Consider the following 57,671-nt stretch of genomic DNA (forward strand, 5'->3'; position numbering starts at 1 on the left):
GCACGAACGCCTTAGGGTGTCGGCGGGGGGATCCGCCACCAGTGACGCTCCAGGCGCTGACCGTGCGGCGCCTCCCAGCGCCCAAGCGTCCAGCTCAGGGCACCCAGCTCGGCCGTGTCATAGGGAATCACGCCACGTTCGCGATAGCGCTGCATCACCTGCGGATGCGGATGGCCATAGCGATTGTTCAGCCCGCGGGAGATCAGCACACCGCGCGGCTGGACGGCATCGATGAAGGCGGCGCTGGAACCGCTGCGACTGCCATGGTGCGGGGCGACGAGCCAATCCGCCGCCAAAGGCACGCCACTGGCCACCAGCTGGCCTTCGCGGCGGGCATCGATGTCGCCGGTCAACAGCAGGCGCTCGCCCCTGGCCTCGACGCTGAGTACACAGGAGGAGGCGTTGGAATCCGCATCAGGACGCCACCAGGTGGTGAAGGCGACCTCGTTCCATTGCCAATGGGCACCGTCTGCGCAGTCCTGGGCATGCAATTCCGGTTTCAGCCTACCTGCCTCACCGCTGAGCACTCGACCTGCTGGCAGGCCCCGGGCCACGGCCGGCGCACCGCCAGCGTGATCGGCATCGGCATGGCTGAGCAACATGATATTCAGGGCCCCGATGCCAGCAGCCGTCACGTTGGGCAGGACGACCCGAGCGCCGCTGTCATAGCTGCCCTGGCGCGGGCCGGCATCGTAGAGCAGCGCATGCTGCCGGGTACGTACCAGCACGGCCAGGCCCTGACCGACGTCCAGCAAGGTGATCCGCGCCAGCCCCTCCGCTGGTACGGGCGCCAGAGGAAACAGCCCGGGCAACATCAGCAGTGCGCCGAAGCCGCGCAGCGGCACACCCGCCGGCAGCAGGGCCAGCAACGCCCCGAGTCCCGCCAGCCACAGCGCCCAGGCCGGCGCGAGTACAGGCTGCCAGGCCGCGGCAAGGTGCGCCAATCCGCTCAATAGCCAGAGCAGTCCCTGCAGCAAGCCACCGGCCAGCAGGAGCGCGGGATCGCCCAGCGGCGACCACAGCAGGGATAGCAGCGTCCCCACCAGCGCCAGCGGCACGACCGCCATGTCCATCAGCGGCACGGCGACGGCGTTGGCCAGGGGACCGCTCAGGCTCAGTGGCAGGCCCAGTGCCAGCAGCAGCGGCGCCAGGCCCAGGGCCATGCACCATTGGGCCCGCCCCAGGGTGACCCACCAGGGCAGCTGTCCCAGACGGCCCGCGAAGCTCCACAGCAGCAACAGCACGGCGCCAAAGGACAACCAGAAGCCAGGCAGCAGGCTGACCAGGGGATTGGCCGCCAGGACCAGCACCAGGGCCAGCAGTACGGCATCAGCCAGCCGGACCTGCTGGCGCCCCAGCTGCCAAAGCAAGCCCAGGGTAACCATGACGCAGGCGCGCTGCACCGGCACCTCGAAACCGGCCAGCAGTCCGTAACCCAGCGCGGTGGCCACGGTCAGCACGGCGGCGGATAGCCGCCAGGGGAGTCGACTCGGCCAGTAGCCACGGCGCGCCAGGATGACCACCCCGGCATAGACGCCCAGGGCGATCAGGCCGATGTGCTGCCCGGAAATCACCATGAGGTGCACCGTGCCGGTGTCCTGGAACAGCTGCCATTGGCGGTCGCTGATCCCCGAGCCGTCGCCCACCACCAACGCGGCGAGCAATCCGCCCTGCCCGGCCGGATCCCGGGTCTGCAGGTATTGGCGGATACCATCGCGCCAGGTTGCCAGGCCACTGGCGGACTGCAGCCGCTGGCCATCCTTCACGCTACCGGTAGCCCCTATGCCCTGGGCCAGCAGCCAGGCCTCGCGGTCCTGGCCCAGGGCGTTGACCAGACCTGCCGGTCCGCGCAACTCCGCCGCCAGGCGCCAGCGCTCGCCGGTCAGGGGGCGAGGACCGCCGTGCCAGTTCAGGCGGATGTGCGCGGGCAGTTTGACGTCGCGCCGACTGGTCGCGCCACTGAGCACGAAGCCCACCGAGTCGGCATCCACCGCGGGCAGCCCGCTCACCTGGCCCTCGATCCACAATACCCGCTGCTCCAGCGCCGGATCCAGGCGATCCACCAGGGCCCCGTGCGCAGCGAGCAGCGCCCAGGCCAGGCCGAGCCCGCAGGCGCCGAGCACGAAGAAACGGGTGCCCAGCAGCACGATGGCGACCGAGGCGAGAGCCGCCAGCAGGGGCAGTGACGGTAGCGCGGCAAAGGCGCGCAGGAGCAGCACACCCAAGGCGAAGGCAAGCAGAGCGGCACGCATCAGGACTCCATCCGTGGAGAACCAGCAGGGCTTCAGATGCGCGGATTAGAGCAGTTGGAACGCAGAAGTGCCAGGGCCAGGGGCGTAAGGTCCGCCTGGCCCGGCAGGGGATCAGTCGTAGCGCAGGGCTTCGGCCGGCGAGGTGCGCGAGGCGCGCCAGGCGGGATAGAGGGTCGCCAGGAAACTCATGCTCAGGGCCGCCACGGCGATGAGTACCACGTCTTCCACTTCCAGCCGCGAGGGCAGGTTGCTGATGAAGTACATGTCGCCGCCGAACAGCTTGTGGCCGACCAGACGCTCTAGGGCGGCGATCCAGTGGCTGACGTTGAGCGCCGCGATGACGCCCAGCACGCCGCCGATCAGGGTACCGACCAGACCGATCACCGTGCCCTGGACCATGAACACCGCCATGATCTGCCCGGGCGTGGCGCCCAGGGTACGCAGGATGGCGATGTCGGCCTTCTTGTCGGCCACCACCATGATCAGGGTGGCGATGATGTTGAAGGCGGCCACCGCCACGATCAGCAGGAGCAGCAGGCCGATCATGGTCTTTTCCATCTGCATGGCCTGGAACAGGCTGCCCTGGGAGATCGTCCAGTCGCGTGCCTGGTAGCCCTCGCCCAGGGCCTTGGCCACGTCACGGGAGATACGGGGCGCCTGGAAGAGATCGTCCAGCGCCAGGCGGATGCTCTCCACCTGGCCCGGCTGCCAGCCTTTGAGCGGTGCGGCGTCGACCACGTTGATCAGCGCCAGGGAGGCGTCCAGCTCGGCGCCGACCTTGAAGGTGCCGACCACGGTGAAGCGGCGCAGGCGCGGGGTGATGCTGCCGGTGGCGCCAACCTCGGGGATGATCACCGTGACCTGGCTGCCCACTTCCAGCTGGAAGCGCCGGGCGGCGATCTCGCCCAGGACGATGCCGAATTCGCCCGGCTTGAGGGCGTCGAGGCTGCCCTGGGTCATGCGCTCGCCAACGATGGAAACGCGTTTCTCCTGGGCGGGATCGATACCGTCCACCAGCAGCGGTTGCATGCGACCGCGCACCGACAGCATGCCTTGCAACTGGGTGTAGGGCACCGCAGCCAGCACATGGGGTTGCTGCTCGGCCTTGGCCGCCAGCGGGCGCCAGTCGTCCAGCGGCTGGGCACCGCTGATGAAGGCATGGGGCACCATGCCGAGAATGCGGCCACGCATTTCCTCCTGGAAGCCGTTCATCACCGACAGCACCAGGATCATGGCCAGCACGCCCAGGGCCAGGCCGAACATGGAGACCAGCGAGAAGAAGGAGATGAACGACTTGCGCCGCTTGGCGCGGGTGTATCTCAGGCCGATGAACAGGGAGAGCGGTCTGAACATAACGACCTCAGACCTGCCGGGCCGGCGTGGCGTCGACCAGATGGCCTTCGTCCAGGCGCAGCATCCGGTCCATCTGGCCGGCCAGCACCTGGTCGTGGGTCACCACCAGGAAGGCCGTGCGCAGCGAGGTGGACAGTTCCAGCATCAGGTCCTGGATACCGTGGGCGGTGTGCTGGTCGAGGTTGCCGGTGGGCTCGTCGAGCAAGACCAGCTTGGGCTGGTTGACCAGGGCCCGGGCGATGGCCACGCGCTGGCGCTCGCCGCCGGACAACTCGGCCGGCTTGTGCCCCAGGCGATGGCCGAGGCCGACCCGTTCCAGCAACTTGGCCGCGCGCTCACGGGCTTCGCCAATGGAGGCCTTGCCGATCAGCAAGGGCATGCAGACGTTTTCCAGGGCACTGAATTCGGGCAGCAGGTGGTGGAACTGGTAGACGAAGCCCATGGCGCGATTGCGTAGCAGACCGCGGGCCTTCTCGTTGAGCGCCGACAGCTCTTCGCCGTCGAGCCAGACGCTGCCACTGCTGGGGGTATCGAGGCCACCGAGCAGGTTCAGCAGGGTGGTCTTGCCCGATCCCGAGCTGCCGACGATGGAGACGCGCTCGCCCGGTTGCAGGGTCAGCTGGACGTTGCTCAGCACCTCGACGGTCTGGGGGCCTTCCTCGTAGCGCTTGCCCAGGTCCTGGCAACGCAAAACGGCTCGATCATTCATAACGCAGGGCCTCGGCGGGTTGGGTACGGGCGGCGCTCCAGGAGGGATAGAGCGTGGCCAGGAAGCTCAGGGCAAAGGACGCGCCGCAGATCAGCAGGACGTCGTGCAGCTGGAGCTGGGCCGGCAGGTAGTCGATGAAATACACCTCGGCGTTGAGGAACTGATGCCCGGTGACCTGCTGCACCCAGGCCAGCGCCGCACTGACGTTGAGCGCGGCCAGCACCCCCAGCAGGCAACCAATGGCGGTGCCGATGATGCCGATGAAGGTTCCCTGGACCATGAACACCGCCATGATCTGCCGGGGCGTGGCGCCCAGGGTACGCAGGATGGCGATGTCGGATTTCTTGTCGGTCACCACCATCACCAGGGTGGAAACGATGTTGAAGGCGGCCACGGCCACGATCAGCAGGAGCAACAGGCCGATCATGGTCTTTTCCATGCCGATGGCCTGGTAGAGGTTGCCATGGGTGCGGGTCCAGTCGCGGGCGTACCAATCGTTGCCGGGCAACTGGCGGGCGATGTTCCAGGACACGTCCGGCGCCTGGAACAGGTCATGCAGCTTGAGCCGCACACCCTGAACCGCATTCGCCGGCCAGCGTTGCAGCCGTGCGGCATCCTCGATGTCGATCAGGCCCACCGAGCCATCCAGCTCGCCAGCGCCGACGCTGAAGATGCCCACCACGGTGAATCTTTTCATGCGCGGAAACATGCCGGCGGGGGTCACGGCCACTTCCGGAGCGATATAGGTGAGCTTGTCGCCAACCTTGACGCCCAGTTTCTCGGCGGCCAGGGAGCCGATGATGATGCCGAACTCGCCCGGCTTGAGGTCGTCGAGCCTACCCTCGCGCATGAAGCTGGCGATGATCGAGACCTTGGACTCCTCGGCCGGATCTATGGCGTTGAGCAAAACGGTCTGCACCGCCTTGTCGTGGGCCAGCATGCCCTGCAACTGGGTGAAGGGCGCCACCGCCGCCACCTGACTGTTTTGCAGTGCCAGCTCGCGCACGCTGCGCCAGTCGGTAACCGGCTGATAGGACTCCACCGTCGCATGGGGAATCATGCCGAGGACGCGATCGCGCATCTCGCGGTCGAAGCCGTTCATGACCGACAGCACCACGATCATGACGACGACGCCGAGGGCCAGGCCGATCATGGAGGTGAGCGAGATGAAGGAGACGAAATGATTGCGGCGCTTGGCGCGGACATAACGCAGGCCAAGGTAGATCGGCAGGGGTCTGAACATAGGCTCGCTTGCACGGCGGAAAGACGTAGGCGCCCTGCGGGTTGGACGGCGACACCGTGCCGGCTCGCCGGCTACACTCGGGGCCATCACCCACGGAGCGGCCCAACATGACCACCCCAGACGCGCGTGAACGGCGGGAATACTATCGCATCACCGATTCTCGGCGCTACGCTGGAACCCGCTCTAATCCTGGGCTTTGGGATACAGGTCTAACCGCCCGGTGTCCCACCACGGGGTACCTACTCTAACTCAAGAGTCCTTGGAATTTCATGAAAAAATCCGAGACCCCATCTTAAGGTGGCCGCTTCGCGCCCTTCCCCCCTGGCCCCCTCCTGCTCGCGCACATGCGGGCACTCCCGCCCACCTACCCGAGCACGGTCCTGTAGGTCTCCCATGGGGCCTCCCAAGGGGGTAATCCTCTAGCCTGCCCTTGGGCATGCGTTGCAATAGGGCTTGGTCTACCGCAGCGTTGCAGCGATGCTTAAAAACCGTTGCATTAGGGTTGACTTAGGATTTCCGCAACACTACCTTGGGAATCTCTTAGACCCTAACGCAACACTGCAACGGACTCAGACCATGCGCATCGGATACGCCCGGACCTCTACCCTCGAACAAATCGCCGGCTATGAAGCCCAGGAACGGGAGCTCACTGCGGCGGGTGTCGAAAGGATCTACAAGGAGCAGGTATCGTCGGTAGGTGATCGGCCTGAGCTGGAGAGGATGCTTCGGGATCTCCGCAGGGGTGACGTGCTGGTAGTGACCAAGCTCGACCGCCTGGCTCGCAGCGTTCACCACCTCGGAGAGATCCTCAAGGCCCTCGACGACCTCGGAGCAGGCCTTCAGATCCTCGGGATGGGTATCGACTCGACTACCGCAGGAGGCCGCTTGATGCTCAACGTCCTTGGCTCAGTGGCTCAGTTTGAGCGGGAGATGATGCTTGAGAGGCAGCGTGAGGGGATCGCCAAGGCGAAGGCCGATGGAAAGTACCGTGGACGGAAGCCCAAAGCGGAGCCCCTACTGGAGCGGATCCTGGCGATGAAGGCTGAAGGCATGGGCGATACGGCTATCGGCAAGGCTCTGGGCATGGACCGCACTACGGTCTTCCGAGTGAGGAAGCAGGCTGAAGCTAGCGAGGTGTCCAAAGTCGAGGCATAGATAGCCTGGATCTATTGACCTATCTATCCTGATAGCCATATACCCGCCTGTGCTCTTATCTGTTTCGCACCCTTCGGGCTCCCCTGTGGGCCCTCCTCTCGAACCCCTCCAGAACCTCCTCCAGGCTCTCTCTTGCTGTGCTTGAGGTTCTGCCTGGGCATCCTATGAGGTATCTTCTGGGGCCCTTTAGGAGCCCGCAAGGAAGCGCTCAGCATGGCCACACAAAGCAATGCGGTTGAGGCCGTATCTCCTGCGGGTGAACTCATCAATCCTGTCCTCATTGACCCCGATACTAGGTTCGACGAAGACGGCATTTACAAGACCAAGCTTAAGGCCAATGGCCCCCAGGCTGAAGCCTTCCGTGAGCTCATCAAGAAGGTCCAGCAGGAAGAGCTGGAGCGTCAGATCCAGGACGCCGAAGCCAAGAAGAAGGGCTCTGGTAAGCGTCTGAAGCTCGCTGACCTGCCAGTCGAAGAAGACGAAGATGGCAACCTGATCTTTAACTTCAGATCGAAGGCCAAGGTCAAGGACAAGAAGACCGGGCAGATGGTTGACCGCAAAGTTGCCCTGTTCGATGCCAAGGGCAAGCGCCTGGCGCACGACGTCAAGCTGGGCACCGACACCGTGGCCCGTGTCTCCTGCTTCGTTGCCCCTTTCTACACCGCCCTCCTAGGTGCTGGTGTCACACTACGTCTCCGAGCCGTGAAAGTGTTAGACCTGAAGGCTCCTCCTATAGAACGTTCACAGGAGGAGTTCGGCTTCACGTAGCTACGAAGCGCTATGATCTTGACTCAAGAAGACCGGCCGCGCGGGCCTTTCCTAGCAAATAGTTCACGAAAGCAGAACATGAGACAAGCATATACTTCGCTTCCTCAAAACCCACATCGCCATCCCTCAGAATTGCGTGCCGAATACCGTCCTCATCACTAGTGTACCCATAAAGAGAACTAAACCCTGCTTGTAGGGACTTGTGTATAGGAGCTTTTTTAGTTAGTTCTTTGAGAGCATTAGATAGACCTGAAGAATCCTCCCTGCCCAACAATCGGGCCACCGACTCCACAGCACTTATAGACTCCTTGATAGAGTTGCGATAGTCGGGAGAGGGCCTTCTAGAAAGGAAGCCCACAGCTGCATCTAAATGCTTGTAGGCGCCCTGCATGTCACTCGATGCCGAAGTTGAAAGCGCTTCAGCCACCTCCGTCATTTCCGTCTCAGTGGTTATCGGGGCAAGTCGGTCATCTATGAATCGATACCCTGAGAACTCTAGCTCTAGCACGTGATTCACAAGGGCCTGAAATTCGTGCTCCTTTAAAATTACCAGGCTTACTAAACCTTCAAGATTAGCGCCGATGAATTCAATATAATCATATGCCGAGGCCCAATCCAAATGCATGAAAGTGCTTTTGATTGAGCGCATTTCATACGGATTACTGGTACCTACTTCGTCCAATGGCTTCTTGAAAAAATGAAAAGCAGATGCCCGACTCAACTTGATCCAGTTATCAGCATAGGAGTGGTCGACCGCCTGATGAATTACATTCCATAGAGAATTTCTAAGCTCATCAGACATGCCGTCTAACTGAAGGAGCTTTGAAGGCGCCCTAATACCTAAACGCTCTGAGAAACGCTTACTCAACCTTAAGCACTCCTAACACTTTCTTGAAGGCGGCCGTAAGAAAAGCTACACCTATACCGAATACAACTACAGCAAACCACGTTAATAGCCCTTGGAGAATCCCCTGGGCCCACGTCTCGGACGTGTAGATAACGAACGCAAGAATCCCAGCGAAGGCGAGTCCGCCACTCAGCCGGGACACGATGTAGCCCATCCAGATAACGAAAGCCGTCAGCATTTGAACCCTCCTTGGATAGCCCGAGGGGTCTCCCCCTGCTCGTCTGTACCTCTACCCGTTGCCTAGTCACATGGCAGCGCACCCAGAGCCTAGCAGTTGCCTCCTGCACTGATTGACCGCTCACACCTCAAGGCGCTACCGCCCGTCATGGATATTCATTCGAAGCTTCATCACCGCTTGTCATGGATATTCATTTGAATCTACATTTGGATCTCCGCAAGGCACTGACCTTAGCGACAGAGACACAGGAACCTTTAGGACCATGCGGCAGGAAAGCCTAGGGAGGCCCTTCAGGAGGGCCAACACGATCACCGCACAAGCGCCCATCAACTGAAAGAAGGAGTTAGCAAATGTTCAGCATGACAGTAATGGCTCAAGACGAAGGCCACGTTAGCGTCAATGAGCGCACTTACTTCAAGTTCCTTGCCGACCTGGGTGCCCTGTTGGGCCGTCACATCAGCCTTGGAAGTCAGGAGGAGAGCGAAGCGTTCCACCTGTACTCCGATGGTGCTACCGCATCTGAAGTAGCAGAAGAGCTTCGCGCCCAGGGTGCTCTCACAGGCGAACTCCAGGGTGAGCCGTCCGTGACCCCCTCCGAGGTCATGCAGCAAGAGTTCGTGGTCACCGTAGCGACCACCAAGGCCCCTCAAGGCTCCCTCCAGATCCCCGTGCTGGCAACCAACCGGGATGACGCACAAGACAAGGCCATCGACTGGATGGAGTTCATGGGGATTCCTCATGGCGAGGTTCTCAAGGTGGTTCTTAAGGGGGAAGCAGCATGAACAAGCAAGCACTGAGAGAGGCAGTTGGGCAGCCAGTAAAGGCCCACAACCCAACAAAGGCGGGCTACAGGGCTGGCAGGGCTGGCCGCCGTGAAGACAGCAACCCTCATCGCTTTGGCACTGACCTCTACAAACAGTGGAACGATGGCTGGCTAGAAGGCTTCACCGTGGGCGAGGCCTCCCGATGACCCACCTGACTCCCAAGGTCCCCACAAGAGCCCAGGCGTGGGCAATGGCCTGGTTCATGGCGAAGGAAGGAAAGAGAGTCCGGCTGGATCGAGAGGCCGGAGCCTGGAGAGTTAGGGTCTCCAAGCAAACGCAGCACTGAGCATCACCTCAAGGGCCTCCTTTAAGGGCCCTTCGGGAGGTCCTCAGAACGACCGCAAGTGATTCCAAAAATCGGCATCAAAATCGCAATTTCAATGACAAGTCTCGGAGCAAGGCTCCACAATGCGCCCGCTAGTTATCACCGCTCAAGCGAGGCCCACTGTGGAATTCAAGATCGTGAAATGGGGACACGGCGCGGCTATCCGCCTGCCCTCTAAAGTCCTTGGCGGACTACAAGCGAGCATTGGCGACACCCTACAGGGAGACATCCAGGAGGGCGCCTTGCGCCTGCGGAAGGTCGCCTCTGGCAGTTCCACTGATGTAGTGAGCCTGATCCAGGGCCTAGGCCTTGATCCAGCCAAACCGGAAGACCTAGCGAAGATCGCAGGGATATTGAAGAAGGCACTGGGCGATGACGATTCACCCCATGACAGCAGCACAGGAGGCAAGCCCTAACGCGGGAGCCTTCGAACTCATCTCCGCAAGCGTGAGCCCCGTGGTCTCCTCTAGGGCCACCCAAGGCATCACCGAACGTGCCCTTCTGAATCACCTTGATCTTCGCTATGGATGCCAGGCCGAGCCCCTTCGGGACCACCTGAAGGCGCATCCCCTAGTAGAGATCGAGGTCTCCCGCGACACCTCCAAAGGATCTCTCTGGGTCCGCTGGAATCCCTCTAGGAGGGTCCAGCCGTGAGCCCCAGGCGTTCCACTCATCGCAGCGTCAAAGTCATTGCATCCACTACCGGTGCGGAGGTCTCTGTTAGACCTCTGGCCGTGATCCTTTTCGACATCGAACCAGGTGAGACCCACAAAGGCGTTCTCCATTGGGAGCCCTTTGGCGAGCGTTTGTGCCTGTCTGACTTCAGGTCTGGGCAGCCTCTCCTGCAAGAGCTCCCAAGCCGGGGCAAGCTGAAAGCTCTGATGGAATCCTTCGGGGTCACTCGCGAGACGCCTAGCGGGTCTGTCTGGCTGGATGTCGCGAAGGAGCTTCTGAGCTTCCACCTGAGAACCCAGGCGGGGGCCTTCAGAGAGTCCTTCCGCTCCTGGCAGAGTCAACCCGCTCTTAACGGCCCGCCAGGTAGCTAGCCGAATCCCCCCACCTTAGCACTCACCACCTCCCTCCCCTGCGGGAGCTCCTTTGGAGCCTTCCACGGGTAAGGGGAGCCTTTGCCCTACGATCCTCAAACGGAGCAATCATGAACACCAGCGAAGTCCTGATTCAGCAGTTCGGACCGGAGCTAGCCGCAAGACAAATCGAGTTGGAGCGCGAGGGGTCTACCCTGGGCTCCGCGAACTTCCTCAAAGAGCTTGAGAGAGCCATGGAGGAAGGGGACGTGAATGGTGTTCAGGCTTACTCGTGGATCTTCCGCGAAGGAGTCCCTTTGGTTGCCAAGGCCATTAACGATTGGAAGGCGGAAGCCTCCTCTCCCAAGGGAGGCCGCAAGGCTACCCTGCTCAAGTTCATCGAGAACATGGAGTCTAAGGTCGTGGCCTATATCGCCCTTCGGGCTGCCCTGACTGCCTTCCTTGGGAAGCCCCTGACGAACACCGCAGTGGCCCGGAAGATCGGTGTGGACCTGGACACTCAGATGAGGTCTGACCGCCTTGAATCCGAGTACGGCAGGGTCTATGAAGGTGCCATCCGCGATGGTCTCAAGCAGCGCCATGGGGACCACGTTAAGCGCGCCTACTTGATGGCCTGGGAAAGGAGGCTTGAGGTAGAGGAAGACGGTCGCATTGAAGCCGAGATGATTAAGGTAGGGATGCACCTGCTGTCCATCACTCTCCAGGCCACGGGTCTCGGTCACCTGCAACGGGTGGCGTCTGGTAGCGGCAACGTGAAGGACACCCACATGGTCCTCACCATGTCCCCCGAGTTCGCCGCCAAGGCAGACTCCATCAACCTGAAGCTAGCCGAGATCGCTACGGTCCACCTGCCCACGGTGGTCCCGCCGAACCCCTGGACCCACTGGATGGGCGGCGGCTACTACACCGAGCATACCCGCCCGATCCTCTTTGTCAGGGCCCCGCTGGCTGTCGTGAAGAGCGTCTATAACGAGCTCGACCTGACCTCGGTCTATGAAGCCGTGAACCACATCCAGAACACCGCCTGGGCGATCAACGCCAGGGTTCTCGATGCGGCCCAAGAGGTCCTCTCGTGGAAGCGGACGATCATCAAGGACTTCCCGTGCATCCTCGGGGAAGATCCGCCTGAGAAGCCCCATGACATCGACACAAACGAAGACGCCCGCCTGAAGTACAGGAAGGCAGCGTTCGAGCATTATCAGAAGATGGACTCGCTGGGTTCCAGGAGGCGCCGTGTGGACTCCATCCTGTCGCAGGGTCAGAAGTTCCGGGACGATCAGGCGATCTACTTCCCGCACAACGTGGACTTCAGGGGCCGCATCTACGCGACCACCCTACTGAATCCCCAAGGCGATGACCTGATGAAGGGAATTCTCCAGTTCTCCTCAGGCGTCCCGCTTGGCCTTGAAGGAGGAAAATGGCTGGCAATTCACGGTGCCAACTGCGCTGGTGTCGATAAGGTCAGCTTCGATGAGCGCTTGGCCTGGGTCGAAGAACATCGGGACATCATTATCGACTGTGCCCGCAATCCGCTGGATCAACTCTTCTGGACTACCGTGGAGTGCCCGTTTGGGTTCCTGGCGTTCTGCTTCGAATACGAAGGATTCCTCAGAGACGGCGCGGAGTTCATCAGCCATATCCCAGTCGCCTTCGACGGCTCGTGCTCGGGCCTCCAGCACTTCAGCGCAATGCTTAAGGACGAGATCGGAGGTGGCGCCGTCAACCTCATCCCTGCCGAGCGACCCGCTGACATCTATCGCATGGTCGCGGAGAAGGTGATTAATCAGCTTGAGGCTGACGTTGCTCATGGGGGCTCCGATGAATTCGTGGATAAGGTCTATGACGAAGGGACCGACCGGGAGGATACCAGAACGGTGCTCCAGCTCGGAGCGAAGACCATGGCCGAACGGTGGCTAGCATTCGGCGTAACTCGCAGCGTAACCAAACGCCCTGTCATGACTCTTGCCTATGGCTCCCGCGAGTACGGCTTCAGCGAGCAGATTATGTCGGACGTGATCCGCCCCGCTACTGAGGCGGGCAAAGGCCACTTCTGGCCAACTCCAGGTGAGCGCTCTCAAATGGCCCGATACCTTGCGAAGCACATTTGGGACGCCGTGGGAGCAACCGTTGTCAAGGCGGTGGAGGCAATGAACTGGCTTCAACACGCAGCGGCTCTCCTCGGGTCTCAGGGTCTCCCGGTACGCTGGACCACTCCCGCAGGCTTTACGGTTTGGCAGGAGTACAGGAAGAGGACTAGCCAGCGTGTAGACACCGTATTTGGCGCGTCCCTCATTCGGGGCTTCGATGGCGAGACCGAGAATAAGGAGACCTCCGAGAGCGCAGCCAACAAGGGGGCGGCAGACGGGCAGGTTCGAGTTCAGGTGAGCATTCGCAAGGAATCTCCAGAGATCGACAAGATTGCCCAGAAGAACGGCATTAGCCCCAACTTCGTCCACTCGATGGACGCGAGTCACATGATGCAAACCGTGACCGCTGCTCACATGGAAGGCATCACTTCTTTCGCAATGATCCACGATTCCTTTGGGACCCATGCCGGCAAGGCTGCGACCCTCTTCCGGGTCATCCGCGAGCAGTTTGCTCGGACCTATGTGGAGCAGGATGTCTTAGCGGCGTTCGCTTCTCAGGTTGGCGCCCAGCTCAGCGACGCAAATCTGAAGCGTCTCCCCGCGCCGCCCCTCCAGGGCTCCCTCGGCGTGGGTCTGGTGGAATCCTCGAAGTACGCTTTCGCGTGAGATCTGCTGGAGGCCCTGGGGATTTCCCTGGGGTCTCAACGTTATACGAAGCGGCACCCTCTGCATTATTTCTTGTACAAACCTCACCCCCTGTCGCTACAAGTAGCACGTTAGACACCTCCGGAAGTCGGCTGTAGTAGCTTCAGAAATAGTCCCATCCAGTTGAAGGCCGTCCCGTGAACAAGCCAAAGGTACTTATTGCCGAGGATGAGCCGTTACTCACGGACATGCTCTGTACCGTATTCGAAGAGCAAGGCTTCGAAACCGTTACGTTCGGAACTGCGGACGAAGCGGTGAGTTTCCTCAAGTTAACGCGAACCCATTTGGATCTACTCTTCACGGATGTGAGGATGCCTGGCGCTTTGAGCGGGCTTGACCTAGCAGCAGTTGCGCAGGCGCTTCAACCTGGCCTGCCTGTGGTGGTCTCCTCTGGGTATTACGAACCGATGACCTCCAAGCTCGATCAAACGACGCTGTTACCAAAGCCCTGGAAGCTTGAGGCGCTTGAGAGCGTTTGCCGCAAGGCTTGCCGTAAGGTCTCGTAAGCGGGTGGTTTCTCCTCACCTTAGAACTAACAGAGTATTCATAAGGAGAACCACACCCGCCCTCGGCTTCCCCCTCGTCCGCTCAATCCCCCGCTCCACCGGCTGCCCCTACAGCCACCTCCCCGCTATTTCCTTCCAGCTCGCTTAGTCCTGCCGCTTGAGACCGCCAGAGTGCCCCGTGTGTGGGGCGCTGGAGCTCTGTGCGGAAGGGACCCAGGCGGCAGCACTAAACGGAACCACACACCATGAATTACTACAGATCCGCTCCAGGCTCCGGCCCCGAGCATTCCCTTCGCTTCGACTACAATGGACACCCGGTCCACTTCCACCCGTTCGGTTACATCGACCTCAAAAGCGTCACGGCTGCCCTAGGGATTCCCAAGGAGAAACTCGTGGAGGCCCTGCTTGCCTTCAACCGTATGGCCCTTGGGGATACCACCTGGCGTGATCGGATAGCGAAGGGTCTGACAGCTCCTCTCCCGTCCGAGAGCTTCGCCTGGATACCCTTGATGAAGTTCGACCACATTGGCTCTTACCTTCTGCCCAGTGAGGGTGCCGACCGGCAGTCCTTCGCAAACTGGTACGCCAATGCCGTCAGTAAGCTTGCGATGCCTGCGGGGGTCTCCCAATGACCGAACTCAATACCGCCTACCAGGTGTGGCGTCAGTTCGCCCCTGGCGAGAAGTTCAGCAGTGTTCGGCCCTCAGCCCAACTTCGGGTCGCAGCTCCCGACATTCCTCTTAGCTCACCTCTCACCGACGCTTTCGCGGGCATCCGACAGGCCGCCGCGCGCGCGGCAGAAGCTAAAGCTCGGGCTAACGGCGTTGAGCTCCAGACGTCTCAGCAGAAGGCCGAGAACTGGATGAAGTCGATTTCCCCTGAGGAGTTCCGCAAGGCAGCTCAGGAGGGCAACCTCCCGTTCCAGGACGATCCAATCGCCATGGCCCGCCTGAGGTACCTCCACGGTACGAACGCTGGCATAGCAGTACAGACCCAGATCGCCTCGAACATCCAGAGCGGCCACTACAAGGACGAGCTGGACGCTGAGGGTAACGTCCTGACCAGCGCTTCCTCCAAGGCCGTTGAGGACTACTACGCGCAGATGAAGTCCATGAGGACGGACATCGCGAAGACCGTGGGGTTTGCTGAGGATGACACCGCACTTACCAACGGGATGTTCCGGGATGCTGAGCGGCAGATCTCCACGATCACCGGCCTCCAGACCCAGGAGACTGACCGCAGGAACCGGGCCCAGGCCAAGATCCTCCACTCCTCGGGGCGCAATGCCCTCCTCTCCCAGGCCGTCAACCAGAGCCCAGACTTTGCCGCTGGTGTCGCTGAGGACTCTTGGAAGCAGGGTTACGAGACGGGTGTCTACAAGGACCTCCCGGATCTCCTGAGGGACGTGGGCTCGACCCTCGACCAAGTGGCAGGTAAGCCTAATGGCTTGCAGACCATCGATCGTCTCCTGACCGCGAAAGTCCCTGGGACCTCCCAGACAGTCCGCGACTTCTACGATGGGGACGAGCTGGAGAACTTCCGGCAGAAGGCCCTCAACCACCAGATCAAGACTGACGCCGAAGCGAACCTCAACTGGAACGTCCAGGTGCAGAACCTCCAGGATGACCCCAACGGTCTCACGGGGCTCTTCCAGCTCCACCAGGAGGAGGTCCAGCGGTCCGGTGGCAGCGAGACAGCTCGGTCCCGGCAGCTCACCCAGGAGATCTCCCAGAAGAAGCACACGCTGGCCGTCCAGGCAGCGAAGCTCCAGACGGAGAACGCCAAGGCTCAGCTCCAGGGGGCCCGTGTGGCTGTCCTGACGCAGGAAGCCGGGCGGTACCTCGCAGGCAATCTCGATGCCCAGTCCTATGAGGTGATGCCGAAGGACCCCGAGCTGGGTGCCTACACCAAGGAAGATGCCCTCCTCATGGAGCGGGGTCTCTTGGAGCGCTACCAGGCTCAGCCCGAGAAGCTCCTGAAGCTGGCCGCGTATATGCCCAACGGCTACATCGCGAACACCGTCAAGGACTACTGGAAGGACACCACAGCCAGTATGGACGTGGACGCTTCGAGGATCTCCAAGGGGCTGATGCGTCCCGAGGACATCAAGGAGCCTGCTGCACTGGCCTCCATGAACACCCTCAAGAAGGCTGACCCTCTGGCCTTCCGCAAGGTGATCGGCGGGGACACTGAAGCCATCGCCAAGCTGGACTCAATTGAGCGTCTCGGCGCTATGGGCCTCAGCTACAAGGATATGGTCCTTGGCGAAGTCCACTGGAAGCAGTTGCCGGAGAAGGACCGAAAGACCCAAACGCGAGGAATTGAGAAGGTTCTGAAGAATGAGGCCATCCGCCCCAAGTACATAGGGAAGAACGACAGCCTGAAGAACCTTGGCGGAAGTGAATACGCCCAGACCTACATGCGCACGATGGTTAATGGGCTGATGACCATGGGCATTCCTCAAGAGGACGCACTGAAGAAAGCTGACGCGGCCTTCTCTCAGTACCACGTCGGCCTCAATGGCTTTCCCATCCCTACCTCCTTCTTCTCGGATCTTCGGGCAGAAGACCAAGTAAACGCCGGGATGGATGTTCTCGCGGAGAGCCTCTCAGACTATGCCATCCGCAACGGGATCAAACCGGAAACGGTCATGCCCGACTACGTTCCCGGCAACGGGTCTCTACTCCTCCGGGCTCCAGGGAAAACCCCGCTGACGATCCTGGCCACCGACCTTCAGCAAGGCGCGAAGGCCCTTTCGGATAAACGCCGTGAGGCGGCAATCCTGAAGAATGCCGAAGGCGCAGAGAAGGCAGTCAAGGACACAGCTCACTCGAAGGCATCCGCTCGGAATTCCGTCGATGCCCTTAACCAAGCCGCTTCCAGCGGGCTCTAAATTCAGCAGGTAAAAGACATGTCAGCAGGATCTAGCGCCGGTAGTGGTGCTATCGCTGGGGCATCCGCAGGGGCCGCTTTCGGTCCATGGGGGATGGCAATTGGTGCCGTAGCAGGTGCCGTTATGGGTCTCGTCCAAGGGAGCGACCAAGAGAAGCGCCAAGCGAAGGCCTACAAGGAGCAAGTGAAGGCCGCTGTGCAGAACTACAACTATGGCGATCAACAGGTGAATTTGGACCTAGCGAACGCCCGTGACCAGGCATCCGCAGAGCTCGCGCAGACTCAGGCGAATTCAATCCAGAACCTTGCGACTATCCGCGCCTCGGTTTACGAATCAGGGATGGAAGGCTCCTCGATGGATCGAGTCATGCGCATTGCTAAAGGGTCAGACCTTCGAGCTGAGGACAGCATTAGGGACGGCTTCGGTAAGTCCGTCGCCGGGGCACTACTGTCCAAGCAAGTGAACCGAACGAATGCGCAGTCCTCGCTAAACGGCCTCCGCTCTCAGATCGAAAACTCGCAGCCCTCGGCCACGGCCCAGATGGTCAGCCTCGTCGGACAGGGCATGGAAGCCTACTCCCGTTACAAGCAAGGACAGGCTCAGCTCGAAGCCCTTTCCCGAGCACGAAGCGGACAAGCAGTTTAATCCGCGCATGGGCCCGCCCCCTCGGGCCCTCTTGCTGTATCCCCTACAGCGTTTCACCCCTTCCCCTCCTATCCAGCCCCTTTAGTCCTGCTGCTTGAGTTCGTCTGAGTTGCCCCGTGTGTAGGGCGCTGGAGGCTCAGCCGTGGGGAAACCAGGCGGCAGCACTAAACGGAACACGCACACATCATGACCATCAACACACGCACCTCCGAGGACTCCCCTTATCGGGCTCTCTACGTCTCCGCTGGAGAACAGTATGGGGTCAGCCCGGACCTTCTGGAGAGACAAGGCTTCGCTGAGTCGAGTTGGAACCCTGAAGCGGTAGGCCCTATGACCAAGTACGGTCAAGCTCGGGGCCTCGCCCAGTTCATCCCCGGTACCGGCAAGGCCTATGGCCTGGAGACCGAAGAGGACTTCCACAACCCCGATAAGGCTATCCCAGCGCAAGCCCGTTACATGGCCGACCTGAAGAAGCGCTTCGGGGGCTCCGAGGAGCTCGCCCTGGCTGCCTACAACATGGGCCCCACGGCACTCCAGCGGAAGCTCGACCGGGCCGGTGGAGTCATCGAGAACGCGGAGATCCCTTCGGAAACCCGTGGGTACCTCGCGAAGATCCTCGGACGCCAGCAAGGCGGATGGAACCAAGACGGCACACGACCGCCTAGCCGTATCGACTTCGGCCAGGTTGCTCCCGCTCCAGACAGCGCCATCGACCGGGTAGCCACTGCAACCCCTGAGGAGCTCGGGACGGATGCTGAGCGATCCTCTTGGGAAACCTTCATGCAGGGTCTCCAGCGCTCTTCCATGGGCTCCGACATCCGTGCTCAGCGGGTCACCATCCCGGTCACCGAAAAGGACCTCGACTGGACGCCAAGTGCCCAGGATCTCCAGCTAGTGAAGGACGCAGGCATTGGCGAGGCAGGAGCTCAATTCGTCTTCGGCCATGCCTACTCTTCGGACGACCTAGAAGGCCTCATCGAGATAGCCAAGGAGAACCGCGCCAGTGCCGCAGCGGACTCCCGTGGGGGCATCCTCACGAGCATCACCGGGGGCCTGGGGGAAATGCTAGGCGACCCCGTGACATATGGGACCCTTTTGATCCCCGGTGGCGGTGCAGCGGCAGGCCGACTGTTCAACCCTGGGACGGCTCGCATCCTTGCAGGTACGGCGGGAGCTGGTGCCGAAGGTGCCGCCACAGGGGCTCTAACTGAGTCCCTCAGGGAATCCTCCACAGGCGTAGACGCTGACTACCGCTCTGCCATCCTCGCGGGTGCAGTAGGTGGGGCAGCTCTCCACGGGGTCGCCGTAGGAGTCAAGATGGCTCTCGGTCGGAATAACCCCATGGACTCCTTCCGGTACGTCGAAGACGCTGAGACCTCCAAGCACCTCGAAGACCTCGGGGTGATCCTTGAGCAGCCTTACGCTCCCGGCCCGATGACCGAGAAGATCCTTGCTCAGGAGGCCCTCCGCAAGAAGGCCCAGGATCTCGGCTTCTACGCTGAAGGGTCCGAGGCTCGGGTCTCTAAAGGCGAGTACGTCAAGAAGCGCCTGGCGTCGATTCCCAAGGATGGCCCGAAGGTCTCCAAGGAGCAGCTCGCCAAGGAATACGATGAGCTCAACGGGCTCACCGACATGGCGGACACCTACAATCCTGTCTCCCGGCTCTCCACCATCGGGGAGCGAATGCGGTCCAGTCAGAACGAGGAGATCCGCAGGGCTGCCCTGGGGCTCTTCCGCAATGACAAGCAGTACAAGGACGGCACCTCAGGCCTCGACCGGATGACCGGCGAAGAGGTCAAGCGGAACCTGGACAATGAGTGGTTCGACGTCGATTCCACCTATTCCCGCCACGTCGAGGACTACATCAAGAGTAAGCGCTCCAGTGGTCTCTCCAAGGCTGAGCTGGAGGAAGAGTTCGGCTACCTCGTGACCATCGCTCGGGAGAGCGGGAAGGTCGATGGGATGCCCGAGTCGGTGACCCAGGCTGCGGACCTGATGGGCAAGTTCTATGACAAGCGCATTGGGGACGTCCTCACCCCAGCAGGCCGGTTCGGTCACGGGGCAGACATCATCGAGAACCCGGATACCTGGAAGGGCGTCCAGCGCTATTCCCCGTTCGTCATGGACACCGCCAAGATAGCGCGAGCATCGGCAAAGGTGGGCGGTAACGAGCGTCTCCAGGAGATCACCGGCAGGGCCCTCTATGCCTCCCTCGGTGACCCCAAGGTTCGCGAGAAGGCTGTCCAGGCGTATGAGAAGCAGGCTCCCGATGGACTCCTGAAGGCCACTGACGAGGCTGGCAAGCTCACCCCCGACTTCCGCAGGTGGGCCCTAGGGGAGGCCAAGAAGCAGGCATTCGGCTACATCGATCAGAACATGAGTCGTATCAAGGCCCACCTATATCGGTCAGCAGACGCACAGGAAGCGCCTGACTTCATGAAGGCCCGTGGGATCTTCTCGGTGGACCGGGAGATTACCCTTGCCGATGGCTCGACGTTCTCCATCAACAAGGACCTCCGAAGCGGTGACGTGCGCTCCATCCTGCACAGCTACCACAAGAGGACCGCAGGGGATCTCGCGATGTCCGTGGGTCTCGGTGACCGTGGCTTGCCGGGTTACCTCGAACGACTCTCGCGGATTGAGGAGCAAATCGCACGAGCCAAGCAGACGAATCCAGAGCTAGAGAGATCTCTGAAGGGGGACCTGAGCGCCCTGAAGATCGCTGCCAAGAAGATGTATGGAATGAGCCTGAGACCAGATGATGGGACGTGGTTCGACCACCTGGCACAGGGCCTCACTAACCTATCCTTCGTGGCGAAGTCGGCCTATATGGGCCCCATGAATTACACCGAGATTGCCGCAGGCCTGACCAACTACGGTTTGGGTTTCTTCGTGAAGGCCCTCCCCGGTGTCGGTGAGATGTTCCAGCGGGTAGCCCGTGGGAAGGCAACGGCAGATGACCTGCGGATGCTCCAGAACCGCCTCTGGGGTGAAGAAATCCACGATGTGGTTTATCCCTCTCATCTCCACACAACCTACGCCGTTGCTAAAGAGACCTCGATTGCTCCCATCGCTGCCTTCAAAGCTGGCACTCAGCGGCTGGCCCAGATAGCCCCCTCAGCGAAGCTCCTCGGAGCCACCACCAACCGGATCGTCAAGGCAGCCCAGGAAGAGTTCCTCGCGGAGCTCGTTCGGCACGCCCACGGGAAACCCTCCAAGGTCTTCGCGGACCTCAAGCTGAAGCACATGGCAGTAGATCCCAAGCAGTTCAAGGAGGTGCTCAGCCACGTTAAGGCGAGCTCTAAGCTGGACAAGCAGGGACGCCTGAGCTTCGACGCCGGGAGGTTCCTCCAGGGGAGCCCTCAGGTGGTCTCGGAGATTCGCCGGATGGGTGACATCGCGGCTACTGACGTGATCCAGCGGCCGTCACTGGGGGACACCTTCATTTGGGCGGACTCGGGTAAGGCATCGCTCATCGCTTTTCTCACTCAGTTCCAGACGTTCTCCATGCGATCCCTCGAAAAGAAGTTCATGAGGGGGGCCAATCGGATCAAGAACGGGGACATGGATGAGGCGCTCCAGGCAGCCCTCTCGGTGGGTCTCTCGGGCCTGGGTGTCGCTGCCTTTGCGGCCATCCGAGGGCAGACCATTCGCGATGAAGAGAAGCGCAGTCAGTTCTATAAGAACGCCATGGGTTACGACTCCGATTCGGGAGAGTGGGACCTAGGCACTCTGGCTATCGGCGCCCTTAAGCGTTCGAGCTATATGGCTGGCCCTAGCCTAGCGTATGACACCGTGGGCACCCCCCTGGGCCTTCCTCATGCTGGCATGGGGCGGACTACCCGCGACGTCGAGCTAGACGCCGAGGAGACGCCTAAGGCTTGGCGTGGCATTGACCCCGGCAACACCGTGGCGAACTTCCCCGCTATCAAGTACGCAACCCAGACCTATGGGGCGGCAACCAACCTGGCGAACCTCCTTCGGAGTGATCTTGATGAGGACCAGGTGGAGCGCCAGAAGGCGGCTCTGCTGAGGAACCTCAAGGGCGTCATGCCGAACGATCCTGCGACTCAGGGTGCCTTGGGGTGGCTCATGGAACACGGGGTCTACGAGCAGTAACGGATGTGGGCCAAGGACGGCCATTTCACTCTAATAGAGGAAAAAAGCCCTGTTAGATAACTACAGCGTCGTTCAATAAAGGATTAGCAGTATGAATGCCTTCGTATCGATGGCTAGCGTATGCATTGAAATTGGCGGGCACTTCGTTCCGTTAGATGAACAAACCGGAGAACTTCCCACTTACGGCCCTAGTCCTGCCCGCTCGCATATAGTAGTGCTGGACCAGGGTGTCGACACAGTGTTTCCATCAGAAGCCCGAACTCCTACCGCACTAATAAGAGCGGCGTGTGTCCACGATCAGTGGAGCGACCACCTAACGTATTTCCCAGATCGCGTTCTCGCGTTGCTTGACCATGGTTTCTCTTGCGATTCCGTTCGACTGCTCCGCCGAATCTGCGAAGGCCTAGAAGGCCGGAATATATGGTTCGGCTACCTCAATGATATTGCTGTGGATATGGGAGTCCCTGAGCGCACTAGCCGTCGCGCCGTTGCTGAGCTCGTAGCGGCTCGTATTATCAAGGTTGAAAAGCAGGGCCGGGGGCACCCCACTCGGGTTCTTGTGCATCCATGGTATGGCTTCCGGGGAGACCGCCAGCTACAGGAACATTACCTCGGAAATTGGATCAAGCAGCCGTGCTATTCCTGACCGGCCAAAGATGGACTATCAAAAGCCCTGCAAGCCCCGCACTGCTTGGGCCCACTGAACCTGCATAGTTATATAAGAAGGTTCTTGGCCTACAGATGAGCACTCACCTGGTCTCACCCAAAAGCCCCCCAGATTCAAGACCAAGGGGAAGGAGACCAAATATCATCATCCCCTGTCCCTGCCTCTATGGAGACCCTTCGGGTATCCCTCAGGCCGCCGAGGACACTCGGACATCTGAGCATTCCTGAAGAACCATCGCCTACATCACCAGGCAGTGCCCTAACAGGTAGTGGTCTCAAACGTCTTTTCATTCCTGGGCCACCCACAGGCCCGACCATCGAAGAGTTCATCATGTACCGGATTCATGTCGCTGGCGCCTGTCGCCACAACCACAATGCCCTGCTCGCCTATGCTGGCCTGGGCACTGTTCTCATCAATCCCCAAGGGGACGCCATGGAGATCGCACTGCAGATCAATGAGAAAGGTCTGGAGACGCCCACGAACAACCGCGCAGTTCTGCACGCCATGGTTGCCGCCATGGAGGTCCGCAAGGGCAAGCCACGGTCTGTTATTACCATCTACTCCAATAATGAGCTGACCGTTACCAGCGCCACCACACGGCTATCCGATTGGAAGGCGAACGGCTGGAAGAAAGGCAATGGGAAGGCCGTGGCGAATATCGATCTATGGCAAGCATTGGACGAACACCTCCAGCACCACGAAGTCTCGTTCGAGCACCTCCGTGGACGCTCCTCATGCCCAGCTTTCGAACGTGCTGTGTGGCTGGCCCAGCAGGGATCAGAAGGGCGGACTATCAGGGATATCCATAGGGTTTCTGGAGGCGCCTGAAGCGGTCCCGTTGGTGTTGCCTATAGCGGGGCCAGACAGTCCTCGGAAGGGAATCCTATAACGATGTAGTTTCTCCTCACCTATAAGGCGGAGGTTTCTCCTCACCTAAGCCAGATAGAGAGTATCTAAAAGGCAGCAACCCCTGATAAGGAGACACTATGACCGATGTATCACCGCAAACCCTGGCAGCTTCGAAGGCTGCTAAGACCCTCGTCGTCTTGGGCGCACTGGCTAAAGACAAACGTACCTGGGCTTTTCTGGCCGCTGTTTCGGCTGCTGCTGGCTATCACCTTTCTCCTGAGCTCGCTCAAGCGCTTGGCGCCCTTGTGGATGCCCTAGCGACTTCCTAAGCCTTCCGCAGACTGTTTGGCCCTGCCATAGGCAACACTGACGGGACGACCTCGATGGCGATGCTCCCTGTCCCACAGCTCGGACTGTTAACCGGTAAAGGGGACCAGACTTCACCATGGGAGCAGGGATGATGCCGCCATGACATCACGCCCTATGAGCTTCCTCATAACGCTCCGTTCGATCCCTTTCCCGGCTTCGCCTCGGAACTGGCGACTCGAACACATTGCACAGCGCGATTCGCTCAAAGGAGCCCCGCTTCCCTGGCAATGCTCGGGAATTTCTTCAGCTCCTCGGCAAGGCGACTCAAGGGCATCTGCCCATAGCCCCGGCTTACCGAACCATCAGAGTGCCCCGTGAGGGCATCATGGACGTCCTCAGGAATCCCCACGGATCGACTGAGGGTCTTGAACGCATGTCGGAACCCGTGTGCCGGTTTAGCCGAGCTTTTGAGGGCAACCTTGTCTCTTAGGTACCGCTCCCAGTGGAGACCGAACTTGATCCCGTACCAGCCGCCCGAATCAGCGGGAAGACCTGGGAACAACTGACCGCCCTTCGGGAGCCCCTCCAAGTATCTTAGGAACCCTAGCTCAATGAGGTCCGGGTGCAGGGGTACGAGTCGGCGGCTCCCCTGGGTCTTCACAGTGCGCCCTTTATCGTCGTCCGCCTCAAGGATACTCAGGTAGTGAATGCCCTCCTTATGGGTCTTCACGTCAGACACGTAGAGCTGACAGAGCTCCTCCCTTCGGGCTCCCGTGTAGGCCGCGAGCAGCGGCACCCAATAGAGCGCCTCACCCAGATCAGCACGGGGCGACCTCCAGCCCTCAGTGTGCGCAGGGCCCTGGAAGATCTTCACCAGCTCCTCCATGGAGTAATCCTTGGGAGCCACCTTCGCTCTCTTCGTAGCGGCCTTGTCGAGACGTTTAGACGCTCCAGAGGCAGTCACGGGGTTCTCCTGGAGGAGACCCATCTCAACAGCATAGCCAAGCACAGCCGATAGCATCATCAGCTTCACCTTGACGGTCTTCATTGCCAGCAAGGGAAGATCCTCAGAGGCGGCCAAGGCTATCCGCTCTCTGATATTCAGTCCCCGCAGGCCTGGGGCTTTGTTGGGAAGCTGAAGGAGGTCCTGCCGGTACTCTTGGACCTTCTGACGATCAATGGCGGAAACAGGGAGATCACCGTAGAGCTCCACGAAGCCCTCCAGGTTGGAGCGGTAGGTACTGGCGGACCGCTGATAACTTCGCGTGTCTCCCTCGCCTCTCTTCCGATCTGCTAGGTAGAGCTCGAACACCGTCATCAGGGTTTTCCCCTTCAGCTCTTTCTCGAAGCTCAGCGGGGAGTCCTTCAGGAGTGGGGCTTCGGTGACCCAGTCCCCCTCATGACGCTTTTGGGCTAGCTCTGAAAGGCGGAGCAGATGCTCAGAGAATGCCCGGTAGAGACGCCTATAGAGAGGCGCCATAGGGTCGAGCTCCGGCAAGCCAACCTTCTCCGTCTCTTCGACGATGACACTCTCCAGCCAACCCTCAGGTACTTCATTCCCCCTCAGGTGGCTCCTCAAGGTCTCAGGTGTTTCTTCGGCTGTTCCTGCTGGTACGAGCAACGGAGTGAAATCTCCCGTCCGCTCCATCTCATCAAGAGTCTTCCGAAACCACCTAGCTGCCATCTGCTGGATGTCCCGCTCTGGTACCTCTGGCGGCGCTTCAGTCAATCGGAGCCTCTCGCGAGCTTCCTCAAAGTGCTTCTCGGAATCGATCCAAGCTTGAGCAAAGCGGACCTTTGCCTGAGAGAGATCTTTGGTCTTGAGGGTCCGCTTATAGATCTCAGGGAGGACCTCGCGGAGATCCTTCGGGACCTTCCTCCGTATGTAGTAAACGCCTGTAGTAGGATGCCGATATGGAGAGGCCATCTGAGTCATCGTGTGTCTTCCAGGTGTACCAGTTTAGCGCCTACGGGGAACCTCTGGCACCCCGCTAACCCTTGATGTTGCTGTATTCCTGGTGGGTAGCCTTTGGACAGACGAGAGTTCTACAGAATCACCGACCGTATCGCACTGCAAATCAGCCCTGCAGACGGGGCCCCAGGCGAGACCGCGCCGCTGTTCGCACTCCTGAGCGAACTGCATCAGCTGGAATTCGAATCCCGTCACCTGCTGCGCAATCTGGACGAACGCGACCGCGCCGTCACCGCCTGCCTGCGCCTAGTGAACAAGCGCCTCGACCTGCTCGGCCAGGCCTTCACCTGGAATCTGCTGCACGACAGCGGCGCCACCCGTGACGTGGTGCTCTCCGAAGGTGGCCTGGCCTTCGTCGACGCCGAGCCCTATGCCCTGGGCACGCGACTCGACCTGCGCATGGCGCTGCCACCCCAGGGCCTGGGCCTGCAGGTGCTGGCCGAGGTGACCAGTTGCCAGGCAGTGGTCGGCGGTCACGAGATCGGCACCAGCTTCATCGACCTGGAAGATGCCCAGCGCCAGCTGCTGGCCCGTCATGTGCTGCGCCAGCAGGCCCGGGTGCGCCGCGCTGATCGCGGAGACGAGGCGTGAAACGCCCCTGGCTGGCCGTCCTGCTGCTCGGCATCGCCCTGCCCGGCTGGGCCGATACCTTGCAGATCCCGCTGGGTAGGCAAGGCGATGCCAGCACGCCGCTGCCCCAGCGGGGCGACAGCCGTACCCAGGTACTGGAGCACTTCGGCCTGCCCGATCAGGAGCATCCCCCTGTCGGCCGCCCAGCCATCCGCCGGTGGGACTATCGGGATTTCAGCGTCTATTTTGAAAACGATCGGGTCCTGGATGCGGTCCGCGAACCGCGCCGCCCGACTCCCTCACCCTAGCGCCAAGGAGCCCTCATGACTCTTATTTACGGACACCGCGGCGCCCGCGGCGAAGCCCCGGAAAACACCCTGGCCGGTTTCGAGCTGTGCCTGGAGCTGGGCGTCCAGCGCTGCGAGCTGGACCTGCACCTCTCCCGTGATGGCGAGCTGGTGGTGATCCACGACCCGACCCTGAAGCGCACCACCGGGCGCGGCGGCAAGGTCAGCGAAAAGGCCGTCGCCGATCTGCTTGCCCTGGATGCCCGCCAGGGTGGACCGGCCTGGCCACGCCCCTGCCCCATCCCGACCCTGCGCCAGCTGTTCGAGAAGTGCCGCTTCGAGCACTGGCAACTGGAAGTGAAGAGCGCTTCGCGGGTGCGGGCGGCGCAGACCGTCAAAGCCATCGCCCAACTGGTCGAGGAATTCGGCCTGCAGGACAGGATCACCGTCACCAGTGCCTCGCGGGAGGTCCTGCGCGCCCTGCAACGCGACACGCCCCACCTGGCGCGCGGACTGGTCGCTGAATATGCCTGGCTGGATCCGCTGAAGGTGGCGGCCCACTACGACTGCCATCTGCTGGCGCTGAACTGGACGCTGTGTACGCCGGAACGGCTGCTCAAGGCCCAACGCCAGGGTCTGCACGTCTCGGTCTGGACGGTGAACGATGCCAGCCTGATGCGTCGCCTGGCCGATTTCGGCGCGGACAGCGTCATCACCGACTTCCCGAGCCTGGCGCGGCGCACCTTGGGGTAGTAGGCCCGTCCTCCAAAAGACATCGCGGCCATGGGCCGCTCCTACAGGCACGGGTGTCACCGTAGGAGCGGCCGCATCGGCGGACCACCATGGCCGCGATGCGAACCGATTCAGCGTCGTAGGTTGGGCTGAGACAGCTTCATCGTCGAAGCCCAACAGCCCAGGTTGAACCTAAGCATTGTTGGGCTTCGCTGCGCTTAGCCCAACCTACGGGTGCTGCTTGGCGTAGTAGGTTGGGTTGAGACAGCTCTATCGTCGAAGCCCAACAGCCCAAGTTGAGCCTAGGCATTGCTGGGCTTCGCTACGCTCAACCCAACCTACGGGTTATCGCGAAGAGAACCGGCCCGCTCAGAAGAGCCGATTCAAGCCATCGAACGCCGCCACCCGGTAGGCCTCGGCCATGGTCGGGTAGTTGAAGGTGGTGTTGACGAAGTAGCGGATGCTGTTCGCCTCGCCTTCCTGGTTCATGATCGCCTGGCCGATGTGCAGGATCTCCGACGCCTGGTCGCCGAAGCAGTGCACACCCAGCACCTGCAGGGTCTCGCGGTGGAAGAGAATCTTCAGCATGCCCACGGGTTCGCCGGAGATCTGCGCCCGCGCCATGCTCTTGAAGAAGGCCTTGCCGACCTCGTAGGGCACCTTTTCCTGGGTCAGTTCGCGCTCGGTCTTACCTAGTGAGCTGATCTCGGGAATGGTGTAGATGCCGGTGGGGATGTCGTTGACCACCCGCCCGTTGTTGTCGTGCAGGATGTTGTCCGACGCCGAGCGGCCCTGGTCGTAAGCGGCACTGGCCAGGCTCGGCCAGCCGATGACATCGCCTGCGGCATAGATGTTGGCGACCGAGGTCCGGTAGTTTTCGTCCACGGTGACCTGGCCACGGCTGTTCACCGAGATGCCGACGTTCTGCAGCCCGAGCTGGTCGGTGTTGCCGGTCCGGCCATTGCACCACAGCAAGGCATCGGCGCGCAGCTTCTTGCCAGACTTCAGGTGCAGGATGACGCCGTTCTCCTGGCCCTCGATGCGCTCGTATTCCTCGTTGTGACGGATGAGCACATTGTTGTTCTGCAGGTGGTAACTCAGGGCGTCGGAGATCTCGTCATCGAGGAAGCTGAGCAACTGATCACGGTTGTCGATCAGGTCCACCAGCACGCCGAGGCCGCTGAAGATGGAGGCGTATTCGCTGCCGATGACACCAGCTCCGTAGATGATCAGCCGGCGCGGGGTGTGGGTCAGCGACAGGATGGTGTCGCTGTCGTAGATGCGCGGATGGCTGAAGTCGACATCCACCGGACGGTAGGGACGCGAACCGGTGGCGATGACGACCTGCTTGGCCACCAGGCGCTCGAGGTCGCCGCGCTGGTTGACGATCTCGATGGTGTTCTCGTCGGCGAAGCTGGCGGTCCCGAAGAACAGGTCGACCCGGTTGCGTGCGTAGTAGCCGGTACGGGAGGACACCTGGCGGGCAATCACCCGCTCGGCACTGCGCAGGACATCGGGAAAGGAGAACCAGCGCGGCTCGCCGATGGAGCGGAACATCTCGTTGGTGTTGAACTGGATGATCTGCTTGACCGAATGGCGCAGCGCCTTGGAGGGAATGGTGCCCAGGTGGGTGCAGTTGCCGCCGACCACCTGGCGATTGTCCACCACCGCCACGCGGCGGCCGTTCTTGGCGGCGTTCATCGCCGCGCCCTCGCCTGCCGGTCCCGAACCCAGTACCACCACGTCGTAGCTATAGACCGCCATGCTTTCTCCTCAGAAGGTTAGCCGTCCGCAGGCGACGGCTGGAGCCGGACCGCCTCGTGAGAGGTCGCGTCCGGCGTGAGATCGCCCCAGGGGGCTGCGACCTCTTGTCACGGGCCGCTATTGTGGCGCAAAACCCGACCAAAACGAAAACGGGAGCCATCTGGGCTCCCGTTTTTTCTTGCAAGTCAGCCTTGCCTAGAACGCAAGACTCAGGCCGGGAAGGCCGGCGGATTGACGCCCGCCATCTCTTCCAGCACCCGCACGACCTGGCAGCTGTAGCCGAACTCGTTGTCGTACCAGACATAGAGCACGACGCGGTTGTCGCTGACGATGGTGGCACCGGCATCGACCACGCCCGCATGGCGGGAGCCAACGAAGTCGCTGGATACCACTTCCGGCGAGTTCACGAAGTCGATCTGCTTGTGCAGCGGCGAGTGCAGCGCCATTTCACGCAGGTACTCGTTGATCTCGTCCTTGCTGGTGCCGTTCTCCAGGTTCAGGTTGAGGATCGCCATGGAGACGTTGGGCGTCGGCACGCGGATGGCGTTGCCAGTCAGCTTGCCAGCCAGTTCCGGCAGTGCCTTGGCCACGGCCTTGGCGGCGCCGGTCTCGGTGATCACCATGTTCAGCGCAGCGCTGCGGCCACGGCGATCGCCCTTGTGGAAGTTGTCGATCAGGTTCTGGTCGTTGGTGTACGAGTGCACGGTCTCGACGTGACCGTTGACGATGCCGTACTTGTCGTTGACCGCCTTCAGGATCGGCACGATGGCGTTGGTAGTGCAGGATGCCGCGGTGACGATGGTGTCTTCGGCGGTGATGGTGTCATGGTTGATGCCATGCACGATGTTCTTCAGGCTGCCCTTGCCCGGTGCGGTCAGCACCACGCGGGAGACGCCCTTGCACTTGAGGTGCTGGCCCAGGCCTTCGGCATCGCGCCATCTGCCGGTGTTGTCGACCACGATGGCATCCTGGATGCCGTACGCGGTGTAGTCGACGGTGGTGGGATCGTTGGAGTAGATCACCTTAATCAGGGTGCCGTTGGCACACAGGGTGCTGTTGGCCTCGTCGACGGTGATGGTGCCGTCGAAGGAACCGTGCACGGAATCGCGACGCAGCAGGCTGGCGCGCTTGACCAGGTCGTTGTCGGCGCCCTTGCGCACGACGATGGCGCGCAGACGCAGGCCGTCGCCGCTACCCTGGTGCTCGATGAGGATGCGGGCCAGCAGGCGGCCGATACGACCGAAGCCGTAGAGCACCACGTCCTTGCCTTTACGCTGCTCGACGCCCTGCTTGCCGACCACGGCGGACAGTTCGCTGCGCAGGAAGTCCTTGAGGTCGCGGCCAGCGCCTTCGGCCTTGAACTTGAGGCTCAGGCGGGCCAGGTCGATGGACGCGGCGCCCAGTTCCAGCTCGCTCAGGGCCTTTACCAGCGGGTAGGTGTCCTGCACGGACAGCTCGACATTGTCGATCTGGCGGGCGAAACGATGGGCCTTGAGAATGGAGATCACCGAACGGTTGACCAAACCGCGACCGTAAATGGAGGTCACAACATTGTTATTACGGTACAGCTGACCAATCAGGGGAATCATGGCCTCGGCGAGCGCTTCGCGATCGATCCATTCTTCAAGGCACTGCTCAGGCTTCTGACTCACGACAAATCCTTCCCTATGTAGGAGCTGAAAAAAGGAACTACATTATGACCGCGCTGCCTGTCCCAGGCAATCGACGCGCGTCGCTGCACTGACAGCGCGAAAGGCCGGTCGTTACAATCCCAACCCTCCCAAAATCCACCGGAGTTCCGCCCGCGTGTCAGTTTTGCGTACCCCGTCAATTCCTGAAACCGCCGGTCGCCAGCAGTGGGGCAACCTGCCCGGCGCCGCGCTAGCCCTCGCCATCGCTGAAGCCGCCAAGGCTGCGACACGCCGCTTCACCCTGCTGATCACCCAGGACAGCCAGACCGCTGATCGCCTGGAGCAGGAACTGCGCTTCTTCGCCCCCGAATTGCCGGTGCTGAATTTCCCCGATTGGGAGACGCTGCCCTACGATGTCTTCTCGCCGCACCAGGACATCATCTCTCAGCGCGTCGCTACCCTTTATCAGCTGCCGGAGCTCTCCCACGGTATTTTGGTAGTCCCTCTGGCGACTGCCCTACACCGCCTGGCACCCACGCGGTTCCTGCTCGGCAGCAGCCTGGTGCTCGACGTCGGCCAGCGGCTGGACGTGGAAGTCACCCGTGCGCGCCTGGAAGCAGCCGGCTATAGATATGTGGATACGGTGTACGAGCACGGCGAGTTCGCCGTGCGCGGCGCCCTGATCGATCTCTTTCCCATGGGCAGCAGGCTGCCCTACCGGATCGACCTGTTCGACGACGAGATCGAGACGCTGCGCACCTTCGATCCGGAGACGCAGCGGTCCATCGACAAGGTCGACAGCATCCGCCTCCTGCCGGCACGAGAGTTCCCGCTGCACAAGGAAGCCGTGACCGGCTTTCGCGCGCGCTTCCGCGAGCGCTTCGACGTCGACTATCGCCGCTGCCCCATCTATCAGGATCTGGCCAGCGGCATCACTCCGGCGGGTATCGAGTACTACCTGCCGCTGTTCTTCGACGAGACTTCCACCCTCTTCGACTATCTGCCGGCCAACACCCAGGTGTTTTCCCTGCCGGGCATCGAGCAGGCCGCCGAACAGTTCTGGACCGATGTCCGTACCCGCTACGAGGACCGCCGAGTCGATCCGGAGCGACCGTTGCTGCCGCCGGCCGATGTCTTCCTGCCGGTGGAAGACTGCTTCGCCCGTCTGAAGAACTGGCCGCGGGTGGTCATAGGCGCAGATGATCTGGAGTCCGGCGTGGGCCGCGAGCGCTTCACGGCGCGGGCGCTGCCGGATCTGGCCATCGATGCCAAGGCCAGCCAGCCCCTGGCGGCGCTGGAGCACTTCATCACCGACTTCCCCGGTCGCGTGCTGTTCACCGCGGAAAGCGCCGGCCGCCGCGAGGTGTTGCTGGATCTCCTGGCCCGGCTGAACCTGCGCCCCGGTCAGGTCGAAGGCTGGGCAGCCTTTCAGGCCAGCGCCGAACGTATCGCCATCGCCCTGGCACCGCTGGACGAAGGCCTGGTACTGGATGAGGCCGGCGTCGCCCTGATCCCGGAAAACCCGCTGTTCGGCCAGCGCATCATGCAGCGCCGCCGCCGCGAGAAGGGTCGTGACGCCGGCGAGAACGTCATCAAGAACCTCACCGAGCTGCGCGAAGGCGCGCCGGTGGTGCATATCGACCACGGCGTGGGCCGCTACATGGGTTTGATCACCCTGGAACTGGACGATCAGCCCCAGGAATTCCTGCTGCTCGAATATGCCGACGACGCCAAGCTGTACGTGCCGGTGGCCAACCTGCACCTGATCGCCCGCTACTCGGGCACCGACGACGCCCTGGCGCCCTTGCACAAGCTGGGCTCCGAAACCTGGCAGAAGGCCAAGCGCAAGGCCGCCGAACAGGTACGGGACGTGGCCGCCGAGTTGCTCGACATCTATGCCCGCCGCGCCGCGCGCAAGGGCTATGCCTTCAAGGACCCGGCAGCCGACTACGCCACCTTCTCCGCCGGCTTCCCCTTCGAGGAGACCCCGGACCAGCAGGCCGCCATCGAGGCGGTGCACAAGGACATGCTGGCGGGAACGCCCATGGATCGCCTGGTCTGCGGCGACGTGGGCTTCGGCAAGACCGAGGTGGCCATGCGGGCGGCCTTCATCGCCGTGCATGGCGGGCGCCAGGTGGCGGTGCTGGTCCCCACCACCTTGCTCGCCCAGCAGCACTACAACAGCTTCCGCGACCGCTTCGCCGACTGGCCGGTGCGGGTCGAGGTGATGAGCCGCTTCAAGTCGACCCAGGAGGTCGCCGCCGCCGCGCGCGAGCTGGCCGACGGCAAGATCGACATCATCATCGGTACCCACAAGCTCCTGCAGGGCGATGTGAAGTTCAAGGACCTGGGCCTGGCCATCATCGACGAAGAACACCGCTTCGGAGTGCGACAGAAGGAGCAGCTCAAGTCGCTACGCAGCGAAGTGGACATCCTCACCCTCACCGCCACGCCCATTCCGCGCACCCTGAACATGGCCGTGGCGGGCATGCGCGATCTGTCCATCATCGCCACCCCGCCCGCGCGGCGCCTCTCGGTGCGCACCTTCGTCATGGAGGAGCAGAACGCGGTGATCAAGGAAGCCCTGCTGCGCGAACTCCTGCGTGGCGGTCAGGTGTACTTCCTGCACAACGAGGTCAAGACCATCGAGAAGCGCGCCCGCGAACTGGCCGAACTGGTGCCCGAGGCCCGCGTGGGCATCGGCCACGGGCAGATGCGCGAACGCGATCTCGAACAGGTGATGAGCGACTTCTACCACAAGAGATTCAACGTGCTGGTGGCCTCGACCATCATCGAGACCGGCATCGACGTGCCCAACGCCAACACCATCATCATCGAACGCGCCGATAAGTTCGGCCTGGCCCAGCTGCACCAGTTGCGTGGCCGGGTCGGCCGCAGCCACCACCAGGCCTACGCCTACCTGCTCACGCCGCCACGCAAGGGCATGACCCCGGACGCCGAGAAGCGCCTGGAGGCCATCGCTGGCGCCCAGGACCTGGGGGCCGGCTTCATCCTGGCGACCCACGACCTGGAGATCCGCGGCGCCGGCGAACTGCTCGGCGAAGGCCAGAGCGGCCAGATCCAGGCAGTGGGTTTCACCCTCTACATGGAAATGCTGGAGCGTGCGGTCAAGGCCATTCGCAAGGGCGAGCAACCCAATCTCGAGAAGCCCCTGGGGGGCGGTCCGGACATCAATATGCGCGTCCCCGCCCTGATCCCGGAGGACTACCTGCCTGACGTCCATGCGCGGCTGATCCTCTACAAGCGCATCGCCTCGGCGCCGGACGAAGACGCCCTCAAGGAATTGCAGGTGGAGATGATCGACCGCTTCGGGCTCCTGCCGGAACCGACCAAGAACCTGGTGCGCCTGACGCTGCTCAAGCTACGTGCGGAAGGCCTGGGCATCGTCAAGGTGGATGCGGGGCCCCAGGGTGGGCGACTGGAATTTGCCGCCGACACCCAGGTGGATCCGCTGGTGCTGGTGAAGATGATCCAGGCGCAGCCGAAGAAGTACCGGCTGGAGGGCGCGACCCTGTTCAAGTTCCAGGTACCGATGGAACGCGCCGAAGAACGCTTCAACGTGCTCGAAGCGCTCTTCGATCGCCTGACGCCGGCCGCCAGCTGACCAACAGGCCGCCTCCGGGACCTCCCGGAAGCGGCCTGGAGCTATCAGCCCGCCAGCACCTCGGCCAGCACCTGGCGAACCTCGTCGATACCGCTGGCCAAGACGGCTTCGATCTCGGCCATGGTGATCTCTCGCTGCACCTTGCCGGCCGCCGGGTTCACCACCAGCGCCAAGCAGGCATAGGGCAAGCCCAGTTCGCGAGCCAGGGCCGCTTCCGGCATGCCGGTCATGCCGACGATGTCGCAGCCGTCGCGTTCCAGCCGGACGATCTCTCCTGCCGTTTCCAGGCGTGGCCCCTGGGTCGCGGCATAGACGCCATGGTCGCTGTGCGGCAGTTGCAGCTTGCGCAGTGCACCCAGCAGGCGCTGACGCAAGGGCTCGTCGTAGGGAAAGCTGAAGTCGATGTGGGTGACATGGTCGAGGTCCGCGCCTTCGAAGAAGGTATGGCCACGCCCCCAGGTGTAGTCCACCAGCTGATGGGGCACGCACAGATGGCCGCTGCCCATGGCGGCGTGAATGCCGCCCACGGCATTCACCGCGAGGATGGCGTCGGCACCGGCCTCCTTGAGCGCCCAGAGGTTGGCGCGGTAGTTGACCTGATGCGGCGGAATACGATGGGGATGGCCATGGCGGGCCAGGAACAGCACCGGTCGCCCGGCAAAGCGGCCGCGCTGCACGGGTGCCGAGGGCTCGCCCCAGGGGGTGTCGAACGTCTGGGCCTCGTCCAGCTCCAGGCCGGCGAGCGCGGTGAGGCCGGTGCCTCCGATGATGGCGTAGGTGGTCATGGATACGTCCTCTAGATGAGTTCAGCCTGGCGCAACCGCCGCAGCACGTGGCTCCACTGCGGCTGCTGCCGATAATCGAGATCCACGTGGCGACGGGCTCTCATGCTGGCCAGGCGTGGCGAGGGCGAGACGCCCAGCTGCTGCACGCGACTCAGGGCCAGTTCGGCCGCGGCGCGATCGTTGCAGACCAGCCCCATGTCGCAACCGGCCTCCAGGGCCGACGCGACGCGCTGTCCGGCATCGCCAGCGACGTGGGCGCCGGCCATCGACAGGTCATCGCTGAAGATGACGCCCTGGTAGCCCAGCTCACCGCGCAGGATGTCCTGCAGCCAGCGCCGGGAAAAACCGGCCGGCTGGGCATCGACCGCAGGATAGATGACGTGGGCGGGCATGACGCCGTCCAACCTCGGCAGCAGGGCCCGGAACGGCCGCAGGTCGGTGCGCTGCAGGGTGTCCAGGTCACGCTCATCGGTGGGGATGGCGACGTGGGAATCGGCTTCCGCCCAGCCGTGTCCGGGAAAATGCTTGCCGGTGGCGGCCATGCCGGCCTCACCCATGCCGGCGATGAAGGCGCCGCCCAGTTCGATCACCTGTTCCGCGTTACCAAAGGACCGCGCGCCTATGACCTGGCTGCGTTGGTAGTCGACATCCAGCACCGGGGCGAAGCTGAAGTCCAGGCCCACTGCCAGGACCTCGGTCGCCATCAGCCAGCCACAGAGCCGACTCAGTTCGACGCTGTCCGCTCGGCCGCTCAACTGACCCATGGCCGGCAGGCGCACCACGTCGCGGCGCAGGCGCTGCACACGGCCGCCTTCCTGGTCCACGGCCAACAGCAGCTCGGGCCGCACCGCGCGAATGGCGCGGCACAGCTCCCGTACCTGGCCGGGCGTTTCGATGTTGCGGGCGAACAGAATCAGTCCGCCCACCTCCGGTTGGCGCAGCAACTGGCGATCCTCGGCGGTAAGCCAGGTGCCAGCGATATCGACCATCAGGGAGCCTTGCATGGGTACCTCGTCCGAATGCTCCGGCGCATGGCGCCGTGAAAGGGACGCAAGCTTACCCCAGGCGCCCTTGGCGCCGCAGCCTAGTAGGTCTCGGCCGTCTCCACCGCGACTGGACGCCGCGGCCGATACTGCGCCTGGGCCAGTTCGGGCTCCTGCATCGCCGTGGGTGCGCGCATGCCGGTGGCCAGGAAGGGCACCATCAGCCGCAGCACCTGGTCGGTGTGGGTATCGACGCCGAAGTCGTTTTCACCAATTGCCCGCAGCGCCTTGATGCCGGACATGCTGAACACCGCCGCGCCCAGCATGAAGTGGGCACGCCAGAACAGCTCCAGCGGCGGAATCTCGGGCACGGCTCTATTCACCAGCAGCAGGAAGCGGCGGAAGGCCCGGCCATAGGTCTGCTCGAGGTATTTGCGCAAATGACCCTGGCTCTGACTGAACGCCAGGCCCAGCAGGCGCATGAACACCGAGAGGTCGTTGCCGTGCCGCGGCTTGATGGCCAGGGAATGATCCACCAGCAGATTGAGCAACGCCTCCAGGCTCACCTCCTCCCCGTTCTTTGGCTGCCACTGATCCAGATCCCGCTCCAGGTTGAAGCAGAAGGGATCGAGAAAGCGCGAGAACACCGCCTGGATCAGGGCCTTCTTGGAGCCAAAGTGATAGTTGACGGCTGCCAGGTTGACCCCGGCTCGCGTGGTGATGAGTCGCAACGAGGTTTCGGCGAAGCCGCGCTCGGCGAACAACTGTTCGGCGGCATCCAGAATGCGTTCAACGGTATCCGACTGCGCCATGACCTTCCTCGATAGATGAATTTCCGTTTGAAACATATGTTTCAAACGCTACCTAAGTCAATCGCGGGCTGGTCTGCGAACAGCCATGCGAAGCCCCGGAAGGCACGTCATTCCGTCATTTGAACGCTATTTGCCGTGAATCCGGCCTGTCGTCCGAAGCCAGGGGCAGCGGCCTTGCCTAGCACCCAGAGTTACTGTATATAATCACAGCATCATTAGACGACGCGACGTGCATCATGCTGAAACTGACACCGCGACAAGCCGAGATTCTGGCCTTCATCAAGCGTTGCCTCGAAGCCAATGGCTTTCCGCCTACCCGCGCGGAAATCGCGCAGGAGCTTGGTTTCAAATCGCCGAATGCGGCTGAGGAGCATCTCAAGGCCCTGGCCCGTAAGGGCGCCATCGAGATGACGCCGGGTGCCTCCCGGGGCATCCGCATTCCGAGTCTGGATACGACGCGCAAAGCCGATGAAAGCCTGCCGGTCATCGGTCGAGTGGCTGCTGGCGCGCCCATTCTGGCCGAGCAGAACGTCGAGGAAAACTGTGCCATCAATCCGGCCTTCTTCCAGCCGCGTGCCGACTACCTGCTGAAGGTCAAGGGCATGAGCATGAGAGACGTCGGCATCCTCGATGGCGACCTCCTCGCGGTCCATGTGACCCGTGAGGTGCACAACGGTCAGATCGTCGTGGCTCGGGTGGGCGATGAAGTCACCGTGAAGAGATTCAAACGCTCGGGCAACCAGGTCACCCTGTTGGCGGAAAATCCCGAGTTCGCCCCTATCGAAGTCGATCTTTCCAGCCAGGAATTCGCCATCGAAGGGTTAAGCGTCGGCGTCATCCGCCGCTAACGTCTAGGGCTGGCCTGCGGGTCAGCCTCTTGTCACCGCCTTTTGCCTTACGCCGAAGTCTTGATCGGGGGTATCTGTTCGCGCTCCGGAAAGCGCTCAAGACCAGGCTGAGCACAGTGACGTCATGTATCCGTGGTACATGACGTCAAGTGGATTTGATCGAGTCGCCTCTAGGAGGTCGCCATGCAATTTCCCCTGATGTTCGATGCACCGCGCTCGTCCGTTCAAGAGCTGGACCTGGCACCTGAGTTCCTGCTGCAGGAACTCACCGCATTTCTGCCCAAGTCCGGCAAGCCGGCACGGGAGCTGCCAGCCGCTCCGCTGCCGGATACCTTCAGTGAGATGTCCCTGCATGGCAGCCAGGAACAGTGCCTGCAACTGCTGGCCCCCATCCTGCGCCAACTAAGCGACAAGGACGATGCCCGCTGGCTGACCCTGGTCACCCCGCCATCGCTGCTCAGCAATGCCTGGTTGCGCAGCACCCATCTGAATCCGGAACGGGTGCTTCTGCTGCAGACGCCGAGTGCTGCCAAGACGCTGCAACTGGCCTGCGAAGTGCTCCGCAAGGGGCAGAGCCATACGGTGATCAGCTGGCTGCACGACCTGAGCGATGCGGGCAAGCAGCAATTGGCGCGCGCCGCCGCACAGGGCCACAGCCAGAGTCTGAACGTCAGATTCGCGTAGGGAACAGGCGGCGGGACGGGATGTAGCGGCGGCATTCCAGGGCGGAATGCCGGATCGAGAAAGAATCAGTGCAGGACGCGCGGTTGATCGTCGCGCTGGAGGCTATCGCCTTCGGCCAGTCGACCGGCCATCTGCACACCCAGGTTGAACATGGCCTTGGCCACCTCTATCTGCTGTCCATGCAGGAAATCCTTGGCATCGCTGGAAAACTCCAGGGTAACGAGGGCTTCCTCGTCGTCCGCACGGCGCAACACGATGCGACCATCGGAGAGTTCAACGATTTCCAGGTAGGCAGTAGTCATTCAGTATCTCCACAGCTAAGCGGATAGTGTAACAGCGTGGGGTCTGAGAGGCTGACTTGCCTGAGCCTTTTTCGACGGTCTGCAAGGCCAGCATCCTGGCAGCCTTGGATGAGTTGCTGGTGGAACGGGCCTACCACTCGGTCATGGCACCGCGGAATCTGAGCGCCGTCTGCTTGAGGCTTTCGCGCCAGGCTTCCACTTCTTCAAGACCCAGTTCCGGCTCGGCCGGTTCCAGACTGACCGCCTCGATCAGGGCCAGCGTCGGGTCCTGCTTGGGCCGTCGTGGCGCCTGGGGCGGTTGCAGCAGTCGCTGGTATTCGGCGATCAGCCGTGCCAGCCAGGTCTCCGAATTGCCCGCCAACTCGACCAGCTCGCCCATTTCCGGACTGGGCGCCTCGTTCAGGGCTTCGGGTGATAGCAGAACGGCGAGCGACGTGGCCTCCATGGTCGGGTGGCGATAGAAGCCCGCCACCTCCTGACAGAGGCCCAGCAGGGCGCCATGCAGGTGGAACAGACAGGCCTCGCGTTCGGCCATGATGCGGCCCTGGCTGTGCGCCGAAGGCGCCGCCTGAGCCGAGCGCCAGCTTTCCAGGGCCAGACCGGCGAAATAGAGCTTCTGGTTGGTGCGGGTGTAACGCTCGTTGGCCATGCCCTTCTCCTGGAGCCGACTCACGCCGGCCGCCTGTCTCCTGCCAGAACCCAGGGCTCTAGCGCTTTTCTTCCACCTGCCACTTCTTGCCGTCGTAGAAGGCCTTCCAGCCGGTGGGCTTGCCCTCGACCTCGGTCTGCACGTACTGCTCCTTGGTCTTGCGGCTGAAGCGGATCACCGCCGGGCGACCTTCGGAATCCTTCACCGGAGCACTCAGCAGATAATGGTACTTGGGATCGATCTCGTCGCGATGGGGCAGCAGTTCGCTGACCAACGGCGCACGGGTTTCGCGATTCTTCGGAAAGCCGCTGGCAGCCAGGAACAGCCCCGAAGCGCCGTCACGCAACACATAGGTGTCGTCGACCTTTTCGCAACGCAGCTCCGGCATGGGCACGGCATCCATCTTCGGCGGTGCGGGCTCGCCGTTCTTGAGCAATTTGCGGGTGTTCTTGCAGGCTGGATTGGTACAGCCGAAGAACTTGCCGAAGCGGCCCGTCTTGAGCTGCATCTCGCTGCCGCACTTGTCGCACTCGAGCGATGGACCTTCGTAGCCCTTGATGCGATAGCTGCCTTCTTCGATTTCGTAGCCCGGACAGTCCGGGTTATTGCCGCAGACGTGCAGCTTGCGATGCTCGTCGATCAGATAGGCGTCCATCGCGGTGCTGCAGATGGGGCAGCGATGCTTGCCGCGCAGAACCAGGGACTCGGACTCGCCCTCGTCGTCATCGGCGATCTCGTCGCCCGGCACCAGATTGATGGTGGCCTTGCAGCGTTCCTTGGGCGGCAGGGCGTAACCGGAGCAGCCCAGGAAGACGCCAGTGGAGGCGGTACGGATCATCATCGGCCGACCGCAGAGCTGGCAGGGAATGTCCGTCAGGGTCGGCTGATTGGCTCGCATGCCCTTCTCGCCCGCTTCGGCGTATTCCAACTTCTGCTTGAAATCCCCATAGAATTCGTCGAGCAGATTCTTCCAGTCCCGTTCGCCCTGGGCGACGTTGTCCAGATTGCCTTCCATGTTGGCGGTGAAGCTGAAGTCCATCAGGTTGGCGAAGCTTTCGTTCAACCGGTCGGTGACGATGTCGCCCATCTTCTCGGCATAGAACCGGCGATTGTGCACCGTCACGTAGCCGCGATCCTGGATGGTGGAAATGATGGCGGCATAGGTCGACGGTCGGCCGATACCGCGCTTCTCCAGCTCCTTGACCAGGCTGGCTTCGGAGAAGCGGGCCGGCGGCTTGGTGAAGTGCTGGCTGGGGTCGAGCTTGACCAGGCCGAGGTCTTCGCCCTGCTTCATCTCGGGCAGGACGTCGTCGTCGCCCGGCTTGCCCTGCTGGGGCAGGACACGGGTGTAGCCGTCGAACTTGAGGATGCGGCCACGGGCACGCAGCTCGAAGTCTCCCGCCGCGGCGGTCACCGTGGTGGACAGGTACTCGGCCGGGGGCATCTGGCAGGCCAGGAACTGGCGCCAGATCAGCTCGTACAGGCGCTCGGCGTCCCGCTCCATGCCCGACAGGCTGTTGGGCTTGACGTTGACGTCGGACGGGCGGATGGCTTCGTGTGCTTCCTGGGCGCCTTCGCGGCTGCCATAGACGTTGGCCTTTTCCGGCAGGTACTGCTTGCCAAATTCGCTCTCGATGTAGCCGCGAGCCATGGCGATGGCATCACCGGACAGGTTGGTCGAGTCGGTACGCATATAGGTGATGTAGCCAGCCTCATAGAGACGCTGGGCCATCATCATGGTCTTCTTCACCCCGAAGCCCAGGCGATTGCTCGCCGCCTGCTGCAAGGTGGAGGTGATGAAGGGCGCCGAGGGCCGGCTGCTGGTCGGCTTGTCTTCGCGCTTGGCGATGCGATAGCCGGCCTTCTCCAGCTTGGCCAGCGCGGCCTTGGCCTGGGCCTCGTTCAACGGCTTGAAGGCTTCACCCTTCTCGCGCACCACCTCGAAGCGCACCTGGTCCTTTTTCGGGGTGGCGAGGTCGGCGTGGATTTCCCAGTATTCCTCGGGGACGAAGGCGCGGATCTCACGTTCGCGCTCCACGACCAGCTTGACCGCAACGGATTGCACCCGACCAGCGGACAGGCCACGGGCGATCTTCGACCACAGCAGCGGCGAGACCATGTAGCCGACCACGCGGTCCAGGAAGCGACGGGCCTGCTGGGCGTTGACGCGGTTGATATCCAGTTCGCCAGGCTGGGAGAAGGCCTCCTGGATGGCCTTCTTGGTGATCTCGTTGAAGACCACGCGCTTGTAGCGCGAGTCGTCGCCACCGATGGCTTCCCGCAGGTGCCAGGCGATGGCCTCCCCTTCGCGGTCCAAGTCGGTTGCGAGATAGACGGTATCGGCGTCCTTGGCCAGACGGCGCAGTTCCTCGATCACCTTTTCCTTGCCAGGCAGGATCTCGTAGTGCGCCTTCCAGCCGTGTTCGGGGTCGACGCCCATGCGGGTGAAGAGCTGGCGCCGGGCCTTTTCCTTGGGTGACAGCGCGGGCGCCTCGGCGGCGGTCTTGCGCGTCTTGGCGGCGGGCTCCTTGGCGGTGCCGGCGCCGCTGGTGGGAAGGTCGCGGATATGGCCGATGCTCGACTTCACCACGTACTGGTTACCCAGATACTTGTTGATGGTCTTGGCCTTGGCCGGGGATTCCACGATGACCAGCGATTTACCCATGGGAGAGTCAGATTCCTGCTTGAAAGCGGTGAGCGAGCGAAAGGCGAGCGCCGGGACGGCGGATGGAGGACCAGAACGACTTCAGTCTGGTGCGCCGGGGGCGGTCGGCCAACGCGGCACCGCTATATATAGTGGCGATGTCGGCAAGGTCAAGGCTGGGGCGTGGTATCCAGACCCAGGGGATCGGCTTCGACGCTGATCAGCGCGAAGCGCGGCACCTGCTCGCCATCCACCTGGACGCTCTCGCGAAACATGCTCAAGGGCCGCGCCCAGAGACCGTATTCGCCGTACAGCGCCTGATAGATGACCAGCTCTTCCTCGGTCTCCGAATGCCGGGCCACGCCCAGTACTCGATATTGCTGACCCTTGTAGTGCCGGTAGAGTCCCGTCTGCAATGCCATGTTCCACCTCGAAAAAAGAAAACCGGGGCAGCCCTGGGGGCGCCCCGGTCGGATGACGCACGCCGCGGATCAGCGCAGGCGTTCGAACACCGTGGTGATGCCCTGGCCGAGACCCACACACATGGTGGCCAGGCCGAAGGTGCCGTCATTCTGTTTCATGACATTTAACAGCGTGCCTGAAATTCTGGCGCCAGAGCAACCGAAGGGGTGACCCAGGGCGATGGCGCCCCCGTGCAGATTGACCTTTTCCTCCATCTTGTCGAGCACCTTGAGGTCCTTGAGCACCGGCAGGGCCTGGGCCGCGAAGGCTTCGTTGAGCTCGATGAAATCGATGTCGGCGATGGTCAGGCCAGCGCGCTTGAGGGCCTTCTGCGAAGCCGGGACCGGACCGTAGCCCATGATCGCCGGATCCACGCCGGCCACGGCCATGGAGCGGATCTTGGCCAGCGGCTGCAGGCCCAGGTCCTGGGCGCGCTGGGCGGACATGACCAGCATGCAGGAGGCGCCGTCGGTGATCTGCGAGGAGGTGCCGGCGGTCACGGTACCACCCTTGGGATTGAACGCCGGCTTCAGGGCAGCCAGGCCTTCGAGGGTGGTTTCCGGACGGATGGTCTCATCATGGCTGAAGACCTTGAGGAAGCCGTTCTCGTCGTGACCTTCCAGGGGAATGATCTCGTCCTTGAACTTGCCTTCCTGGGTCGCCTTCCAGGCCAGCTGATGAGAGCGGTAGCCGAACTGGTCCTGGGCCTCGCGGGTGATGCCGTGCATCTTGCCCAGCATCTCGGCGGTCAGGCCCATCATGCCGGAGGCCTTGGCGGCGTGCAGCGACAGCTGGGGGTTCGGATCGACGCCGTGCATCATGCCGACATGGCCCATGTGCTCCACGCCGCCGACGACGAAGACGTCGCCGTTGCCGGTCTGGATCGCCTGGGCGGCGGTGTGCAGGGCGCTCATGGAGGAGCCGCACAGCCGGCTCACCGTCTGGGCGCCGCTGGTATGGGGGATGCGGGTCAGCAGCGAGGCCATGCGGGCGATGTTCCAGCCCTGCTCCAGGGTCTGGTTGACGCACCCCCAGATCACGTCTTCCACCTCGGCCGGGTTGACCTGGGGATTACGGTCAAGGACTGCGTCGATCAGCCGCGCGGACAGGGTCTCGGCGCGGGTGTTGCGGTGCATGCCGCCCTTGGAACGGCCCATGGGCGTGCGGGCGAAGTCGACGATGACGACGTCTCTCGGATTCAGACTCATTTCTTTACTCCAGGCTCAACCGAAGAAGCGTTGGCCAGCGGCGGCCATTTCGCGGAGTTTGGGGGTCGGGTGGTACAGCGGCCCGAGGTCGGCGTACTTGTCGGCCATGGCGACGAATTCGGCCACGCCCAGGCTATCGATGTAGCGCAGCGCACCGCCACGGAAGGGTGGGAAGCCAATGCCGTAGATCAGGCCCATGTCGGCCTCGGCGGCGCTGTCGACGATGCCGTCTTCCAGGCAGCGCACGGCTTCCAGGCACAGCGGTACCATCATCCGCTCGACGATTTCCTCGTCGGTGAATTCACGCTGTTCGTAGGTGACCGGTGCCAGCACCTCGGCCACGGCCGGATCGGCGACCTTCTTCGGCTTGCCCTTCTTGTCGGTCTCGTAGACATAGAAGCCCTTGCCGTTCTTCTGGCCGAAGCGCTGGGCTTCGTAGAGGGCGTCCACCGCGGTCTTGCGACTTTCCTTCATGCGCTCGGGGAAACCCTCGGCCATGACGTCGCGGGCGTGGTGGGCGGTGTCCATGCCGACCACGTCCATCAGGTAGGCCGGACCCATGGGCCAGCCGAATTTTTCCATCAACTTGTCGACGCGCTGGAAATCGGCACCCTGGGCCAGCAGCGCGGCGAAGCCGCCGAAGTACGGGAAGAGGATGCGGTTGACCAGGAAGCCGGGGCAGTCGTTGACCACGATGGGGTTCTTGCCCATCTGGCGGGCGTAGGCCACGGTGGTGGCGATGGCCCTTTCGCTGGTCTTCTCGCCGCGGATCACCTCGACCAGGGGCATCATGTGCACCGGGTTGAAGAAGTGCATGCCGCAGAAGTTTTCCGGACGCTTGAGCGCCTGGGCCAGGAGGCTGATGGAAATGGTGGAGGTGTTTGAGGTGAGGATGGCGTCCTCGCGTACCTGGCCTTCCACTTCGGCCAGCACGGCCTGCTTGACCTTGGGATTCTCGACCACCGCCTCGACCACCAGGTCGACGCTCTTGAAGTCGCCATAGGACAGGGTCGGCCGGATGCGATTGAGCGCCTCGGCCATCTTCACCGGCTCCAGGCGGCCCTTCTCGACACGTTTGTTGAGCAGCTTGCTGGCTTCGCTCAGGCCCAGCTCCAGGGCTTCGTCGCGAATGTCCTTCATCAGGATCGGCGTGCCCTTGAGCGCGGACTGGTAGGCGATGCCACCGCCCATGATGCCGGCGCCCAGGACGCTGGTCAGCTTGACCGGAGCGGCCTGCTTCTCCAGCACCTTGGCCTTGCGCTTGAGCGCCTGGTCATTGAGGAACAGGCCCACCAGGCTGGCGGAGACCGAGGTCTGGGCCATCTTGGCGAAGCCGGCGCCTTCGACCTCCAGGGCCTTGTCGCGACCGTAGTTGGCGGACTTCTGGATCGCCTTGATGGCTTCCAGCGGCGCCGGATAGTGCGGCCCGGCCTGGCTGGCGACGAAACCCTTGGCCGACTCGAAGGCCATCATGGCTTCGATGGCATTGAGCTGCAGCTTCTCCAGCTTCGGCTTGCGCTTGGCGCGGTAGTCCAGCTCACCGGCGGCGGCGCGGCGGACCAGGTCCAGCGCCGCGTCGAACAGGTGCTCGGGCGCGACCACGGCATCGGCCACACCGACCTTGAGCGCGGTGGCGGCGTCGTTTTCCTTGCCAGAGGCGATCCACTCGATGGCGTTGTCGCTGCCGATCAGGCGCGGCAGGCGGACGGTGCCGCCCCAGCCCGGATAGATGCCCAGCTTGACTTCGGGCAGGCCGATGCGCGCGGCGGTGCTCAGCACCCGGTAGTCGGCGGCCAGGGTCATCTCGCAGCCGCCACCCAGGGCGATACCGCCCACGGCGGCCACGGTAGGTACCGGCAGGTCTTCGAAGTCGTTGAAGATGCGATTGATCTCGGCGATGCCGGCCTGCAGCTCTTCGGTCGGCCGGCCGAACATCTCGACGAATTCGGTGATGTCGGCGCCGACGATGAAGACGTCCTTGCCGCTGGTGACGATGACGCCGCGCAGTCCGGCATGGGCTTTCAGGGCGTCCACGGCCTGGCGGAATTCACGCAGGGTGATGGCGCTGAACTTGTTGACCGATTCGCCTTGGAGGTCGAAGCGAAGTTCGGCGATGCCGTCCTCCACGTCGCGCACCGAAAGGGCTTTGCCTTCGAAAATCATCAGCGGGTCTCCCTTGAGTCCTGGTCGCAAGGCGGGCGGCAGCTTCGGATGGAAGCCGAAAATCGCCAGCCCCGATATTGTTCTGTGGAGGGCACCGGCCGGGCCGGGGCGAAAATTCATACAACCGTTTGAACGGCTCGCACAACCTTCTGGCAAAAGCGCGCTCTTGTCAATTGGGACACAAGGGAAAGCGGCGGGTATTCGAACGACGGGTGCTTGAGCTTGCCGCGCTTCTGTGCAAGATAGCCGTGGAGCTATCCCCGACTCCTGGAGTCGAAACTACAAGTGGGCGAGCGTCTGCCTGAACAGTTGTCGAGCGAAAGCCGGTTCTGTTCGGCCAGAACCTGAAGCCCGCGAATCGAGCGCCAGCCATGGTATGGCCTGGCGCCCCATCATGAAGGAGAGATGTGTATGGCCTACCAACACATATTGGTTGCTGTCGACCTGACCGATGATTGCCAGCCGGTAATCCGTCGCGCCGTGGCCCTGGGTCAGTGCTGTGGCAGCAAGGTGTCCCTGGTGCACGTGGTCGAGCCTATGGCCATGGCCTTTGGCGGTGATGTGCCCATGGATCTGTCGTCGCTGCAGCAACAGCAGATCGAGCAAGCTCGCGAGCGGCTGGATGGTTTCACCACCCAGTATGCCGAGCTGGCCGGCAACTGCGTGCTGGCCTACGGGCAACCGCGTCAGGAGATTCACCGCATGGCCAAGGAGCAGGGCTGCGACCTGATCGTGGTCGGCAGCCATGGTCGTCATGGCCTGGCCCTGCTGCTGGGCTCTACGTCCAACGACCTGCTGCACGGCGCGCCCTGCGATACCCTCGCGGTGGCCCTGAACAAAGACAAGGCCTAAAAGCCTGCTCAAAGTCTGCTGCGCGTCGGCCAAACTGCGTTGAAAATGGCCTGGGTCGCCAGCCCGGTCGGAATGCTCATTTACCACTCGTAAACTCGAGCGCGAGCCCGGTCCGCTTCCTCAGCCATTTTCGTGGGGCCGCCTAGGCCTTGTTTGTCTCTAGCTCGCGAGACTTTGAACGGACTCCAAGCCCGCGGCCGGGTTGGATCACTCCAACTCGGCCCAGCGCTCGATGAGGCGATCCAGTTCCGCTTGCAACGCCTCCATGCGGGCAAGCTTGCCGCGGCTGACCTCGGCAGGTAGCTGATAGAAACCCGGATCGGCGATGGCCGTCTGCAAGGCCTCCAGCTCGATCTCCGCGGTCTCGATGGCAGCTGGCAGAGCGTCCAGCTCGCGCTGCTCCTTGTAACTGAGCTTGCGCTTGGCTGGCGCGGCTGTAGCAGCCACGGGAGTGGCGACCGGCGCAGGTTCACTCTTGCTAGCCGGTTGTGCCGACTTGCCGTCTTCACGGGTCTGCACACCCAGCAGACGTGGCGAGCCGCCCTGGCGCAGCCAGTCGTGATAGCCGCCGACGTATTCCTGTACCCGCCCTGCCCCTTCGAACACCAGGGTGCTGGTCACCACGTTATCGAGGAAGGCCCGGTCGTGGCTGACCATCAGCACGGTGCCCTCGAAACTCAGCAACACCTCTTCGAGCAGTTCCAGGGTCTCGACGTCGAGATCATTGGTCGGTTCGTCCAGCACCAGCAGGTTGGCAGGCTTGCTGAACAGCTTGGCCAGCAACAGCCGGGCCCGCTCACCACCGGACAGCGCCTTGACCGGCGTACGGGCACGCTGCGGACTGAACAGGAAGTCCCCCAGGTAGCTCAGTACGTGGCGATCCTGGCCATTGATGGTGATGAACTCGCGCCCCTCGGCGAGGTTGTCGATCACCGTCTTTTCCGGCTCCAGTTGCAGGCGCAGCTGGTCGAAGTAGGCGATCTCCAGCTTGGTGCCGTACTGGATCTTGCCGGCGGTGGGCTGCAGGTCACCCAGCAGTAGCTTGAGCAGGGTGGTCTTGCCCGAGCCGTTGGGGCCGAGCAGACCGATACGATCGCCGCGCTGGATCATCAGGGTCAGGTCGCGGATCAATGGCTCGCCGCCAGGATGGGCATAGCTCATGTGCTCGGCGAGGATGACCTGCTTGCCTGACTTGTCGGCCGTTTCCAGCAGGAGATTGGCCTTGCCCTGGCGTTCGCGTCTCTCGCTACGCTCGTTGCGCATGGCCTTGAGGGCTCGGACGCGGCCTTCGTTGCGGGTACGTCGGGCCTTGATGCCCTGGCGGATCCAGACCTCTTCCTGGGCCAGGCGCTTGTCGAACAGGGCATTGGCGGTCTCTTCCGCCGCCAGCTGCTGCTCCTTGTGCACCAGGAAGCTGGCGTAGTCGCCCTGCCAGTCGATCAGGTTGCCACGATCCAGTTCGAGGATGCGGGTGGCCAGGGCCTGGAGGAAGGCACGGTCGTGGGTGATGAACAGCACGGCGCCGGGATAGCCGCGCAGGGCGTCTTCCAGCCAGGCGATGGCGCCGATGTCCAGGTGGTTGGTGGGTTCGTCGAGCAGCAGCAGATCGGGCTCGGCCACCAGGGCCTGGGCCAGCAGCACGCGCCGCCGCCAGCCACCGGAGAGTTCGGCGAGGGTCTTCTCCGCCGGCAGCTGCAGCCGGCTCAGGGTGCTTTCCACCAGTTGCTGCAGGCGCCAGCCATCACGGGCCTCCAGCTCCTGCTGGACGTGCATGAGGCGCTCCATGTCCAGTTCACCGCTGGTGTCCTGGGTCAGGTGGTGATACTCGGCGAGCAGCTCGCCGACGCCCGCGAGGCCGGCGGCCACCACGTCGAACACCGAGCGGTCGTCGGCGCGCGGCAATTCCTGCGGCAGCTCGCCGATCTTCAGCGCCGGGGCGCGCCAGACCTCGCCATCGTCGGCCTGCTGCTCACCCTTGACGATGCGCAGCAGGCTGGATTTGCCGGTGCCGTTGCGGCCGATGATGCATACCCGCTCGCCCCGTTCGATCTGCCAGGACACCCCGTCCAGCAAGGGGGTGACGCCAAAGGCCAGGGATACGTTGGTGAACTTGAGCAGCGCCATGGGTTTCTCCGCGAAAAAGGCCAACCAGTCTAGCAGAGACGCCTACCCCGGCGCCGGTCGACGCGAGCCGGCGAAACGTCCGGACCGCCCGACGGCAGGCCATGGCCAACGCTTTCGCCGCCTGGCGCCGGCACGTAAGCTAGACTGCCCCGTGACGGTCGGCCGCCTGCCCTGCGTAGCGCGCGCCACCCCCTCCGCATCCAGCTTTTACGGAATTCCCATGCGCGGTCGCCTGTTCGTCATCCTGCCCCTGCTCCTCGCTCCCCTGATCGGCTCCACCACTTCGCAAGCCGCTCCCCTGGAGCAGCAGCGGCAACTCTACGACCAGGCCAAGGCGGCGCTGGACCGGGGCGACGCCAGTGTCTACCTGGCCAATCGCGGCGACTTGCGCACCTATCCGCTGGAGCCTTACCTGGCTTACGACGAGCTGATCAAGCGCGTTCCTGGCGCCAGCGATGCCGAGATCGAGACCTTTCTCGCCGAGCATGGCGATCTGCCGCAATCCAACTGGCTGCGGCTGCGCTGGCTGCGCAGCCTGGCCGATCGCGGCGACTGGAATCGCTTCGAGAAATACTATTCGCCCGACTACAACTTCACCGAGCTGGACTGCCTGCACGGCCAGTACCTGATCGCCCAGGGCAATGCCAGCGAGGGCTTCAAGCTGGCGGAAAAGTACTGGCTGGTGGGCAAGGCTCAACCGACCAGCTGCGATGGCCTGTTCCAGGCCTGGGCGGCGCGCGGCCAGCTCACCGAGGAGCGGGTCTGGGAACGCGCCAAACTGGCCGCCGACAAAGGCGAGTACGGCCTGGTGCGCACCCTCTCCGCCCAGTTGCCGACCCTGTCCGGCCAGGCCCAGCGGCTGATCGACGTGGCCCAGAAGCCCCAGCAGATCGCCAATGTCCAGGCCTTCGCCCCGGCCAGCGAAAGCCTCGCCGACGTGGTCGGCCTGGGACTGCGCAAACTGGCCCGCCAGGACCCGGAACAGGCCATGGGCCTGCTCGAGGTCTACAGCCAGCGCATGCCCTTCACCCGCGACGAGAAGGTGGCCATCGCCCGCCAGATCGGCCTGACCCTGGCCAAGAACTTCGATCCGCGCGCCCTGCCGCTGATGGAGCGCTACGATCCCGAGCTGCGTGACGACGACGTCAGCGAATGGCGCGCCCGACTGCTCCTGCGCCTGGGCCGCTGGAGCGATGCCCATGCCCTGATCGAGCGCTTCCCACCGAGCCTGGCCAAGGCCAATCGCTGGGAATACTGGCGCGCCCGCACCCTGGAGCTGATGCAACCGCAGAGTCCGCAGGTGCTGCGCGAATACGCCGAGGTCAGCCGTGAGCGTGACTACTACGGCTTCCTCGCCGCCGACCGCAGCAAGGCGCCCTATCAGCTCAACAACAAGCCACTGATGCTCAGCGACGCGCTCAAGCGCAAGGTGCGCAACACGCCTGGCGTGCAGCGTGCCCTGGAGTTCATCGCCCGCGGCGAGCCGATCAATGCCCGCCGCGAGTGGTTCTATGTCAGCCGGCACTTCAACCGTGACGAACTGGTCGCCCAGGCCCGCATGGCCTACGACATGCAGTGGTACTTCCCGGCAATCCGCACTATCAGCCTCGCCAAGTACTGGGACGACCTGGACATCCGCTTCCCCATCGCCTATCGGGAAAGCTTCGTGCGCGAGGCCCAGACCCGCGGCCTGCACAGCAGCTGGGTGTTCGCCATCACCCGCCAGGAGAGCGGCTTCATGGCCGATGCGCGCTCCGGCGTGGGCGCCATAGGATTGATGCAGTTGATGCCGGCCACCGCCAGCCATACCGCCAGCAAGTTCGCCATTTCCCTGGCCTCGCCGCAGCAGGCGCTGACCCCGGAAAAGAACATCCAGCTGGGCACCGCCTATCTCTCCATGGTCCATGCCCAGTTCAACGGCAACCGCGTATTGGCCTCGGCCGCCTACAACGCCGGGCCGGGCCGGGTGAAGCGCTGGCTGAGCGGCGCCCGCCACCTGGCCTTCGATGTCTGGGTGGAGACCATTCCCTTCGACGAGACGCGGCAATATGTGCAGAACGTGCTGGCCTATGCGGTGATCTACGGGCAGAAGCTCAATTCGCCGCAACCCCTGGTGGACTGGAACGAGCGCTTCTTCGACGAGACCTGAGCGCCCGCCGGCTAGTCCGGCCATCAACATAGCGGACTCGAACGCCTGGCGAGTCCGCTGCACAACCGCTCTCCAGAGCGCTTCTGCCGTCCCGCCATGGCTTCCGGCACCGTTCAGGGGTAGGCGACGGCTGCGCAAACGAGCGCCACCCCCTATACTGCAGCCCCTTTTTTTCCGCTATTGAACCGGAGAAACCCATGCTCAAGCGTTCGCTGGCCCTGGCAGCAGGCCTGGCCCTGTCCCTGACGTCCCTGCTCTCCCACGCCGCCGACGAATTGCGCGTCTCGGCCATTCCCGACGAGGCTCCCACCGAGCTGATCCGCAAGTTCAAGCCGCTGGGTGAATACCTGCAGCAGCGCCTGGGCATGCCGGTCAAGTTCGTGCCGGTATCCGACTATGCCGGCGTGGTGGAAGCCATGGCGTCGGATCGGCTGGACATGGCCTGGTTCGGTGGCTTCACCTTCGTCCAGGCGCAGCGCAAGGCGCCGATGAATCCCCTGGTGCAGCGCGAAGAAGATCAGCAGTTCACCAGCAAATTCATCACCGCCGACCCAGCCGTGAAGAGCCTGCAGGACCTCAAGGGCAAGACCTTCGCCTTTGGTTCGGTCTCCTCCACCTCGGGCAGCCTGATGCCACGCTACTTCATGCAGAAGGACGGCATCGTCCCTGAGCAGTTCTTCTCGCGGGTAGCCTATTCCGGCGCCCATGATGCCACCGTTGCCTGGGTTGCCGCGGGCAAGGCCGATGCCGGGGTGCTCAACGCCTCGGTGTGGAAGAAGCTGGTCGACGCCGGCAAGGTCGACACCAGCAAGGTGCGGGTGATCGCCACCACCCCGACCTACTACGACTACAACTGGACGGTGCGCGGCAATCTGGATCCGCAACTGGCGGCCAAGATCAAGCAGGCCTTCCTCGACCTGGACCCGGCCAAGCCGGCGGACAAGGCGATCCTCGACCTGCAGGCGGCCAGCCGCTTCGTGCCGACTTCGCCGGACAACTACAAGAGCATCGAGGCTTCCGCCCTGGCAGCCGGCCTGCTCAAGTGAGTCTCGCCCTCAGGGGCGTGACGCTGGTACACGCCGACGGCTCGCCTGCCCTGGTCGATCTCGACCTGCACCTGGAACAGGGTGAACAGGTCGCCCTGATCGGCCCGTCCGGTGCCGGCAAGACCAGCCTGCTGCGGCTGCTGGCCACCGGTCTGCGGCCGGTGGCGGGTCAGCTGGAGCTACTCGGGGAAGATCCCTGGACGCTGGGCAACCGCGCACGGCGCCAGCTGCGCGCCCGCATCGGCCTCATTCACCAGGCCCCGCCGCTGCCCGCACGCCAGAGAGTTATCACCGCGGTGCTGGCCGGACGTCTCGGCCAGTGGTCGCTGGCGCGCAGCCTGATCAGCCTGGTGCATCCCCTGGATCGCGACGGCGCCGCCGCCGCCCTGGCGCCGCTGGACCTGGCCGACCGTCTCTACGCCTCCTGCGATCAGCTGTCCGGTGGCCAGTTGCAGCGCATCGGTATCGCCCGGGCACTCTACCAGCAGCCGCAGCTGCTGCTTGCCGACGAACCCGTGTCGGCCATGGACCCGGTGTTGGCCGGTCACACCCTGGAGGTACTGCGCGACACCGCCGGGCGCCAGGGCACCACCCTGGTCACCAGCCTGCACAATGTGGAGCTGGCGCTGCAGCGCTTTCCGCGCATCCTCGGCCTGCGCGCCGGCAGGCTGCTGTGGGACAAGCCCGCCAGCGCGGTGAGCGAGGCCGATCTCGCGGCGCTCTATGCCAATGACGGCCTGAGCACCACCCTATCGCCCGCCGCGCCGACTCCGGCCGAGACGCCGCTCGATCTGCCACGATGCTGAATCCGCCTCGTCGGGACCCCGCTACCCGGCCCCGCCTGCTGCTTACCCTGCTGGCCCTGGTGCTGGCCTGGCCGACGCTGCGCCTGGCGGAATTCGATCTCTTCGGACTCTTCACCGGCGATAATGCCCGCACCATGGGCAACTTTCTCGCCGGCTTCTGGCCACCGGCCCATGACGCCGACTTTCTAGCCGTGCTGGGGCGCGCCACCCTGGAAACCCTGGCCATCGCCACCCTGGGCATGGCCCTGGCGGCACTGATCGCCCTGCCCGCCGCCCTGCTGGCCACCCGCGCGCTGTCGATCTCCGCGCTGCCCCGCGCCGGTCGCCCCGGTCGGTTGCCGCGCCTGCTCCGCGGGCTGGTCCGCGGGGTACTGATCGTCCTGCGCAGCGTGCCGGAGATCGTCTGGGCGCTGCTATTCGTCCGCGCCGTCGGCCTGGGCCCCACGGCGGGGGTGCTGGCCATCGCCATCACCTACGGCGGCATGCTGGGCAAGGTCTATGCGGAGATCTTCGAATCGGTCGATCCACGCCCGGCGCGGGCCCTGCTGCTGCAGGGCGCCGGTCGCCTGCAGGCCTTTGTCTATGGCGTGCTGCCCAATGCCGCGGGCGAGATGATTTCCTACAGTGTCTACCGCTGGGAGTGCGCCATCCGCGCTTCGGTGGTGATGGGCTTCGTCGGCGCTGGCGGCCTCGGCCAGCAGGTGGACCTGTCGCTGCGCATGTTTGCCGGTGGCGAGGTAGCCAGCCTGCTGCTGACCTTCCTGGTACTGGTGCTGCTGGCCGATGTGCTGAGCCGGCTGCTGCGCCAGATGGAACGCCGGGCCAGCGGCCGCGGGCTGTTGACGGTGGTGGCGATGGGCACCGCCCTGCTGGCTTCCATCAGCTACCTGGGAACGGCCTTCGGCGAATTGCTGAGCGCCCGCGCCCTGGGTCAGATGGGTAGCTTCCTGGCCGATTTCCTCAAGCCGGATTTCTCCGTCGGCCAGCTGTCGGCCGTGGCCCGGGGCGCTGTGGAAACCCTGGCGATGTCGGCCCTGGGTACCCTGCTCGCCGGACTGCTGGGGCTGCTGCTGGCCTTGCCGGCGGCCGGCCGCTTCGGCCTGGCCGCCCTGGCGCTGGCGCGACTGCTGCTCAACGCCCTGCGTGCCGTTCCCGAACTGGTCTGGGCGGCACTGATGGTGCTGGCCGCCGGGCTCGGCCCCAACGCCGGCACCCTGGCTCTGGCCCTGCACACCGCCGGGGTACTTGGCCGATTGTTCGCCGAAGCCCTGGAAAACACCCCCAAGGCACCGGCCGAGGCCATCCGCCTGGCCGGCGGCGGCGCGCTGACGGCCTTTCTCTACGGCACCCTGCCGGCGGTCTGGCCGCAGTTGCTGGCCTATCTGCTCTATCGCTGGGAAAACAACATCCGCATGGCCAGCATCCTTGGCTTCGTCGGCGCTGGCGGCCTGGGGCAGCAGCTGTACTTCAGCCTGAGCCTGTTCCAGCAGGCCCAGGCCGCCACCGTGATCCTCGGCATGCTGGTGCTGGTGCTGGGCGTGGATCTGCTGAGCAACTGGGCAAGGCAGCGCTGGGTGGTGCGCTGAGCCAATCCCTAGCGGATTTCCGGTAGCAGCAACTCCGGCAACTGGGCCAGGAAGGCGGCCTCGTCGTCGAGCTGGCGCAGATCCAGCCAGAGGGCATCAGCGTCGATGCGCCCCACCACCGGGATGGGCAGTTGACGCAACCCCTCTTCCAGCTGCCGCAGGGCGCGGCCGCGCAAGCGCTTGCTGACCTGAGGGCGGCAGCACAGCGCCGCGCCGGGCAGCCGCGCCACTGGCTGGGCGCCGCTGCCGATCATGCCCAATGCCGGTTCCACGCTTACCGCATAGGTCGCGTCCAGGACGGCGGCGAAGGCTGGCAGCAGGCGCTCGGCCTGGGCGGTGATGTCAGCTGCCGGGCGAGATAGCAGACGCAGGCTGGGCAGCCGCTCGGCCAAGCGATCCGGATCGCGATAGAGCGCCAGGGTCGCCTCCAGGGCGGCCAGGGTCAGCTTGTCTACCCGCAGGGCGCGCTTGAGCGGATTCTTCTTGATGCGCTCGATGAGGTCGCGCCGGCCGACGATGAGGCCACACTGGGGTCCGCCAAGCAGCTTGTCGCCACTGAAGGTCACCAGGTCCGCGCCATCGCGCAGGGCCTGCTGCACCGTGGGCTCGGCGGGCAGGCCCCAGCGGGTCAGGTCCACCAGGGTGCCGCTACCCAGGTCTTCCAGCAGCGGAACCTCATGGGCGCGGGCGATGGCGGCCAGCTCGGGGGTGGCGACGCTGGCGGTGAACCCCTGGACGCTGTAGTTGCTGGTGTGCACGCGCATCAGCAGCGCGGTACGCGGCCCGATGGCCGCCTCGTAGTCGCGGGCATGGGTGCGATTGGTGGTGCCCACTTCCACCAGCTTGACCCCGGCGCGGGCCATGATGTCGGGAATGCGGAAGGCGCCACCGATCTCGATCAGCTCGCCACGGGACAGCACCCCTTCCTTGCGTGCGCCTATGGCATGCAGGGCCAGCAGGACCGCCGCGGCGTTATTGTTGACCACGGTCACCGCCTCGGCGCCGGTCAGTTCGCGTACCAGGTCGGCCACCAGGTCGTCGCGATCGCCGCGCTTGCCGGTGGCCAGGTCGAATTCCAGATTCATCGGCTGACGCGCGGCCTCGCTCACCGCGGCGATGGCCTCTTCCGCCAGCAGGGCCCGCCCCAGGTTGGTGTGCAACACCGTGCCGGTGAGGTTGAACACCCGCCGCACCCGCGGCTGACTGCTCAGCGCCAGGCGCTCGCCCAGGCGTCCGGCCAGGACGCCCTCCTCCACCTCCACGGCGGCCAGGGTGCCCGCTCTCAAGGCCTCGCGCAGATCGTCCAGCAGGGACCGGTAGCCGCCAAGCACCTGCTCGCGACCGTGCCGCTCCTCCAGCGGACGCGAAGCGGGATGGCGCAGCAGGCGGTCGATGGATGGCAGGCGGATGGCGGTCATGAAAGCCTCTTGGGTCGAGTCGACCCCCAGTGTAGCCCGAACCCACGACGGGTCGACCAGGGTACTGGCAGACCCAAGGAGCTGCCGCAGGCGCCGCCAGCCATGACCGCAGGCGGCTGGGCCCAGACCTCGGCCGTCTGGAAATGACCCCCGGGTTCCCGGTTTGCCGCGTGCCAGAGCCCGTCCTAGGATGGAAATCGAGTGCTTGCCCGACCGTCCGCCCACGACGCCGACGGCAGCGCCCTGGCCACCACGTCCACCGCCTTCGACAACAAAGGTGCCGTCATGTCCAAGAAAACCTCCCTCTGGGCCAGCGATGGCCTGTTCGACCACAGCGACATCGTCAGCCTCGGCAACTTCACCTATGTGCACACGCTGAAGAGTGCCGAGGTCGCGCCGCCGCAGCAGACCGCCTCGTCCAGCACCCCCACCGTCAGCGAATTTCTCAACGGCGCCATCAGCGAGTACGTGCTGGGTGGCACGCCCGACGGCATGCGGCCCTTCCTGGTCGATGGCCATCAGCTGACGCTGCACAACTCGCTCAACGGCGCGACGGCCCACACCTGGATCACCGCCGAGAACCAGGTACTCATCACCTATGCCGGCACCACCCGCGGCGAGAACCTGCTGATCGATCCCCTCTCCACCGCCGGTGGCCTACTGAGCGATCTGCAGATCCTCGGCCAGCAGGTGTCCAGCGCCCAGCACCAGTCGCTGGACTTCGCCCGCCAGGTGATCGAGGCGGCGGCCAAACAGGGCTATGGCACCCAGGACATCTTCGTCACCGGTCACTCCCTGGGTGGCATCTCGGCGGAATACGTTGCCCAGCAGACCGGTCTGGGCGGCATCAGCTTCGAGGCCTCGGGGATTCCGCGTGACCTGCACGCGGTGGGCCAGGGAGGCAACTTCGTCAACGTGGTCACCCTCGGTGATCCAGTGGCCAACTACAGTTCCGACATCCGTGGCGAGCAACCCTTCGCGCCCAGCTTCGTCAGCCAGGCCGAGGGCGGTGGCAGCCTGCCGCACTATGGCTCGCTGTTCCTGATCGGCGCCCAGGCGGATCAGCAGGACCTGGCCGAGGCGGCGGCCAAGGTGGGCCACCTGTTCAGCGGCGACAACGGCGGCCAGGTCACGCCGGTGGATGCCGCCCTGCATCCGGTCAGCGTCACTGCCGGACTGGCCGAGGCAGTACGGCTGGTCGCCGAATTCCACCTGCCGGCCGCCGAGTACACCAACCTGGGCGTGACACCTACCGGCGGCTTTCTCGATACCCTGCCAGCGCATATAGGCACGGCGCACGGTCCGGTGCTGATGGTCGGCAACTACAGCGTGGCGGAGCTGCAGGCCTTTGCCGAGACCCACGCGACCTTCGGTTAGCCGGCTCGCGGCGGCCTTGTTTCGCCGCCGCGATAGAACTCCCCCTTGCCGTTCGGGTCTGCCCTCCTATCGCCCGGGACCCTCGGGGTCCCGCCCGCCGTAGCCCAGGAGAGAACCATGACCGAAGACGGTCCCCAGCGCATGACCGATGAAGAAGCCCAGGAATTCGCCACCGAGGTGTTCAACCTCGCCCGCACCGGCAATGCCGAGGTGCTGGCTCTGGTGCTGGAAAAGGGGCTGACGCCCAACCTGCGCAACCACAAGGGCGACAGCCTGCTGATGCTGGCCAGCTACCACGGCCACCTGGAGGCCAGTCGCGTGCTGCTGGAACACCAGGCCGACCCGAATCTGGCCAACGACATGGGCCAGTCACCACTGGCCGGCGCCGCCTTCAAGAACAACCTGCCCATGGCCGAACTGCTGCTGGACCAGGGCGCCGCCGTGGAAGGCGCCATGCCCGATGGCAAGACCGCGCTGATGATGGCGGCGATGTTCAATCACGTGCAGATGGTGGAGCTGCTCATCGCCCGCGGCGCCGATCCCAGGGCGCGCGACGCCGCCGGCAACACTGCGCTGAGCGTGGCCCGCGCCATGGGCGCCCAGGATACCCCCGCCGTGCTGGAGCGCCTTGGCGGCGTCTGATCAGCGCTTC

Annotated in this window: 46 protein-coding genes and 1 pseudogene (1 of these 47 running past the window's edge); 27 read left to right on the forward strand and 20 right to left on the reverse strand. The window is 63.3% G+C overall.

Features of this window, described 5'->3' with window-relative positions:
• Positions 1 to 11: 11 nt before the first annotated feature.
• From ACWPW1_RS17080 to ACWPW1_RS17095, 4 genes are all read right to left on the reverse strand, one after another.
• Entirely contained in the window at positions 12 to 2,252 is a 2,241-nt protein-coding gene (locus ACWPW1_RS17080) for a DNA internalization-related competence protein ComEC/Rec2 (RefSeq protein ID WP_454253503.1), read from the reverse strand.
• 111 nt (positions 2,253 to 2,363) lie between these two features.
• Positions 2,364 to 3,605 (reverse strand): lipoprotein-releasing ABC transporter permease subunit, encoded by a 1,242-nt coding sequence (locus tag ACWPW1_RS17085; protein ID WP_454253504.1) that lies wholly within the window; start codon positions 3,603 to 3,605, stop codon positions 2,364 to 2,366.
• Positions 3,606 to 3,612: 7 nt separating this feature from the next.
• Positions 3,613 to 4,314, reverse strand: coding sequence for a lipoprotein-releasing ABC transporter ATP-binding protein LolD (gene lolD / locus ACWPW1_RS17090; RefSeq protein WP_026083696.1), 702 nt, complete (start codon positions 4,312 to 4,314; stop codon positions 3,613 to 3,615).
• Complete coding sequence (locus tag ACWPW1_RS17095) at positions 4,307 to 5,557, reverse strand: lipoprotein-releasing ABC transporter permease subunit (RefSeq protein ID WP_059315850.1); 1,251 nt, start codon at positions 5,555 to 5,557, stop codon at positions 4,307 to 4,309. Before ACWPW1_RS17095 ends, lolD begins: the two co-directional genes overlap by 8 nt.
• A gap of 576 nt (positions 5,558 to 6,133) precedes the next feature.
• On the opposite strand from ACWPW1_RS17095, the gene ACWPW1_RS17100 reads away from it, so the two are divergent.
• Together ACWPW1_RS17100 and ACWPW1_RS17105 are read left to right on the forward strand one after the other, a co-directional pair.
• A complete protein-coding gene (locus ACWPW1_RS17100; RefSeq protein WP_454253505.1) occupies positions 6,134 to 6,712 on the forward strand; it encodes a recombinase family protein in 579 nt (192 codons plus the stop codon).
• Positions 6,713 to 6,925: 213 nt separating this feature from the next.
• The gene (locus ACWPW1_RS17105) at positions 6,926 to 7,480 is read left to right on the forward strand and encodes a hypothetical protein (RefSeq protein WP_454253506.1); all 555 of its coding nucleotides are present in this window, start codon (positions 6,926 to 6,928) and stop codon (positions 7,478 to 7,480) included.
• Positions 7,481 to 7,490: 10 nt separating this feature from the next.
• On the opposite strand, the gene ACWPW1_RS17110 is transcribed toward ACWPW1_RS17105, so the two are convergent.
• The gene (locus tag ACWPW1_RS17110) at positions 7,491 to 8,348 is read right to left on the reverse strand and encodes an AbiJ-NTD4 domain-containing protein (protein WP_454253507.1); all 858 of its coding nucleotides are present in this window, start codon (positions 8,346 to 8,348) and stop codon (positions 7,491 to 7,493) included.
• A 567-nt stretch (positions 8,349 to 8,915) separates the two neighbouring features.
• Between ACWPW1_RS17110 and ACWPW1_RS17115 the strand changes: the two genes are divergently transcribed.
• The 11 genes from ACWPW1_RS17115 (at position 8,916) to ACWPW1_RS17165 (ending at position 23,560) form a co-directional block, all read left to right on the forward strand.
• Entirely contained in the window at positions 8,916 to 9,347 is a 432-nt protein-coding gene (locus ACWPW1_RS17115) for a hypothetical protein (protein WP_454253508.1), read from the forward strand.
• The gene (locus ACWPW1_RS17120) at positions 9,344 to 9,535 is read left to right on the forward strand and encodes a ribosome modulation factor (protein ID WP_454253509.1); all 192 of its coding nucleotides are present in this window, start codon (positions 9,344 to 9,346) and stop codon (positions 9,533 to 9,535) included. Before ACWPW1_RS17115 ends, ACWPW1_RS17120 begins: the two co-directional genes overlap by 4 nt.
• A 301-nt stretch (positions 9,536 to 9,836) precedes the next feature.
• Positions 9,837 to 10,130: an AbrB/MazE/SpoVT family DNA-binding domain-containing protein gene (locus ACWPW1_RS17125; RefSeq protein WP_454253510.1), complete on the forward strand. Its 294-nt coding sequence runs from the start codon at positions 9,837 to 9,839 to the stop codon at positions 10,128 to 10,130.
• 740 nt (positions 10,131 to 10,870) lie between these two features.
• Positions 10,871 to 13,513: a DNA-directed RNA polymerase gene (locus ACWPW1_RS17130; RefSeq protein ID WP_454253511.1), complete on the forward strand. Its 2,643-nt coding sequence runs from the start codon at positions 10,871 to 10,873 to the stop codon at positions 13,511 to 13,513.
• Positions 13,514 to 13,689: 176 nt separating this feature from the next.
• Complete coding sequence (locus tag ACWPW1_RS17135) at positions 13,690 to 14,058, forward strand: response regulator (RefSeq protein ID WP_454253512.1); 369 nt, start codon at positions 13,690 to 13,692, stop codon at positions 14,056 to 14,058.
• Positions 14,059 to 14,303: 245 nt separating this feature from the next.
• Positions 14,304 to 14,690, forward strand: coding sequence for a hypothetical protein (locus tag ACWPW1_RS17140; RefSeq protein WP_454253513.1), 387 nt, complete (start codon positions 14,304 to 14,306; stop codon positions 14,688 to 14,690).
• 230 nt (positions 14,691 to 14,920) lie between these two features.
• Positions 14,921 to 16,951 carry a hypothetical protein gene (locus ACWPW1_RS17145; protein WP_454253514.1) on the forward strand — a complete coding sequence of 677 codons (2,031 nt, stop codon included), beginning with the start codon at positions 14,921 to 14,923 and terminating at the stop codon, positions 16,949 to 16,951.
• 93 nt (positions 16,952 to 17,044) lie between these two features.
• The gene (locus ACWPW1_RS17150) at positions 17,045 to 17,596 is read left to right on the forward strand and encodes a virion core protein, T7 gp14 family (RefSeq protein ID WP_454253515.1); all 552 of its coding nucleotides are present in this window, start codon (positions 17,045 to 17,047) and stop codon (positions 17,594 to 17,596) included.
• A gap of 186 nt (positions 17,597 to 17,782) precedes the next feature.
• On the forward strand, positions 17,783 to 21,715 hold the full coding sequence (locus ACWPW1_RS17155) for a transglycosylase SLT domain-containing protein (RefSeq protein ID WP_454253516.1): 3,933 nt from the start codon (positions 17,783 to 17,785) through the stop codon (positions 21,713 to 21,715).
• A gap of 997 nt (positions 21,716 to 22,712) precedes the next feature.
• Positions 22,713 to 23,210 (forward strand): RNase H family protein, encoded by a 498-nt coding sequence (locus tag ACWPW1_RS17160; protein WP_454253517.1) that lies wholly within the window; start codon positions 22,713 to 22,715, stop codon positions 23,208 to 23,210.
• 158 nt (positions 23,211 to 23,368) lie between these two features.
• Positions 23,369 to 23,560 carry a hypothetical protein gene (locus ACWPW1_RS17165; protein ID WP_454253518.1) on the forward strand — a complete coding sequence of 64 codons (192 nt, stop codon included), beginning with the start codon at positions 23,369 to 23,371 and terminating at the stop codon, positions 23,558 to 23,560.
• A gap of 242 nt (positions 23,561 to 23,802) precedes the next feature.
• Here the strand turns inward: ACWPW1_RS17165 and ACWPW1_RS17170 are convergent, their stop codons facing one another.
• Positions 23,803 to 25,476, reverse strand: coding sequence for a DUF6538 domain-containing protein (locus ACWPW1_RS17170; RefSeq protein ID WP_454253519.1), 1,674 nt, complete (start codon positions 25,474 to 25,476; stop codon positions 23,803 to 23,805).
• A 93-nt stretch (positions 25,477 to 25,569) separates the two neighbouring features.
• Here ACWPW1_RS17170 and ACWPW1_RS17175 point away from each other — a divergent pair, with 93 nt between their 5' ends.
• Genes ACWPW1_RS17175 through ACWPW1_RS17185 form a run of 3 tightly spaced genes read left to right on the forward strand, consistent with a single transcriptional unit; the run spans position 25,570 to position 27,122 of the window.
• On the forward strand, positions 25,570 to 26,103 hold the full coding sequence (locus ACWPW1_RS17175; protein ID WP_454253520.1) for a PilZ domain-containing protein: 534 nt from the start codon (positions 25,570 to 25,572) through the stop codon (positions 26,101 to 26,103).
• Entirely contained in the window at positions 26,100 to 26,390 is a 291-nt protein-coding gene (locus ACWPW1_RS17180; RefSeq protein WP_454253521.1) for a phosphodiesterase, read from the forward strand. The genes ACWPW1_RS17175 and ACWPW1_RS17180 overlap by 4 nt, the downstream gene beginning before the upstream one ends.
• A gap of 15 nt (positions 26,391 to 26,405) precedes the next feature.
• The gene (locus ACWPW1_RS17185; protein WP_454253522.1) at positions 26,406 to 27,122 is read left to right on the forward strand and encodes a glycerophosphodiester phosphodiesterase; all 717 of its coding nucleotides are present in this window, start codon (positions 26,406 to 26,408) and stop codon (positions 27,120 to 27,122) included.
• Positions 27,123 to 27,470: 348 nt separating this feature from the next.
• On the opposite strand, the gene sthA is transcribed toward ACWPW1_RS17185, so the two are convergent.
• Both sthA and ACWPW1_RS17195 read right to left on the reverse strand, forming a co-directional pair.
• On the reverse strand, positions 27,471 to 28,865 hold the full coding sequence (gene sthA, locus ACWPW1_RS17190; protein ID WP_059315854.1) for a Si-specific NAD(P)(+) transhydrogenase: 1,395 nt from the start codon (positions 28,863 to 28,865) through the stop codon (positions 27,471 to 27,473).
• Between the two features lie 209 nt (positions 28,866 to 29,074).
• The gene (locus tag ACWPW1_RS17195; protein WP_017639775.1) at positions 29,075 to 30,517 is read right to left on the reverse strand and encodes a glyceraldehyde-3-phosphate dehydrogenase; all 1,443 of its coding nucleotides are present in this window, start codon (positions 30,515 to 30,517) and stop codon (positions 29,075 to 29,077) included.
• A gap of 154 nt (positions 30,518 to 30,671) precedes the next feature.
• On the opposite strand from ACWPW1_RS17195, the gene mfd reads away from it, so the two are divergent.
• On the forward strand, positions 30,672 to 34,121 hold the full coding sequence (gene mfd, locus ACWPW1_RS17200) for a transcription-repair coupling factor (protein ID WP_454253523.1): 3,450 nt from the start codon (positions 30,672 to 30,674) through the stop codon (positions 34,119 to 34,121).
• 44 nt (positions 34,122 to 34,165) lie between these two features.
• Here the strand turns inward: mfd and ACWPW1_RS17205 are convergent, their stop codons facing one another.
• The 3 genes from ACWPW1_RS17205 to ACWPW1_RS17215 all read right to left on the reverse strand — a co-directional run bounded on the left by ACWPW1_RS17205 (position 34,166) and on the right by ACWPW1_RS17215 (position 36,701).
• Positions 34,166 to 34,906 carry an S-methyl-5'-thioinosine phosphorylase gene (locus ACWPW1_RS17205; protein ID WP_323149006.1) on the reverse strand — a complete coding sequence of 247 codons (741 nt, stop codon included), beginning with the start codon at positions 34,904 to 34,906 and terminating at the stop codon, positions 34,166 to 34,168.
• Positions 34,907 to 34,917: 11 nt separating this feature from the next.
• Positions 34,918 to 35,910, reverse strand: coding sequence for a beta-N-acetylhexosaminidase (gene nagZ / locus ACWPW1_RS17210; protein ID WP_454253524.1), 993 nt, complete (start codon positions 35,908 to 35,910; stop codon positions 34,918 to 34,920).
• 80 nt (positions 35,911 to 35,990) lie between these two features.
• Positions 35,991 to 36,701: a TetR/AcrR family transcriptional regulator gene (locus ACWPW1_RS17215; RefSeq protein WP_313648521.1), complete on the reverse strand. Its 711-nt coding sequence runs from the start codon at positions 36,699 to 36,701 to the stop codon at positions 35,991 to 35,993.
• Between the two features lie 236 nt (positions 36,702 to 36,937).
• Between ACWPW1_RS17215 and lexA the strand changes: the two genes are divergently transcribed.
• Both lexA and sulA read left to right on the forward strand, forming a co-directional pair.
• The gene (lexA, locus tag ACWPW1_RS17220) at positions 36,938 to 37,549 is read left to right on the forward strand and encodes a transcriptional repressor LexA (RefSeq protein WP_454253525.1); all 612 of its coding nucleotides are present in this window, start codon (positions 36,938 to 36,940) and stop codon (positions 37,547 to 37,549) included.
• 183 nt (positions 37,550 to 37,732) lie between these two features.
• Positions 37,733 to 38,233, forward strand: a complete 501-nt coding sequence (sulA, locus tag ACWPW1_RS17225) for an SOS-induced cell division inhibitor SulA (protein WP_059315860.1) — start codon at positions 37,733 to 37,735, stop codon at positions 38,231 to 38,233.
• A gap of 65 nt (positions 38,234 to 38,298) precedes the next feature.
• Here sulA and ACWPW1_RS17230 read toward each other — a convergent pair whose 3' ends face one another.
• From ACWPW1_RS17230 to fadB, 6 genes are all read right to left on the reverse strand, one after another.
• Positions 38,299 to 38,535 (reverse strand): hypothetical protein, encoded by a 237-nt coding sequence (locus ACWPW1_RS17230; RefSeq protein WP_007162387.1) that lies wholly within the window; start codon positions 38,533 to 38,535, stop codon positions 38,299 to 38,301.
• A gap of 130 nt (positions 38,536 to 38,665) precedes the next feature.
• The gene (locus tag ACWPW1_RS17235) at positions 38,666 to 39,184 is read right to left on the reverse strand and encodes a DUF6586 family protein (RefSeq protein ID WP_454253526.1); all 519 of its coding nucleotides are present in this window, start codon (positions 39,182 to 39,184) and stop codon (positions 38,666 to 38,668) included.
• A gap of 58 nt (positions 39,185 to 39,242) precedes the next feature.
• Positions 39,243 to 41,849, reverse strand: a complete 2,607-nt coding sequence (gene topA, locus ACWPW1_RS17240; protein ID WP_059315862.1) for a type I DNA topoisomerase — start codon at positions 41,847 to 41,849, stop codon at positions 39,243 to 39,245.
• Between the two features lie 149 nt (positions 41,850 to 41,998).
• Entirely contained in the window at positions 41,999 to 42,250 is a 252-nt protein-coding gene (locus tag ACWPW1_RS17245) for a DUF1653 domain-containing protein (protein WP_059315863.1), read from the reverse strand.
• A gap of 69 nt (positions 42,251 to 42,319) precedes the next feature.
• On the reverse strand, positions 42,320 to 43,498 hold the full coding sequence (gene fadA, locus ACWPW1_RS17250; RefSeq protein WP_059315864.1) for an acetyl-CoA C-acyltransferase FadA: 1,179 nt from the start codon (positions 43,496 to 43,498) through the stop codon (positions 42,320 to 42,322).
• A 15-nt stretch (positions 43,499 to 43,513) separates the two neighbouring features.
• The gene (gene fadB / locus ACWPW1_RS17255; RefSeq protein WP_059315865.1) at positions 43,514 to 45,661 is read right to left on the reverse strand and encodes a fatty acid oxidation complex subunit alpha FadB; all 2,148 of its coding nucleotides are present in this window, start codon (positions 45,659 to 45,661) and stop codon (positions 43,514 to 43,516) included.
• A gap of 411 nt (positions 45,662 to 46,072) precedes the next feature.
• On the opposite strand from fadB, the gene ACWPW1_RS17260 reads away from it, so the two are divergent.
• The gene (locus ACWPW1_RS17260; RefSeq protein ID WP_059315866.1) at positions 46,073 to 46,513 is read left to right on the forward strand and encodes a universal stress protein; all 441 of its coding nucleotides are present in this window, start codon (positions 46,073 to 46,075) and stop codon (positions 46,511 to 46,513) included.
• Between the two features lie 207 nt (positions 46,514 to 46,720).
• On the opposite strand, the gene ACWPW1_RS17265 is transcribed toward ACWPW1_RS17260, so the two are convergent.
• On the reverse strand, positions 46,721 to 48,637 hold the full coding sequence (locus tag ACWPW1_RS17265) for an ATP-binding cassette domain-containing protein (protein WP_454253527.1): 1,917 nt from the start codon (positions 48,635 to 48,637) through the stop codon (positions 46,721 to 46,723).
• 220 nt (positions 48,638 to 48,857) lie between these two features.
• On the opposite strand from ACWPW1_RS17265, the gene ACWPW1_RS17270 reads away from it, so the two are divergent.
• The 5 genes and pseudogenes from ACWPW1_RS17270 to phnE all read left to right on the forward strand — a co-directional run bounded on the left by ACWPW1_RS17270 (position 48,858) and on the right by phnE (position 54,224).
• On the forward strand, positions 48,858 to 50,786 hold the full coding sequence (locus tag ACWPW1_RS17270; RefSeq protein ID WP_454253528.1) for a transglycosylase SLT domain-containing protein: 1,929 nt from the start codon (positions 48,858 to 48,860) through the stop codon (positions 50,784 to 50,786).
• A gap of 197 nt (positions 50,787 to 50,983) precedes the next feature.
• Positions 50,984 to 51,832, forward strand: a complete 849-nt coding sequence (locus ACWPW1_RS17275; protein WP_059315869.1) for a putative selenate ABC transporter substrate-binding protein — start codon at positions 50,984 to 50,986, stop codon at positions 51,830 to 51,832.
• Positions 51,829 to 52,638 carry a phosphonate ABC transporter ATP-binding protein gene (locus tag ACWPW1_RS17280; protein WP_454253529.1) on the forward strand — a complete coding sequence of 270 codons (810 nt, stop codon included), beginning with the start codon at positions 51,829 to 51,831 and terminating at the stop codon, positions 52,636 to 52,638. Before ACWPW1_RS17275 ends, ACWPW1_RS17280 begins: the two co-directional genes overlap by 4 nt.
• Positions 52,632 to 53,444 (forward strand): annotated as a pseudogene (locus ACWPW1_RS17285) (PhnE/PtxC family ABC transporter permease); the annotation flags it as partial. The gene ACWPW1_RS17280 and the pseudogene ACWPW1_RS17285, both read left to right, overlap by 7 nt.
• A 3-nt stretch (positions 53,445 to 53,447) precedes the next feature.
• The gene (gene phnE / locus ACWPW1_RS17290; protein WP_454253939.1) at positions 53,448 to 54,224 is read left to right on the forward strand and encodes a phosphonate ABC transporter, permease protein PhnE; all 777 of its coding nucleotides are present in this window, start codon (positions 53,448 to 53,450) and stop codon (positions 54,222 to 54,224) included.
• Positions 54,225 to 54,232: 8 nt separating this feature from the next.
• On the opposite strand, the gene selA is transcribed toward phnE, so the two are convergent.
• On the reverse strand, positions 54,233 to 55,642 hold the full coding sequence (gene selA / locus ACWPW1_RS17295; protein ID WP_454253530.1) for an L-seryl-tRNA(Sec) selenium transferase: 1,410 nt from the start codon (positions 55,640 to 55,642) through the stop codon (positions 54,233 to 54,235).
• Between the two features lie 201 nt (positions 55,643 to 55,843).
• Here selA and ACWPW1_RS17300 point away from each other — a divergent pair, with 201 nt between their 5' ends.
• Positions 55,844 to 57,019 (forward strand): hypothetical protein, encoded by a 1,176-nt coding sequence (locus ACWPW1_RS17300; RefSeq protein WP_454253531.1) that lies wholly within the window; start codon positions 55,844 to 55,846, stop codon positions 57,017 to 57,019.
• 117 nt (positions 57,020 to 57,136) lie between these two features.
• Positions 57,137 to 57,661 carry an ankyrin repeat domain-containing protein gene (locus ACWPW1_RS17305; RefSeq protein ID WP_323150081.1) on the forward strand — a complete coding sequence of 175 codons (525 nt, stop codon included), beginning with the start codon at positions 57,137 to 57,139 and terminating at the stop codon, positions 57,659 to 57,661.
• Here the strand turns inward: ACWPW1_RS17305 and ACWPW1_RS17310 are convergent, their stop codons facing one another.
• A protein-coding gene (locus ACWPW1_RS17310; RefSeq protein WP_454253532.1) for an SdiA-regulated domain-containing protein crosses the window boundary here: on the reverse strand, positions 57,662 to 57,671 show its final stretch. 914 nt of this gene lie beyond the right edge of the window; only the last 10 of its 924 coding nucleotides appear in the window; its start codon lies beyond the right edge, outside the window; the stop codon is at positions 57,662 to 57,664.

The organism is Pseudomonas sp. Marseille-Q7302 (genome assembly GCF_965111925.1).

What these genes read in the sequence shown, in the direction of transcription:
- ACWPW1_RS17080 (WP_454253503.1), bottom strand. Translation starts at nt 2,252, where the DNA reads ATGCGTGCCGCTCTGCTTGCCTTCGCCTTGGGTGTGCTGCTCCTGCGC.
- ACWPW1_RS17085 (WP_454253504.1), bottom strand. Translation starts at nt 3,605, where the DNA reads ATGTTCAGACCGCTCTCCCTGTTCATCGGCCTGAGATACACCCGCGCC.
- lolD (WP_026083696.1), bottom strand. Translation starts at nt 4,314, where the DNA reads ATGAATGATCGAGCCGTTTTGCGTTGCCAGGACCTGGGCAAGCGCTAC.
- ACWPW1_RS17095 (WP_059315850.1), bottom strand. Translation starts at nt 5,557, where the DNA reads ATGTTCAGACCCCTGCCGATCTACCTTGGCCTGCGTTATGTCCGCGCC.
- ACWPW1_RS17100 (WP_454253505.1), top strand. Translation starts at nt 6,134, where the DNA reads ATGCGCATCGGATACGCCCGGACCTCTACCCTCGAACAAATCGCCGGC.
- ACWPW1_RS17105 (WP_454253506.1), top strand. Translation starts at nt 6,926, where the DNA reads ATGGCCACACAAAGCAATGCGGTTGAGGCCGTATCTCCTGCGGGTGAA.
- ACWPW1_RS17115 (WP_454253508.1), top strand. Translation starts at nt 8,916, where the DNA reads ATGTTCAGCATGACAGTAATGGCTCAAGACGAAGGCCACGTTAGCGTC.
- ACWPW1_RS17120 (WP_454253509.1), top strand. Translation starts at nt 9,344, where the DNA reads ATGAACAAGCAAGCACTGAGAGAGGCAGTTGGGCAGCCAGTAAAGGCC.
- ACWPW1_RS17130 (WP_454253511.1), top strand. Translation starts at nt 10,871, where the DNA reads ATGAACACCAGCGAAGTCCTGATTCAGCAGTTCGGACCGGAGCTAGCC.
- ACWPW1_RS17140 (WP_454253513.1), top strand. Translation starts at nt 14,304, where the DNA reads ATGAATTACTACAGATCCGCTCCAGGCTCCGGCCCCGAGCATTCCCTT.
- ACWPW1_RS17145 (WP_454253514.1), top strand. Translation starts at nt 14,921, where the DNA reads ATGAAGTCGATTTCCCCTGAGGAGTTCCGCAAGGCAGCTCAGGAGGGC.
- ACWPW1_RS17150 (WP_454253515.1), top strand. Translation starts at nt 17,045, where the DNA reads ATGGCAATTGGTGCCGTAGCAGGTGCCGTTATGGGTCTCGTCCAAGGG.
- ACWPW1_RS17155 (WP_454253516.1), top strand. Translation starts at nt 17,783, where the DNA reads ATGACCATCAACACACGCACCTCCGAGGACTCCCCTTATCGGGCTCTC.
- ACWPW1_RS17160 (WP_454253517.1), top strand. Translation starts at nt 22,713, where the DNA reads ATGTACCGGATTCATGTCGCTGGCGCCTGTCGCCACAACCACAATGCC.
- ACWPW1_RS17165 (WP_454253518.1), top strand. Translation starts at nt 23,369, where the DNA reads ATGACCGATGTATCACCGCAAACCCTGGCAGCTTCGAAGGCTGCTAAG.
- ACWPW1_RS17170 (WP_454253519.1), bottom strand. Translation starts at nt 25,476, where the DNA reads ATGACTCAGATGGCCTCTCCATATCGGCATCCTACTACAGGCGTTTAC.
- ACWPW1_RS17185 (WP_454253522.1), top strand. Translation starts at nt 26,406, where the DNA reads ATGACTCTTATTTACGGACACCGCGGCGCCCGCGGCGAAGCCCCGGAA.
- sthA (WP_059315854.1), bottom strand. Translation starts at nt 28,865, where the DNA reads ATGGCGGTCTATAGCTACGACGTGGTGGTACTGGGTTCGGGACCGGCA.
- ACWPW1_RS17205 (WP_323149006.1), bottom strand. Translation starts at nt 34,906, where the DNA reads ATGACCACCTACGCCATCATCGGAGGCACCGGCCTCACCGCGCTCGCC.
- nagZ (WP_454253524.1), bottom strand. Translation starts at nt 35,910, where the DNA reads ATGCAAGGCTCCCTGATGGTCGATATCGCTGGCACCTGGCTTACCGCC.
- ACWPW1_RS17215 (WP_313648521.1), bottom strand. Translation starts at nt 36,701, where the DNA reads ATGGCGCAGTCGGATACCGTTGAACGCATTCTGGATGCCGCCGAACAG.
- lexA (WP_454253525.1), top strand. Translation starts at nt 36,938, where the DNA reads ATGCTGAAACTGACACCGCGACAAGCCGAGATTCTGGCCTTCATCAAG.
- sulA (WP_059315860.1), top strand. Translation starts at nt 37,733, where the DNA reads ATGCAATTTCCCCTGATGTTCGATGCACCGCGCTCGTCCGTTCAAGAG.
- ACWPW1_RS17230 (WP_007162387.1), bottom strand. Translation starts at nt 38,535, where the DNA reads ATGACTACTGCCTACCTGGAAATCGTTGAACTCTCCGATGGTCGCATC.
- ACWPW1_RS17235 (WP_454253526.1), bottom strand. Translation starts at nt 39,184, where the DNA reads ATGGCCAACGAGCGTTACACCCGCACCAACCAGAAGCTCTATTTCGCC.
- topA (WP_059315862.1), bottom strand. Translation starts at nt 41,849, where the DNA reads ATGGGTAAATCGCTGGTCATCGTGGAATCCCCGGCCAAGGCCAAGACC.
- ACWPW1_RS17245 (WP_059315863.1), bottom strand. Translation starts at nt 42,250, where the DNA reads ATGGCATTGCAGACGGGACTCTACCGGCACTACAAGGGTCAGCAATAT.
- fadA (WP_059315864.1), bottom strand. Translation starts at nt 43,498, where the DNA reads ATGAGTCTGAATCCGAGAGACGTCGTCATCGTCGACTTCGCCCGCACG.
- fadB (WP_059315865.1), bottom strand. Translation starts at nt 45,661, where the DNA reads ATGATTTTCGAAGGCAAAGCCCTTTCGGTGCGCGACGTGGAGGACGGC.
- ACWPW1_RS17260 (WP_059315866.1), top strand. Translation starts at nt 46,073, where the DNA reads ATGGCCTACCAACACATATTGGTTGCTGTCGACCTGACCGATGATTGC.
- ACWPW1_RS17265 (WP_454253527.1), bottom strand. Translation starts at nt 48,637, where the DNA reads ATGGCGCTGCTCAAGTTCACCAACGTATCCCTGGCCTTTGGCGTCACC.
- ACWPW1_RS17270 (WP_454253528.1), top strand. Translation starts at nt 48,858, where the DNA reads ATGCGCGGTCGCCTGTTCGTCATCCTGCCCCTGCTCCTCGCTCCCCTG.
- ACWPW1_RS17275 (WP_059315869.1), top strand. Translation starts at nt 50,984, where the DNA reads ATGCTCAAGCGTTCGCTGGCCCTGGCAGCAGGCCTGGCCCTGTCCCTG.
- phnE (WP_454253939.1), top strand. Translation starts at nt 53,448, where the DNA reads ATGGAACGCCGGGCCAGCGGCCGCGGGCTGTTGACGGTGGTGGCGATG.
- selA (WP_454253530.1), bottom strand. Translation starts at nt 55,642, where the DNA reads ATGACCGCCATCCGCCTGCCATCCATCGACCGCCTGCTGCGCCATCCC.
- ACWPW1_RS17305 (WP_323150081.1), top strand. Translation starts at nt 57,137, where the DNA reads ATGACCGAAGACGGTCCCCAGCGCATGACCGATGAAGAAGCCCAGGAA.